44 protein-coding genes, 1 tRNA gene and 2 riboswitches (2 of these 47 only partly in view) are annotated in these 57,116 nt (G+C 73.6%); of the genes, 21 read left to right on the top strand and 24 right to left on the bottom strand.

All coding sequences use genetic code 11. The features are described from left to right. Positions 1–112: the 3' end of a polysaccharide deacetylase family protein gene (locus ACZ52J_RS17925; protein WP_465619866.1), read on the top strand. Its footprint begins 701 nt before the window's first position; only the last 112 of its 813 coding nucleotides appear in the window; the start codon falls outside the window, past its left edge; its stop codon occupies positions 110–112. A 98-nt stretch (positions 113–210) separates the two neighbouring features. On the opposite strand, the gene ACZ52J_RS17930 is transcribed toward ACZ52J_RS17925, so the two are convergent. The 4 genes from ACZ52J_RS17930 to ACZ52J_RS17945 are packed head-to-tail and all read right to left on the bottom strand — an operon-like array spanning position 211 to position 7,710. Then, the gene (locus ACZ52J_RS17930) at positions 211–1,596 is read right to left on the bottom strand and encodes a glycoside hydrolase family 16 protein (protein ID WP_465619867.1); all 1,386 of its coding nucleotides are present in this window, start codon (positions 1,594–1,596) and stop codon (positions 211–213) included. Beyond that, positions 1,593–3,560: a glycosyltransferase gene (locus tag ACZ52J_RS17935; RefSeq protein ID WP_465619869.1), complete on the bottom strand. Its 1,968-nt coding sequence runs from the start codon at positions 3,558–3,560 to the stop codon at positions 1,593–1,595. The genes ACZ52J_RS17930 and ACZ52J_RS17935 overlap by 4 nt, the downstream gene beginning before the upstream one ends. Beyond that, positions 3,539–4,774 (bottom strand): phosphotransferase family protein, encoded by a 1,236-nt coding sequence (locus tag ACZ52J_RS17940; protein ID WP_465619871.1) that lies wholly within the window; start codon positions 4,772–4,774, stop codon positions 3,539–3,541. Before ACZ52J_RS17940 ends, ACZ52J_RS17935 begins: the two co-directional genes overlap by 22 nt. Continuing rightward, positions 4,771–7,710, bottom strand: a complete 2,940-nt coding sequence (locus tag ACZ52J_RS17945) for a hypothetical protein (protein ID WP_465619873.1) — start codon at positions 7,708–7,710, stop codon at positions 4,771–4,773. Before ACZ52J_RS17945 ends, ACZ52J_RS17940 begins: the two co-directional genes overlap by 4 nt. A gap of 154 nt (positions 7,711–7,864) precedes the next feature. Here ACZ52J_RS17945 and ACZ52J_RS17950 point away from each other — a divergent pair, with 154 nt between their 5' ends. From ACZ52J_RS17950 to ACZ52J_RS17965, 4 genes are all read left to right on the top strand, one after another. After that, positions 7,865–8,824, top strand: coding sequence for an alkaline phosphatase family protein (locus ACZ52J_RS17950; RefSeq protein WP_465619875.1), 960 nt, complete (start codon positions 7,865–7,867; stop codon positions 8,822–8,824). A 151-nt stretch (positions 8,825–8,975) separates the two neighbouring features. Beyond that, entirely contained in the window at positions 8,976–12,053 is a 3,078-nt protein-coding gene (locus tag ACZ52J_RS17955; RefSeq protein WP_465619877.1) for a protein kinase domain-containing protein, read from the top strand. A 549-nt stretch (positions 12,054–12,602) separates the two neighbouring features. Beyond that, positions 12,603–12,743: a hypothetical protein gene (locus ACZ52J_RS17960; RefSeq protein WP_360489845.1), complete on the top strand. Its 141-nt coding sequence runs from the start codon at positions 12,603–12,605 to the stop codon at positions 12,741–12,743. Positions 12,744–13,709: 966 nt separating this feature from the next. Further along, positions 13,710–14,774, top strand: coding sequence for a GNAT family N-acetyltransferase (locus tag ACZ52J_RS17965; protein WP_465619879.1), 1,065 nt, complete (start codon positions 13,710–13,712; stop codon positions 14,772–14,774). 105 nt (positions 14,775–14,879) lie between these two features. Here ACZ52J_RS17965 and ACZ52J_RS17970 read toward each other — a convergent pair whose 3' ends face one another. After that, the gene (locus ACZ52J_RS17970) at positions 14,880–15,539 is read right to left on the bottom strand and encodes a GTP cyclohydrolase II (protein ID WP_465619881.1); all 660 of its coding nucleotides are present in this window, start codon (positions 15,537–15,539) and stop codon (positions 14,880–14,882) included. Positions 15,540–15,818: 279 nt separating this feature from the next. Between ACZ52J_RS17970 and gdhA the strand changes: the two genes are divergently transcribed. The 3 genes from gdhA (at position 15,819) to ACZ52J_RS17985 (ending at position 19,298) form a co-directional block, all read left to right on the top strand. Further along, positions 15,819–17,219, top strand: a complete 1,401-nt coding sequence (gene gdhA / locus ACZ52J_RS17975; protein ID WP_465619882.1) for an NADP-specific glutamate dehydrogenase — start codon at positions 15,819–15,821, stop codon at positions 17,217–17,219. A gap of 171 nt (positions 17,220–17,390) precedes the next feature. Further along, entirely contained in the window at positions 17,391–18,266 is an 876-nt protein-coding gene (locus ACZ52J_RS17980; RefSeq protein WP_465619884.1) for an AraC family transcriptional regulator, read from the top strand. 267 nt (positions 18,267–18,533) lie between these two features. Further along, positions 18,534–19,298 (top strand): VOC family protein, encoded by a 765-nt coding sequence (locus tag ACZ52J_RS17985; protein WP_465619885.1) that lies wholly within the window; start codon positions 18,534–18,536, stop codon positions 19,296–19,298. On the opposite strand, the gene lnt is transcribed toward ACZ52J_RS17985, so the two are convergent. The 3 genes from lnt to ACZ52J_RS18000 form a co-directional block, all read right to left on the bottom strand. Next, positions 19,274–20,914 (bottom strand): apolipoprotein N-acyltransferase, encoded by a 1,641-nt coding sequence (lnt, locus tag ACZ52J_RS17990; RefSeq protein ID WP_465619887.1) that lies wholly within the window; start codon positions 20,912–20,914, stop codon positions 19,274–19,276. The genes ACZ52J_RS17985 and lnt overlap by 25 nt on opposite strands. A 121-nt stretch (positions 20,915–21,035) precedes the next feature. Next, entirely contained in the window at positions 21,036–24,671 is a 3,636-nt protein-coding gene (gene cobN / locus ACZ52J_RS17995; RefSeq protein ID WP_465619889.1) for a cobaltochelatase subunit CobN, read from the bottom strand. Beyond that, entirely contained in the window at positions 24,668–24,844 is a 177-nt protein-coding gene (locus ACZ52J_RS18000; RefSeq protein ID WP_465619891.1) for a hypothetical protein, read from the bottom strand. Before ACZ52J_RS18000 ends, cobN begins: the two co-directional genes overlap by 4 nt. A 47-nt stretch (positions 24,845–24,891) precedes the next feature. Beyond that, a riboswitch (cobalamin riboswitch) is annotated at positions 24,892–24,977 on the bottom strand. A 284-nt stretch (positions 24,978–25,261) separates the two neighbouring features. Between ACZ52J_RS18000 and ACZ52J_RS18005 the strand changes: the two genes are divergently transcribed. Genes ACZ52J_RS18005 through ACZ52J_RS18015 form a run of 3 tightly spaced genes read left to right on the top strand, consistent with a single transcriptional unit; the run spans position 25,262 to position 28,859 of the window. Next, entirely contained in the window at positions 25,262–26,719 is a 1,458-nt protein-coding gene (locus tag ACZ52J_RS18005) for a hypothetical protein (RefSeq protein WP_465619893.1), read from the top strand. After that, positions 26,716–27,342 (top strand): precorrin-8X methylmutase, encoded by a 627-nt coding sequence (locus ACZ52J_RS18010; RefSeq protein WP_360489825.1) that lies wholly within the window; start codon positions 26,716–26,718, stop codon positions 27,340–27,342. Before ACZ52J_RS18005 ends, ACZ52J_RS18010 begins: the two co-directional genes overlap by 4 nt. Continuing rightward, positions 27,339–28,859, top strand: coding sequence for a precorrin-2 C(20)-methyltransferase (locus ACZ52J_RS18015; RefSeq protein WP_465619895.1), 1,521 nt, complete (start codon positions 27,339–27,341; stop codon positions 28,857–28,859). The genes ACZ52J_RS18010 and ACZ52J_RS18015 overlap by 4 nt, the downstream gene beginning before the upstream one ends. A gap of 128 nt (positions 28,860–28,987) precedes the next feature. Here ACZ52J_RS18015 and ACZ52J_RS18020 read toward each other — a convergent pair whose 3' ends face one another. Then, positions 28,988–30,727 carry a TIGR03767 family metallophosphoesterase gene (locus ACZ52J_RS18020; RefSeq protein ID WP_360489821.1) on the bottom strand — a complete coding sequence of 580 codons (1,740 nt, stop codon included), beginning with the start codon at positions 30,725–30,727 and terminating at the stop codon, positions 28,988–28,990. 335 nt (positions 30,728–31,062) lie between these two features. On the opposite strand from ACZ52J_RS18020, the gene ACZ52J_RS18025 reads away from it, so the two are divergent. Both ACZ52J_RS18025 and ACZ52J_RS18030 read left to right on the top strand, forming a co-directional pair. Then, positions 31,063–32,247, top strand: a complete 1,185-nt coding sequence (locus ACZ52J_RS18025; protein WP_465619897.1) for a cobalt-precorrin-5B (C(1))-methyltransferase — start codon at positions 31,063–31,065, stop codon at positions 32,245–32,247. A gap of 209 nt (positions 32,248–32,456) precedes the next feature. After that, positions 32,457–33,986, top strand: coding sequence for a UDP-N-acetylglucosamine 1-carboxyvinyltransferase (locus tag ACZ52J_RS18030; RefSeq protein ID WP_360489817.1), 1,530 nt, complete (start codon positions 32,457–32,459; stop codon positions 33,984–33,986). 25 nt (positions 33,987–34,011) lie between these two features. Here ACZ52J_RS18030 and ACZ52J_RS18035 read toward each other — a convergent pair whose 3' ends face one another. The 6 genes from ACZ52J_RS18035 to ACZ52J_RS18060 form a co-directional block, all read right to left on the bottom strand. After that, the gene (locus tag ACZ52J_RS18035) at positions 34,012–34,536 is read right to left on the bottom strand and encodes a protein-tyrosine phosphatase family protein (RefSeq protein ID WP_465619899.1); all 525 of its coding nucleotides are present in this window, start codon (positions 34,534–34,536) and stop codon (positions 34,012–34,014) included. Positions 34,537–34,595: 59 nt separating this feature from the next. Continuing rightward, positions 34,596–35,099 (bottom strand): DinB family protein, encoded by a 504-nt coding sequence (locus ACZ52J_RS18040; protein ID WP_465619901.1) that lies wholly within the window; start codon positions 35,097–35,099, stop codon positions 34,596–34,598. A gap of 56 nt (positions 35,100–35,155) precedes the next feature. Next, positions 35,156–35,911, bottom strand: a complete 756-nt coding sequence (locus ACZ52J_RS18045; protein WP_465619902.1) for a cobalt-precorrin-6A reductase — start codon at positions 35,909–35,911, stop codon at positions 35,156–35,158. Further along, positions 35,911–36,672, bottom strand: coding sequence for a precorrin-4 C(11)-methyltransferase (gene cobM, locus ACZ52J_RS18050; protein ID WP_465619904.1), 762 nt, complete (start codon positions 36,670–36,672; stop codon positions 35,911–35,913). The genes ACZ52J_RS18045 and cobM overlap by 1 nt, the downstream gene beginning before the upstream one ends. Continuing rightward, a complete protein-coding gene (gene cbiE / locus ACZ52J_RS18055; RefSeq protein ID WP_465619906.1) occupies positions 36,669–37,907 on the bottom strand; it encodes a precorrin-6y C5,15-methyltransferase (decarboxylating) subunit CbiE in 1,239 nt (412 codons plus the stop codon). The genes cobM and cbiE overlap by 4 nt, the downstream gene beginning before the upstream one ends. Before the next feature lie 188 nt (positions 37,908–38,095). Further along, positions 38,096–38,521 (bottom strand): gamma-glutamylcyclotransferase family protein, encoded by a 426-nt coding sequence (locus ACZ52J_RS18060; protein WP_465619908.1) that lies wholly within the window; start codon positions 38,519–38,521, stop codon positions 38,096–38,098. Between the two features lie 132 nt (positions 38,522–38,653). On the opposite strand from ACZ52J_RS18060, the gene ACZ52J_RS18065 reads away from it, so the two are divergent. Next, positions 38,654–39,766 (top strand): EamA family transporter, encoded by a 1,113-nt coding sequence (locus ACZ52J_RS18065; RefSeq protein WP_465619910.1) that lies wholly within the window; start codon positions 38,654–38,656, stop codon positions 39,764–39,766. On the opposite strand, the gene ACZ52J_RS18070 is transcribed toward ACZ52J_RS18065, so the two are convergent. After that, a complete protein-coding gene (locus ACZ52J_RS18070) occupies positions 39,675–40,325 on the bottom strand; it encodes a dihydrofolate reductase family protein (RefSeq protein ID WP_465619911.1) in 651 nt (216 codons plus the stop codon). The two genes, ACZ52J_RS18065 and ACZ52J_RS18070, sit on opposite strands and share 92 nt — an antisense overlap. Positions 40,326–40,554: 229 nt before the next feature. Between ACZ52J_RS18070 and ACZ52J_RS18075 the strand changes: the two genes are divergently transcribed. Then, positions 40,555–41,130 (top strand): TetR/AcrR family transcriptional regulator, encoded by a 576-nt coding sequence (locus tag ACZ52J_RS18075; RefSeq protein ID WP_465619913.1) that lies wholly within the window; start codon positions 40,555–40,557, stop codon positions 41,128–41,130. A 40-nt stretch (positions 41,131–41,170) separates the two neighbouring features. Here ACZ52J_RS18075 and ACZ52J_RS18080 read toward each other — a convergent pair whose 3' ends face one another. After that, the gene (locus ACZ52J_RS18080; protein ID WP_465619915.1) at positions 41,171–41,734 is read right to left on the bottom strand and encodes an EF-hand domain-containing protein; all 564 of its coding nucleotides are present in this window, start codon (positions 41,732–41,734) and stop codon (positions 41,171–41,173) included. Between the two features lie 395 nt (positions 41,735–42,129). After that, entirely contained in the window at positions 42,130–42,540 is a 411-nt protein-coding gene (locus ACZ52J_RS18085) for a cytidine deaminase family protein (protein ID WP_360489797.1), read from the bottom strand. A 41-nt stretch (positions 42,541–42,581) separates the two neighbouring features. Here ACZ52J_RS18085 and ACZ52J_RS18090 point away from each other — a divergent pair, with 41 nt between their 5' ends. Further along, a complete protein-coding gene (locus tag ACZ52J_RS18090; RefSeq protein ID WP_465619918.1) occupies positions 42,582–43,178 on the top strand; it encodes a GNAT family N-acetyltransferase in 597 nt (198 codons plus the stop codon). 103 nt (positions 43,179–43,281) lie between these two features. Here the strand turns inward: ACZ52J_RS18090 and ACZ52J_RS18095 are convergent, their stop codons facing one another. The 3 genes from ACZ52J_RS18095 to ACZ52J_RS18105 all read right to left on the bottom strand — a co-directional run bounded on the left by ACZ52J_RS18095 (position 43,282) and on the right by ACZ52J_RS18105 (position 47,801). Next, entirely contained in the window at positions 43,282–45,039 is a 1,758-nt protein-coding gene (locus tag ACZ52J_RS18095) for a dipeptide ABC transporter ATP-binding protein (RefSeq protein WP_465619920.1), read from the bottom strand. A gap of 13 nt (positions 45,040–45,052) precedes the next feature. Further along, complete coding sequence (locus ACZ52J_RS18100; RefSeq protein WP_465619922.1) at positions 45,053–46,045, bottom strand: ABC transporter permease; 993 nt, start codon at positions 46,043–46,045, stop codon at positions 45,053–45,055. A 133-nt stretch (positions 46,046–46,178) separates the two neighbouring features. Continuing rightward, positions 46,179–47,801, bottom strand: coding sequence for an ABC transporter substrate-binding protein (locus ACZ52J_RS18105; protein ID WP_465619924.1), 1,623 nt, complete (start codon positions 47,799–47,801; stop codon positions 46,179–46,181). Between the two features lie 138 nt (positions 47,802–47,939). Continuing rightward, a riboswitch (ZMP/ZTP riboswitch) is annotated at positions 47,940–48,036 on the top strand. Positions 48,037–48,056: 20 nt separating this feature from the next. Between ACZ52J_RS18105 and ACZ52J_RS18110 the strand changes: the two genes are divergently transcribed. Continuing rightward, positions 48,057–49,514, top strand: coding sequence for a glycine hydroxymethyltransferase (locus ACZ52J_RS18110; RefSeq protein WP_465619926.1), 1,458 nt, complete (start codon positions 48,057–48,059; stop codon positions 49,512–49,514). A 112-nt stretch (positions 49,515–49,626) separates the two neighbouring features. On the opposite strand, the gene ACZ52J_RS18115 is transcribed toward ACZ52J_RS18110, so the two are convergent. Beyond that, entirely contained in the window at positions 49,627–51,054 is a 1,428-nt protein-coding gene (locus ACZ52J_RS18115; protein WP_465619928.1) for an aldehyde dehydrogenase family protein, read from the bottom strand. 461 nt (positions 51,055–51,515) lie between these two features. Between ACZ52J_RS18115 and ACZ52J_RS18120 the strand changes: the two genes are divergently transcribed. The 3 genes from ACZ52J_RS18120 to ACZ52J_RS18130 are packed head-to-tail and all read left to right on the top strand — an operon-like array spanning position 51,516 to position 54,138. Beyond that, entirely contained in the window at positions 51,516–51,929 is a 414-nt protein-coding gene (locus ACZ52J_RS18120; RefSeq protein ID WP_465619930.1) for a hypothetical protein, read from the top strand. Positions 51,930–51,931: 2 nt separating this feature from the next. Then, positions 51,932–53,647, top strand: a complete 1,716-nt coding sequence (locus ACZ52J_RS18125; protein WP_465619932.1) for an alpha/beta hydrolase — start codon at positions 51,932–51,934, stop codon at positions 53,645–53,647. Further along, positions 53,644–54,138 (top strand): hypothetical protein, encoded by a 495-nt coding sequence (locus ACZ52J_RS18130; RefSeq protein WP_465619934.1) that lies wholly within the window; start codon positions 53,644–53,646, stop codon positions 54,136–54,138. The genes ACZ52J_RS18125 and ACZ52J_RS18130 overlap by 4 nt, the downstream gene beginning before the upstream one ends. Before the next feature lie 134 nt (positions 54,139–54,272). Here ACZ52J_RS18130 and ACZ52J_RS18135 read toward each other — a convergent pair whose 3' ends face one another. Beyond that, complete coding sequence (locus ACZ52J_RS18135) at positions 54,273–55,931, bottom strand: APC family permease (RefSeq protein ID WP_360489782.1); 1,659 nt, start codon at positions 55,929–55,931, stop codon at positions 54,273–54,275. A 309-nt stretch (positions 55,932–56,240) separates the two neighbouring features. Further along, positions 56,241–56,325: transfer RNA gene (locus tag ACZ52J_RS18140), tRNA-Leu, on the bottom strand. Positions 56,326–56,679: 354 nt separating this feature from the next. Between ACZ52J_RS18140 and ACZ52J_RS18145 the strand changes: the two genes are divergently transcribed. Then, on the top strand, positions 56,680–57,116 hold the 5' portion of the coding sequence (locus tag ACZ52J_RS18145) for an ATP-binding protein (protein WP_360489780.1). The gene runs 103 nt beyond the window's last position; the window shows 437 of its 540 coding nt (coding positions 1–437); the start codon lies at positions 56,680–56,682; its stop codon lies beyond the right edge, outside the window.

Here is a 57,116-nt window from a genome sequence, read left to right on the forward strand (position 1 = left end):
TGGCGCCCCGGTGGCGCCGTACCCGGAGCGGCTGCGGACCAGGGGGTGGCGGGCGTTCCGCCGTGGCCGGGCCGCGTTCGGCCGTCCGGTGGGCGGGCCGCCGTCGGCCTGAACGCGCGTGGTCCGCGACAGCGGCTCGGTCCTGCCGGATTCAGCGCTGTCGGATTCGGCGCTGCCGGGCTCGATGGTGTCGGATTCGGCGCTGCCGGATCAGTGCTGCCAGACCTGGACCCAGTCCACCGTCATCCGCGCCGAGGTGACGTCCTGCGGCGGTGAACTCGGGTACCCGACGGCCAGGTTGAGCAGCAGCTCCATCGGGACGTCCGGGACCTTGTCGGGATCCGTCACCTGGTAGCGCTGGACGCCGTCGACGTACCAGGTGAGCGAGTTGCTCTCCCAGTCGAGCGCGAACACGTGGTAGCCCGCCGGGAAGTTCTCCGGGCCGTACCGCTCCCACTGGTCCAGGTCCTCGCCGTTCGGCCCGGCGTGGTGCAGGGTCATCTGGACGTACTGGGTGGTCGAGATGAACTCCGCGACGTCGAGCTCCGGCGGGGTGGTGCGGGAGGCGGGGAGGAGCCAGAACGCCGGGAACATGCCGGCCTCGGGCGGGATGCGCACCGCGGCGGCGAAGTACCCGTGGGTGAAGGTGTGCCGCGGCTGCCCGTTCCAGGAGTCCCGGCCGGTGGAGACCATGCCCGAGGTCCACGGGTAGCTCTTGCCGTCGCTGCCCGTGGTGGGCGACCTGTTCGCGGTCAGAGCCAGGCTGCCGCCGCCCACCGTCACCTGCTGCGGGTGGTACCACTCCAGCTCGTGGTTGCCGGCGTTGGTGCAGCCGTCCTGGTTCCAGTCGTAGCAGGTGGTCCAGTTGGCGGGGTCGAGCCGATCGCCGTCGAAGGCGTCGTTGAAGACCAGGTGCCAGGAGCCGGGCGCCACCGGGGCCGCCGGACCCGCGCCGGGGCCGGCCGATCCGCCGCCGCCGCTGTCCGTGGTCGGCGGCGCCGTGGTGGTGCCGCCGGTGCACGCCGCGACCAGGAGCAGACCCGCCACGGCGGCCCCGCCCGCCCCCCGCCGCCTGCGCCGGTGCTTCGTGCTCCGGCCGTTCGTGGTCGGGTCTTTCGTGGCCGGGTCTTTCGAGGCCGGGTCCTTTGAGGCCGGGTCCGTGGAGGTCGGGTCCTTGGCGTCCGGCGCGCTCCGCTTCCGGGCCCGCGCGCCGCGCCCCGGGGGCCGACCGCCGTGCGGCAGGCACAGCGGCAGCGCCAACAGCGTGGTGGCGCCGGCCGTCGCGGCCAGGGCCCAGCCGCTGATGAACCCGCCGGTCAGGTAGAAGGCCATGGTGATCACCGTGTCGATGGCCAGGCTCAGCGCCACCGTCAGCACCCAGGCCTCCAGCCTCCCCATCGGCGCGCCGCTCGCGGCCAGCCGCGGTCGGGCCGAGCGCACCGCCGCCAGCCCCGGGCAGCAGAGCAGGAACACACTGCTCACCGCCACCCGCACGGGGTTGGCGTCGGCCAGCGTGTAGACGGCGAGGGCCACCCAGCCGGAGAGGGCCAGCGCCCAGCCGATCCGGGCGTCGTTCACGGACGGGTTGCCGTTCATGGGCCGCCTCCTGGCTGGACGTGGACGGAGGCCTGCCCGGGGGGCTGGACGGGCGGCGGGGCGGGCGATCGGGCGGGGGGCCGGCCGAGGCCGGGGGCCTGGGTGGGCAGCGGGTTGGGGACGAACCGGTAGACCACGGCGTCGGCGTTGCCGTAGACGAGCTCGAAGCCGGGGGTCCGGGCGAGCACGTCGGTCAGTCGGTCCACCGTGTCGGCGGGCAGCAGGCCGGTCAGCGAGCACTCGGCGGCCTGGGCCCGGCTCAGGACCACGTACGCGGGCACACCCGGATGGGTGAAGCTGACCGCGGCCTCCAGTCCGCCCAGCGGATCCTCCGTCAACAGCTCCCTGGTCTGCCCCGTCGTCTCGACCAGCCGCACCTCGGGGTGGTCCTCGTAGTGGTTGTAGATCCCCGGCACGGCCCCGGTCACGGACACCACCACCGAGTACGGCGGCGCGGCCGCGAACAACTGCTTCGTCGCGGCGACCTCACGGTCGGTGAACCAGTTCATCCGCTCCTTGCTGTCGTAGCCGAAGAACAGGCCGCCCAGCAGGGCCAGCAACAGGACCAGCGAACAGGCCGACCGCAGCCGCGGCCGAGGCGTGGGCCGCAGGACGAGCGCGGCGAGCAGGAACGCGCAGGCGGGCAGCGCGAACAGGTAGGCGCGGAAGAGCATCTCGCCGCCGTAGCTGTTGGCCGCCAACAGCGGCAGCGGGGCCAGCGCGAGGTACGGCAGCGGGGTACGCCGGACCCAGGGGCGGCGGACGAAGCAGATCACCGCCAGCAGGACCACCGCCGCCGACAGCCCCCGGTCGATCCAGCCGACCATCAGCTGGTCCGGCGAGACCACCCCGAGGTTGGCGAACCCGGAGGTGACGTTGGAGTCCGGGGTGGTGAGCGCCCGGGCGAACTGGCCGAGGTTGGCCGACAGGTACGGGCGGGCCACCGTGGCGTCCCACACCACCGTCATCGCCACCGCGGCCAGCAGCGGCGGCAGGACCACCCGCCGGTTGCCGCGCGGCACCGCCAGCGCGGCCAGCGAGCTGATCAGCATCAGCGGGGTGAGCTGGTGCGAGCAGATGATCGCGGCCTCCAGCACCAGGACCATCGGCAGCCGGACCGGCCCCCATCCGCCGGCCTGGACGCCGCGGTCCGCCGCCCCGGGCGCCGCGGACCGGTGCGACCCGCCGGGCGGGCCCGGGCCGGGCGTGCGGGGGACGGGCCGGTCGGGCAGCCGGTGGACCACCGAGGCGATCACCGCGAGGTACAGCACCAGCGCGAACGCCTGCGGGGAGAAGTAGTCCTGGCCGACCCAGGAACAGGAGAAGTAGACCCAGACCGCCCCCCAGACCAGCGTTCGGTCGGAGCTGATCGCCCGGTAGAGCAGCAGCAGCGGGGCCAGCAGCAGCGCGTTGAATAGCGGTGGGCCCCAGCTCGCGTACCCGAGCGCCGAGTGCAGGCCGGTGGCCCGCAGCAGCAGGCCGTTGACGATGAAGAACCCGGGCCACTGGTTGTACGGGTCCAGCAGGCCGGCGTGCGGGACGGGGCCACCGTGGCGGAGCATCGCGTCGATCACCGCGACGTGCTTCCAGGCCCAGGGGTACCGCAGGTTGGCGTAGAGCAGGGTGGGCGTGGCGTGGATGACCGCGATCAGGCCCAGGACGTAGGAGACGAGCCACCAGGAACCGAGGCTGCGGTCCCGCAAGGCGAGCACGAAGCCCGCGGTCAGCAGGCCCGCCGCGACCCAGTAGAGGACGGGCAGCACCTGCAGCAGGCCGAGGTCGCCCATCCGGGCCAGGTCGACGTTGCGCAGCGACACCAGCCAGATGACCAGGGAGACCGGCAGCAGTACGCGGGGCGCCAGGGTGGGCAGGCGGGCGTACCACCGGGGGCGGCTTCCCGCCGACCCGGTGGGCGGGCGCGGTCTCGGCGCCGACAGCGGCGTCACGGCCGGGTTGCCGGCCATGTGGCGGCCTCCTTCAGGAGCGGGGTCACGTTGCGGGCCACCCACCAGTGGCTGCGTGCGTAGCGGGGGGACTTGGTGACGTTCGAGACGATGTGCCACAGCCAGGTCAGCAGCGGCAGCACGGCGCCGTCCGGCGATCCGGCCGGGCCGCCCCGGCGCAGGTCCACCAGGTCGGCGCGGGTGCCGGCGATCAGGGCGAGGTCCGGGCCGGGCAGCGCCCCGCGGCGCACCACCTCGCGGACGGTGCTTCCGAGTTGGCGGCCCTCGCGGCGGCAGATCAGCGCGAGCACGAAGGTGTAGGCGTCGATGGCGCAGGGGCCGTCCGGCCGGGCCCCGCCCCAGTCGATCACACCGGTGACCCGGCCGCCCCGCTCGTCGAGCAGGACGTTGCCCGCGTGGAAGTCGGCGTGCGTCCAGGCGACGGTGGTATCGGTGCCGGCCAGGCCGGCACGCAGCCGGGCGCGGACGCCGGCCAGTCCGGCGGTCCCGGTTCCGGTCCGGCACCAGGGGATGCCGGTGCCGAGCACGTCCAGCGGATCGTCCACCCAGGCCGCCAGCCGCTCGGTGGCGGTCTCGGTTCGTCCGGTGGCCCGGTGCAGTCCGGCAATGGCCGTGAGCGCGCGCTCGGCGACCTCGCCGTCCAGGCCGGGGTCCTCCCGCAGCAGCCGGTCGGCGGTGGTCCCGGGCAGCCAGCTCTCGGTGATCAGCGGCAGGGGTCCGGTCAGTTCCCGGCGGACCGGGACCGGGACGAGGGCGCGCCAGGCGCCGAGCCGGTCGTCGGCGGCCAGCGTCTCCAGCACCCGCCACTCGTGGTCGAGCGAGGCGACCGCGTGGCTGTTCCGGGCGTGCTTGACCGCCAGCCGGGCCCGGCCGGGGGTGTCGCGGGTGGTGCCGCCCGGCATGCTGCCCGTGGTGTCGCCCGGCGTGTTGCCCGTGGTGTCGCCCGGCGGGTCGAGGGAGAGCACCAGGACGTCGGCCAGTCCGGGGGCCCCGGGCCGCAGCGTGCAGCCGTCGTCCAGACCCAGCCGGCGGGCGATCCGGCGGGCTTTCCACCCGTCGGTGACGCGGTATACCGGCCGGGGGCGGCGCAGCGGCAGCAGGGCCCGGGGGGAGGGCGGCAGCGGGTCGTACCGGCGGGCGGCGGCCAGCAGGGACCGGACCCGCGACCTGGGCGGCTCGGGGGCGCGGTCCAGCCGCTGCACCGCGCGGCTCATCTGGTCGGGCCCCGGCGAGTCGGCGCGGCCGCAGCGCTGTGCGCGGCCCGGACGGCACGGACGGTGCGGACGCTACGGGCGGCCGGTGAGGTCTCTGAGGTCTCTGAGGTCTGTGCGGCCTGTGATGCCCGCGCGGCCGGTGCGCTGCGGGCGGCTTGTGCGGCCCGGACGGCGAGGCGGGCGAGGCGCAGCGGCGCCCCGGCCCGGCCGGCCTCCGGTACGGCCAGGAGGGCGAGCAGTGCGCGGGCGTCGGCGGGCGGGCGCGGCGCCCGGCAGAGCCGGCAGGCGCCCGGCCGGTGCCCGAGCAGACCGCCCACCGCGTCGGCGAGCCCGGCCTGGTAGGCGTGCCGGGCCACCGGAACACCCGAGGCCCGGACCGCCGACTCCGCGTTGGCCGGAGCGGTGCCGCGTCGGGCCCAGCCGAGCAGGCCCACGTCGGCGACGCCGTCCCCGACCGCCAGCGCGGGCGGGCCGCCGTCCCCGAGCCGGGCCAGCAGGGCGCGCGTTCCGGCCAGCTTCCCGGCGCCGCGCGGGACGAAGTCGGTCTGGGCCTGGCCCGGCACGGTTTCGAAGAGCTCGCCGAACGGCGCCTCGCCGAGGAGGGCGGCGACGACCTCCGGAGCCAGTGCGTGCCGTCGGCCGTTCTCCGGCGCGCGGACGGAGGCGCGCACGCACCAGCGGGCGAGCGGGTCGGTGACGGCGGGCGGGTCCAGGGCGCCCAGCCGGCCGCGCAGCCCGCCGTCACCGATCCGGCGGCGCCCGTCGTCGAGTAGGACCTCGGTGGTGCCGGCCGCCGCGTCGACCAGGACCGCCCCGTACTCGGCGACCCCGCCGGGCAGCCGGTAGGCGGCGCAGCGGTCCGCGACCTCGGGGGCGGAGCGCCCGGTGGCGATCACCGTGCGGTAGCCGTGGGCGCGCAGCGCGCGGAGCGCCAGCATGCCCGCGGGGGCGGACGCGGGGAAGCCGAGGACGTCGGACTCCAGGACACCGTCCAGGTCGAGGACGCAGCACGGACCCCGGGGCTCGGCGTCCAGATCCGCGAGGTAGAGGCCGGCGAGGAACCGCTGCACCGCGCGGGCCTGGGCCCGCCGGGCATCGGCCCGGGTCCGTTCGGAGGGCGGCCGACCGTCCTGGACGGCGGCGTGCCGGGCCTGGACCAGCCGCAGCAGGCACCACCGGGCGGCGGACACATCCTCCCCGGTGAGCCGGCGGTACTCGATGAGCAGCTCGGTGTCGTCGTCCGGCGCCGACCGGGCCTGCGCGTCGTCCGGACCGGTTGCGCCGGCGAGGTGACAGGCGGCGAGGTCGTAGGCGGCGTCGTAGCTGGCGAGGTTGAGGTGGCCGAAGGCCCCGTCGGCGTAGGCGGTCTTCCACCAGCCGCCGGCGCCGTCGGGCATCCAGCGATGGCGCGCGGTGAGGCCGTCGGTCACACAGGGGCGGCCGGAGGCCAGCAGGGTGCGGGTCAGCGGGTCCAGCAGGACCGGGCGCAGCACGGTGTGCAGCCGTCCGAAGACGGGCGCGAGCTGGCGGGCGGAGGCTTCCCAGACCGGGTCGCGCCCGGCCAGCCACAGGCTCCGGTCGGCGGGTACAGCGAGCACCCGCTGCCGGGCGGCCACGTACCGGGCGACCTCCGCGGACGGGACGCTCCGCCCGTCCGCCGGTTCGTGCGCTGGTGCGTCCGCCGGGGCGTCCGCCGGTCCGTTCTCCGGTCGGGGGCGGACCAGCACGCCGTCGGCGAAGCCGAGCGGTTCCGGGACCAGCCCGGCGAGCGCCCCGGCCACCGCCGGCGCGTACGCCCCGAAGTAGCCGACGCCGGTCCACTCGGCGAGCAGCGGCAGGCTCCGGACGCCGCCGCCCGGCTCGGCCACGCGGGCCGAGCACGGCACGGACAGGTGGCCGTGGCGGGAGAGGGGCCCCGGGGCGCCGACCGTCAGGTCCAGCAGCCGCTGCCCGGGCGGCAGCAGCCGGGCCAGCAGCGGGGCCAGGGCCTCGGGGGCGAGCAGCGTCCGGACGTGCCAGTCACGGCCCGGCAGCGTCACGCACGGCAGACCGCGCAGGGCCGGCGGCAGTTCGCCGGCGTCGTCGAAGGTCGCGAGGACCGGGACGGCCGCCGCGGCCTCGAAGCCGCGGCGGACCGCCGATGCGGCGAGGCCCGCCAGGGAGCCGCCGGTCACCGGCGGGTCGTCGACGAGCAGGACCAGGCCGGCCCTGCGCCGGAGGTCGCGCACCAGCGCCGTCCGCCCCGGCACCAGCGCCGAGCCCGGACGGGTGGTGCCGACCGTCACCGACCGGTGGCCGAGCCGTCGCAGTTCCGCCGCGAGCAGGGGTGCGAGGTAGCTGCCCGAGGTGCGCACGCCCAGGACCAGCACCGGGCGGTTCCGGTCCGGGTGGCGGGCGGTGACCAGCCGGGCCAGTGCGGCGCAGTCCTGCGGGTGCTGGTCGAAGCTGCGGAAGCAGGCGGGCGGGCGCTGCACCGCCCCGGCGAGCAGCCGGCGGGCCCCGGGCAGCCGGGCCAGCCCGGCCACCGCGGCGGCCAGTTCGGCGTGCGGGTCCCCAGCCGCCGGGCCCGGGTGGAGCGCCCGCAGGGCGAGGCGGTCGCGCAGTGCGGCCATTCCGTCGCACCAGGCACGCAGGCCGCGCGCCGGCGGGGCGGCCAGCCACAGCCCGGTCGCCGCCCGCAGCCCGCCCCGGGCCGCCCCGACCGCGCCGGGCCGGCCGCTCTTCGCCAGGTGCTCCACCAGCCGACGGGGCCGCCACGCGGTGCCCTCCAGCACGTCCTCGACCACTTGGACCAGTCCGGCGCTCACCAGGAAGGCGTCCGGCCACTGTCCATCCGCGGCGCACCCGAGCAGGCGGTCGGTCAGTTCCGGCACCGTGAGGTGCAGGTCCACCGGTGCTCGCGCTCCGTCGCCCGCCGCGGTCTGCGCATCGTTCATTCGTGGACTCCCGTGAGCTCCCGAGGGAGGAGACAGCGCCCCCGGGGCCGTGCAGTCGCTATTCCTTCCCACTCTAGGCATCCGGCGCCCCGGCTGCCCCCTGGGTCATCCGGAGACGTTGCCGCTCCCGCTCCGGGCGGCCAGGCTGGATGGTGTGACCACTGTGGGCAGCCGGAGCCCCGGGCGCCGCCGCCGTACGGGCGGGGCGGCCGGAGCGGCGGTGGCCGTCTTCGTCCTGCTGGTGACGGGGTGCGTGGCCCCGGGCGGCTCCGCCGGCTCCGCGCCCTCCGCGATGTCCGTGCCCTCGGCGACGTCCGGGCCCTCCACGACGTCCGTGCCCGGCGCGGCCGCAGTGCCGCGCCCCGACCACGTCGTGGTGGTGGTCGAGGAGAACCGGTCGTACTCCGACGTCATCGGAAGGACGGCCGAGGCGCCGTTCATCAACCAGCTCGCCGGGCAGGGCGCGAGCTTCACCGGCTCGTTCGCCGTGACGCACCCGAGCCAGCCCAACTACCTGGCCCTCTTCTCCGGTTCGGTGCAGGGCGTCACCGACGACTCCTGCCCGAAGACCTTCTCCGCGGCCAACCTCGGCTCCGCGCTGCTCACCGCGGGCCTCACCTTCGCCGGGTACTCCGAAGGCCTGCCGAGCGCCGGCTACACCGGCTGCGACAGCGGCGGGTACGCCCGCAGGCACAATCCGTGGGTGGACTTCGCCGCCCTGCCGTCCGAGGTCAACCTGCCGTTCTCCGCCTTCCCGCACGACTACGCCGCGCTGCCCACCCTGTCGTTCGTCGTGCCGGACCTCACCCACGACATGCACGACGGCTCCGTCCAGCAGGGCGACACCTGGCTGCGGGACAACCTGGCCGGCTACGCCGACTGGGCCCGCACCCACAACAGCCTGCTGGTGGTCACGTGGGACGAGGACGACAACGACCAGGGCAACCGGATCCCGACCGTCGTCGTCGGCGCGCAGGTCAGGCCCGGGAGCTACGACGAGCGGATCGACCACTACCGGCTGCTGCGCACCCTGGAGGACGCCTACGGCCTGCCGCCCACCGGCGCCGCCGCGGACGCCGCGCCGATCGGGGACATCTGGTCGCGGGGCGGATAACGGCTTGGCCACGGGGCCGGGCGAAAGCGGTCGAACTCGGCAACCATCCCCGTGCGCCTGCGACATGATGACGAGTCAAGGTTGGGCCGGCTGGAGGGGGAACGACAGGATGGCCGACGGCGCGCCGACGGAAGCGGGACCACGCACACGGGTGGACCGGCGGCCCTGGGGCCGCCGTGAGGACGCCCCGACACCCGGCCCGCCCTCGCGGCTCAGGCGGTTCCGGGCCGGCCCGGACGCGCCGACCGCGGTCCCGACGCCGCGCGACGCCGTCCCGGGGACCGTCACCCGCCGCCCCGCGCCCGCACGCGGCGGCCACTTCGGCGGGGCCTTCCCCGCGGCCCTGCTGGACCGGTACGAGCCGTACAAGGTCGCCGGCTCGGGCTCCGAGGGCACCGTCTGGCACGTCCGGCGGCTGGACGGCGGCGGGGACGCCGCGGTGAAGGTCACCCGGGCCGGCCAGGCCATGGACACCGAACTGCTGGAGCACCTGCGCGACGAGGCCTACCGGCGGCACGCGCCGCAGATCATCGACTACGGCCGGGTCGAGCACGCCGGGACGGGCTGCGACTGGGTGGCGATGGAGTACCTCCCGGTCACCCTCGCCGACCGCATCGCCGCCCTGAGCGAGCAGCGCCGGCACGCCGACCCGCGCGAAACCGAGGACATCGTCCGCGAACTCGTCGCCATGCTCGACTTCTGGCAGCGGCGGATCGAACGCAACCCGGTGGACTTCAAGCCCTCCAACATCCTGGTGCGGCCCGGCGCCGGCCCCGGGGAGTTCGTGATCGCGGACTTCGGCGGCGTCGCCCGGCTCACCGCCAGCCGCAGCTTCTCGTCCGAGATGCAGGTGACCATCGCCTACATGGCCCCCGAACAGCTGGCCGGCGCCAACCACCCGGCCGGGCCGTGGTGGGGCCTGGGCAACGTGCTGTACGAGCTGTTCACCGGCCGGCCGCACTACCTGGACGCGGACGGCTACCTGGTGAGCGACGAGGTGCTGCAGTACGACCTGGTCTTCGGCGAGGGGGTCAACCTCTCCGCCGTCGCCGATCCGCGCCGACTGCTGCTGCTCCAGGGCCTGTTGACCAGGAACCCCGCCCACCGCTGGCGGGCCCAGCAGGTCACCGGCTGGCTGGCGGGCGGCAACCCGGCCGTGGTGCGTCCCCAGGCGCCCGCCGGGGGCGCCGCGGGCGGCTACGTCCACCGGCCGGTCACCTTCCTCGGCGACCCGTACCACGCCCCGTCCGTGCTGGCCTGGAGCATGCTGAACCGCTCCGGCGAGGCGGCCGAGTGGCTGGTCGACGGCGGTGCGCAGCAGCTGCTGGTCTGGTTGCGCGACGAGGTCCGGGACACCCTCTTCGACCTGCACTACCTCCGCGCGGTCGACAGCGCCCGGGGCGCCCGGCGGACCGGCGCGGCCGCCCTCGCAGTCCTCGCCTTCGGCGCCGCCTTCGCGCCCTCCGCCACCCCGGTCTACCGCGAGCGCCCGATCGACTCGGCCGGCCTCACCCGGGTCGCCGCCGGGCCGGACGCCGTCGCCTTCGTCGACGAGCTGCTCGCCGCCTCCGTGCCGGCCATCGCCGCCCGCTACGACTGCGACCACCCGGAGTGTCAGGGCGAGCACTGCGGGCGGCTGCTCGCGCTCGCCCGCGTTCCGGAGGTCGTGCTCGAGACGGACCGGGCCGCCCGGGAACTCGGCGGCGGCCGCCGCACCGGGGACGGGCTGAGCGCCGACGAGCGGGCCGAGGCGTACCGGCTGGCCGTCTGGCTGACCGTCCAGCACGAGGAGCACCCGCGGCTGCTGGGCCGGCTCTCCCCGCTGCCCGCGGCGCTGCACCGGCTGCCGCTGTCCTGGCGGGTGTCGGCCGTGATGGCCGTGGTCGCGGCGGTCGTGGCAGATATGACGCTGGCCGGCTGGGCCGCCGTGTCCGCCGCCGCACGCCAGGAGCCGGCGGCCGGGGTGCGCCGCCGCTGGTCCGCGCTGCGCCGCCGCGCGGTGCGGGCCGACCCCGGGACGGTCGCCGGCTGCGCGACCCTGGTCGCCGCCGAGGCGCTGCGGGCCAGGCGCGCCACCGCCGGGCAGGGCGGCCCGGCCGGGCAGACGGGCGGCGCCGCACCGTTGGCCGGGCGGCTCCGGGCCTGGCTGGCACCCCGGGCCCGGATCTGGTGGGCGAACGCGCGGACCGCGCTGCCACGCCAGACGGCCGCGGCCCTGCTGCTGCTCGTCGCCCTCGCGCTGCTGCTCTGGGCCGGCTCGCTCGCGCGGATCAGCGTGGATGCCGGGAACCAGCTGAAGATCCTGCCGAACGGCCTCCTCGGCGACCGGCTGCGCACCGCCGGCGACCAGGCGGCCCGGTGGGTGACCCCGCAGCTGGGTGCGGCCCTGGCCGCCGCCGTCATCCTGGTCGCGTTCCCCGCCAGGGTCGGCCGGGGGACGCTGGCGCTGGCCGCGGCCGGGGCAGGGGCGATCGGCTACCTGCGGCTGGGGCCGCCGATGACGGTGCTCAAACCGCCGCCGGCCGTGGCCGACCGGGTGGTCACGTTCGAGGGCGGCATGGGCAGCTGGTCCGGGGTGGTGGCCGCCGTCGGCATCGTCGTGGCCCTGGTGCTGGCCGAGCGCGCCGCCCGGCTGATGCGGACGGCCCGGACCGCCCGGGAGCGGACCGCCGAACAGTGGCGGCGCCTCGCCCGTCGCTCCAGGCCCGCCGGCGGAACCACCCGGGCCGGTACGGGCGGGCCCGGATCCGCCGAGGGGGACTGGGAGCCGGCCGGCGCCGGCGTCCGCGAACGCGCCCGGTTCGCGCTCGGCAGCACCTTCGTCCTGGTCGTCCTGCTCTGGGCGACCGTCGAGGTGCGACTGGCCGCCACCGGGCACCACCCCACGCCGGAGTCCTGGGGCACCGGCCGGGTCGGGGCCGCGTACCAGGCCGGGTTCACCGTCCTGCTGGCCGCCCTGTCGGCCGCCGCCACGCTGGCCCGGCCCGTGGCCGCCCGTCGGCTCTTCGCGCTCTGGCTGCTCGGCACGCTGCTGCTCGGCGCCGTGCCCCCGCCGCTCGGCCCGCTGGAGGCGCTGCGCATCCCCATGGCCGAGCCGCTGTACGGCGGCATCGCGGACCTGTGGGGCCACAGCGCCTTCTGGGCCGCCCTCCTGATCGCCCTGCCGCTCGCCTGCCTCGGCATCCGGCGCACCGTCCTGCGGGCCGGCCGCGGAGGCGGGAGCCGCTGAGGCGCCGGCCGCTGGGGCGCCGGTCGCTGGGGCAGGGGGCCCTCGTGAGGTGCGGGGCCCTCGTGAGGTGCGGGGCTTTCCGCGGGGCGGGGCCCTCCGGGGGCCGGGTCGTGACGCCCGCGCGGCGGGGCGGGCAGCCACCAGGAGCGGCGCCAGAGCAGTACGGCCGCCACGAGGGTCTGGCCGATCAGCCAGGCCGCGCCGGCGCCGGTGATGCCGAGCACCGGCAGCAGCAATTCGGTCAGCGCCAGCACCACGAGCGAGAGCCCGGCGAGCACGCCGACCACGACGCCCATCCGGCGCCGGGCCCGCGACAGCGCGACGACCGTGGTGTTGAGCAGGTTCGGCAGCGCGGAGAGGGCGAGCAGCCACAGGACGACCGTGCCGTGGCGGGCGTACCCGGCGCCGAACAGGCGCAGCACCCACGGCGAGACGGCGATCAGCAGCACGACCGCCGCCACGAGCACCCGGCCGGAGTGCCGGAGCACCCGCCGGTAGTCGTCGAGCCGGGTGATGTCCCGGGCGGACTCCACGACCAGCGAGTAGCCCATGTTGGAGCTGAAGCAGTACAGCGCGAACGGCACCATCCAGGCCAGTGAGAAGTACGCGCTGTCGGCGGCGCCGAGGCGGTTGAGCACGATCACGGGGGGCAGGTTGACCGCCGCCAGCCAGCACATCGCACCCACGTAGTCCGCGGAGATGTAGCCGAAGGTCGGCCTCGAGGTGTCCGCGCCGGCCGTGGGCGCGGCCCGTTCGTGCCGGGGCAGGGCGCGGCCGAAGATGAAGGCGCTCGTCACGACGAGCGCGAGCGCGATGCCGACCATCCAGGAGAGGAGGATCCCGTTCTGCGCACCGACGGCGGCGAACACGACCAGCAGCCCGATCTTCTCGATCGAGAAGAGCCCGTTCTCCAGGGCCACCCAGTCCGCTCGCCGAAGGCCGGTGAGGACGCCGTCCTGGAGGTTGAAGATCGCGTAGCCGGCGGTCGCCACGACGAAGCAGAGGCCCAGCCCCCAGGTGCGCAGGAACCCGAGCCCGGGTGAGAGCACCGGGATCAGCAGCACCAGCCCGGCGGCGAAGACCAGGGTGACCAGCGAGGCCGCGAGATAGGCCAGCCCCACCAGCCGCCCGGTGCGCGGCCCGGCGGAGGGCACGAAACGGACCATGGCGTTGGCAAGGTTCAGCTGCCCCACCCCGCCGAGGAACATCATCGCGGAGACCGCGGCGTAGTTGCGGCCCACGGTGGCCGGGCTGTACCAGTGGGCGCCGAGTGCCCAGTACAGGGCGCCGAAGAGCGAGGTCAACAGCGAACTGAGGGTGAGCAGATGGGCGTTGCGCAGTAACGGGTCGTAGCGCCCGGCGGAGGTGAGGACCGCCCTGCCCCGCGATCGCAGCGATCGGACGACGGCGGCCGACGCGCGGGCTCCGTTGCTCACCACCAGCAGCTCCCGTCCTCGGCCTCCCGGGCTCGGACGCGGCCCGGAGCCGGTATGGGCCAGCCCGCCCATTTTATGACCCGCCACCCGGTCGGCGCCCGGCCGCGGCGGGGGAGTGCGCCGGGATGGGGGAGCGCGCCGGGGTCGGGCGGGGGTCCGCGGGCGCACCTAGCCTGGAAAGCGGGGGCCGGCGGACTCACCGGAGAGGAGCGACCGTGCCATGCCCAGGACGCCTTCCGCCGGTGTCGAGGTGACCAGTCCGGCACCGCGCGAGCTGTGGTGGGAACTGATCGAGCGCGATGACGGAGCGCTGGTGACGCAGACACCGACCTGGCTCGACTGCCTCTGCGACGCCCGGCCGTTGGCGGACGCGAGTCGGCTGTACCGGTTCGACGGCGGGCGGCAGGTCCTCGTCCCGCTGGTTCGCCGCCGCGGCTGGGCCACCCGCCTGCTGGCGGAGGAGTCCTGGCCCGGGTGGGGTGTCGGCGGCGCCGTCGTGCCGGACGGACCACCCGACCCGCGGGAGGCCCGGCTCGTCTTCGAGGATCTCGCGGACCGCCCCGCACTGCGGGTCGCCGTACGGTTCGACCCCCGGTCCGCCGCGGTCTGGAACGCGACCGTCCCGGACGCCTTCGCGGCCTTCGACCGCACCACCTACCTCCTCGACCTGGCGGGCGGCTTCGAGGAGGTGTGGGCCCACAGCTTCCGCCCTCAGGTGCGCCGCGGCGTGCGGCAGGCCGAACGCGCGGAGGTACAGGTCGAGGTGGGCCGGGGCGGGCGGTTGGTGCCGCAGTTCCGGCGTCTCCACCAGGAGTCGGTCGCCCGCTGGGCCGAACAGCAGCACGAGCCGCTGGCCCTGGCCCGCTGGCGCCATCGGCGGGAGGAACCGCCGCGCCTCCTGGAAGCGGTCGCGGAGCGCTTCGGCGCCTCCTGCGCGATCTGGCTGGCCAGCTGCGGCGGGGAGCCGGCCGCCGCGATCGTGGTGCTGCGGCACGGCACCCACACCAAGTACTGGCGTGGGGCGATGGACCGGCGCCTGGCGCATCCGGTCCACGCCAACCACCTCCTGCACCGGCTCGCCGTCGAGGACGCGTGCGCGGCCGGGAGCCTCGTCTACGACATGGGCGACGCCCGGCCCGACTCCTCGCTGGCCGCGTTCAAGCAGAGCTTCGGCGCACGGCCGGTGTCCTCCCCGGCCTACTACCGCGAGCGCCTGCCGCTGACGGCAGCGGACCGCCGACTGCGCGGCGTGGTGAAACGGGCCATCGGGTTCCGCGACGCCTGACGGCCGGACCGCTGCCGGCCGGCTTCGCCTTCGGGCGGGATGCTCGGGCGACCGGCCGTACTCGGGCGGGATGCTCGGGCGACCGGCCGTTCTCGGGCAGGGTGTTCAGCCGACCAGTCGGGAGAGCTCGATCGAGTGCCCCGTCCGCTCCACCTTCGCCGTCAGGTACCGGACGTTGCTCGCCGACAGGTGTACGCCCGTCGGCACCCGGCGCCGCACGATGATCCCGAGGTCGGCCAACTGCGCCGCCTTGTCCGGGTTGTTGCTCAGCAGGTCGATGCCGCCTGTCCCGTCTGCCGCGCCCGTCGCGTCCGTGACGCCGAGCGCGGTGAGCATCTGGGCGGCGGCGGTGTAGTCCCGGCCGTCCTCGGGCAGGCCGAGCGCGGTGTTGGCGTCGTACGTGTCCAACCCGGAGTCCTGCAGGGCGTACGCGTCGAGCTTGTTGTAGAGCCCGATGCCCCGGCCCTCCTGGCGCAGGTAGAGCAGGTACCCGCCGGCCTCGCTGATCCGCTCCACCGCCTCGCGCAGCTGCGGCCCGCAGTCGCAGCGGTCCGAGCCGAAGACGTCCCCGGTCAGGCACTCGGAGTGCAGTCGCACCAGCGGCGTCCCGCCTTCGGGGACCGTGCCGAGGGCGAGTGTGAGGTGCTCGGCGCCGTCGGCGAGGCCGTGGAAGGTGAAGACCTCCGCCTCGGCGCGGTAGCCGTCGGGGAAGGTCAGCGGGATGCGCACGCGCGAACGCACCGTGGTGGGGCCGGGCAGCGGCATGGAACGGGCCTCCGTCGATCAGGGGTGGACCGGGCTGGATCGGATGTCGACCGTACTCGGTAGTTCCAATTTGAACAACTGGATACCGACGGTGCCCGCCGCGATCACGAGGCGCAGAACACCCGCCCCGCCCCGTCTGTTCCCGCGACCGTTCCCCGCCGGCTTCCACCATGTGGATGGCGCGTGGACGAGGGGGTGGACACTGCGAGACTTCCCCCGTTTCCTGGGCACGGGAACGCCCGCGCACGACCACCGACAACGACGGAAGGTCCTGATCAGATGCCCATGAGCCGCCCCGCCTCCACCCCCGACACCGCGATCCGGCCGCGCTTCGACGCCGAACAGCGGGCGGTCGAGGCCCTTTACGCGGACGTGGTCCGCCGCAACAAGGGCGAGACGGAGTTCCACCAGGCCGTCCACGAGGTGCTGGAGACCCTGGCCCCGGTGCTCGCCCACCGGCCCGAACTCCTCGACGCCCGGATCATCGAGCGGATCTGCGAGCCCGAGCGGCAGCTGATGTTCCGGGTGCCGTGGACGGACGACTCCGGCGACATCCACGTCAACCGCGGCTTCCGGGTGGAGTTCAGCAGCGCCCTCGGCCCGTACAAGGGCGGGCTGCGCTTCCACCCCTCGGTCAACCTCGGCATCGTCAAGTTCCTCGGCTTCGAGCAGATCTTCAAGAACGCGCTCACCGGGCTGTCGATCGGCGGCGGCAAGGGTGGCGCCGACTTCGACCCCAAGGGCCGCTCGGACGCCGAGATCATGAGGTTCTGTCAGTCCTTCATGACCGAGCTCCACCGCCACCTCGGTGAGCACACCGACGTGCCGGCCGGAGACATCGGCGTCGGCGGCCGCGAGATCGGCTACCTCTTCGGCCAGTACAAGCGGATCACCAACCGCTACGAGTCCGGCGTGCTCACCGGCAAGGGCCTCGGCTGGGGCGGCGCGCAGGTCAGGACCGAGGCCACCGGCTACGGCTGCGTGCTGTTCACCGCCGAGATGCTGCACAGCCGCGGCGAGAGCCTGGACGGACGCCGGGTGGTCGTCTCCGGCTCCGGCAACGTCGCGCTCTACGCGATCGAGAAGGCGCAGCAGCTCGGCGCGACGGTGCTGACCGCCTCCGACTCCTCCGGCTACGTGGTGGACGAGAAGGGCATCGACCTCGATCTGCTCAAGGAGGTCAAGGAGGTCCGGCGCGGCCGGGTGTCCGAGTACGCCGAACTGCGCGGCAGCCACGTCCGGTTCGTCGAGGGACCAAGTGTGTGGAGCGTGCCCTGCGAGGTCGCGCTGCCCTGCGCCACCCAGAACGAGCTGACCGAGGCCGACGCGCTCGCGCTGGTGCGGAGCGGCGTGCTCGCGGTCGCCGAGGGCGCCAACATGCCCACCACGCCGGAAGCGGTGCGGGTGTTCCAGGAGGCCAGGGTGGCCTTCGGCCCGGGCAAGGCGGCGAACGCGGGCGGCGTCGCGACCAGTGCGCTGGAGATGCAGCAGAACGCCTCGCGCGACTCCTGGACCTTCCAGCACACCGAGGAACGGCTGGCCGGGATCATGAAGCACATCCACGACTCCTGCTTCACCACCGCCGAGCGCTACGCCCACCCCGGCGACTACGTGGTGGGCGCCAACATCGCGGGCTTCGAGTTGGTCGCGGACGCGATGCTGGCCCAGGGCCTGGTCTGACCAGCCTCTCCCGCCGCTGACCCGGCGATCGGCATCCGGCGATCGGCATCCGGAGATCGGTACCGGCGATCGGCACCCGGCAATCGGTACCCGACCGGAGCGGGCACCGATTGTCGGGTACGGCAGGGTGGGTCCTTCCTACGGTGATCAGCAAGGAAGGACGGGGCTGGGATGCTGGAGCACCTGAACCGGGCGATGGAGCACATCGAACGGCAGCTGGACGGCGAGGTCGACGTGGCCGAGCTGGCGAGGATCGCGATGACGTCGGAGTACCACTTCCGGCGGCTGTTCTCGATGCTCGCCGGGATACCGCTGTCGGAGTACGTCCGGCGCCGGCGGCTGACCGTCGCGGGGGCCGAAGTCCTCGACGGCGAGCGGACGTTGCTCGACATCGCGGTCCGGTACGGGTACACCTCGGGCGAGGCCTTCGCCCGGGCGTTCCGGGCGATGCACGGGGTCGGGCCGGGGGAGGCCCGGCGCGACGGTGCGGTGCTCACCTCCCAGCCCCGGATGTCCTTCCGACTCGTCGTGGAAGGAAGCAGCAGCATGGAATACCGAATCGTCGAGAAGCCGGACTTCCGGATCGTCGGCAGGAAGGCCCGGGTCACCCTGATCTACCAGGGGGTCAACCCGGGGATCGCCGAGTTCATCAAGGGGCTCGGCCAGGAGGCCGTCGAGCGGATCACGGCCCTCACCGGGCCGGACCCGGCCGGCATCGTGTCGGTGACCGACGACTACTCGCCGAACCGCGAGGAGGGGTCCGAACTCACCTACTGGCACGCGGTGGTGGCGCGCGAGGACGTCGTCGTCCCGGAGGACCTGGACGTGCTCGAGGTGCCGGCCGGTACCTGGGCGGTGTTCCGCAACACCGGGCCGTTCCCGCAGGCGCTGCAGGAGATGTGGGGGGACGTGGCCGGCCAGTGGTTCCCGTCCAACCCGTACGAGGCCCGGCCGGGCCCGGAGATCCTGCAGACCCGCTTCGTCCCGGGGGCGGCCGACGCCGAGGCGGAGCTCTGGATCCCGGTGTCGCGGGCTCTGCGGAGCTGACGGGCTGCGGCCGGGCGGCCTGCGGTCTGAGGGGCTGCCCTCCCGGCGGCCCGAGGGTGGACAGCTGACAACTGACAGATGACGTTCAATAGATGACAGCTGACAGATTTCGAAATCTGTCAGCTGTCATCTGTCATCTGTCATCTGTCATTCGTCAGCCCTCCGCCCGCCCCCGTTCGGCCCACCAGCGTCCGTCCCCGGCCCTTCCCGCCCCGCATCCTGGGCGGGAAGGGCCGGGGGCCGAGAACGAGCTGGAGAGCAGACGCCATGAAGCAGACCTCCGTGACCACCGACGCGCCCTGCTGGGTCGAGCTGGGCACCGCCGACCCGGCCGCCGCCAGGGCCTTCTACCGCGAGCTGTTCGGCTGGCTGGAGGACGACGGCGGGCGCCCCGAGGACGGCGACTACATCCGGATGCTCCTGAAGGACACCCCGGTCGCCGCGATCACCCCGCGCTACGCGCCGGGGCAGCCGACGGCCTGGACGGTCTGCTTCGCGGTCGCCGACGCCGACGCCACCGCGGCGAGGATCGTGGACGCCGGCGGCACCCTCCTGAAGGAGCCCACCGACGTGCGCGACCACGGCCGGTTCGCGGTGGCCGCCGACCGCTCCCACGCGGTGTTCGTCCTCTGGCAGGCCGGCGCCTTCAAGGGCGCCGGGGTGTTCAACGAGCCGGGCTCGCTCGGCTGGGTGGAACTGCTCACGCGCGACCCGGCCGGCGCGACCGCCTTCTACCCGGCGGTCTTCGGCTGGTCCGTCGCGCCCTCCGAGCACTACACCCAGTGGGGCCTGGCCGGTCAGGACTTCGGCGGCATGCTGGTGATGGACGAGGGCTTCCCGCCGGAGGTGCCGCCGCACTGGCTGCCGTACTTCTCGTGCGCCGACGCCGACCTCACCGTCAGCCGGGCGGTGGCCCTGGGCGGGGACGTGCTGATGCCCGCCTTCTCGATGGCGGGCGGTCGGCGGATCGCCGTGCTGCGCGATCCGCAGGGCGCCGCCTTCGGCATCTACCGCGCCCCCGCCGAGGGCTGAGCCGGGCGCCGGGCGGCGCGCGGGCGCCGTCCCGCCACCGCGGCCCCCGCCGTGATCAGCAGCGCTCCCGCCGGCACCACGTCGCCGACGCGGTCGTACCAGGTCAGCGTGTCGGGCGCGGTGAGCGGCAGCCGGACGGTCAGTGTGCCGGTGCCGTCGGTGCCGAGCCGGGCGAGCTCCCGGCCCTGGCCGTCGAAGGCCGCCGAGACGCCGGTCAGCGAGGCCTGGACGGCCGGCCGCCCGGTCTCGGCGGCGCGGATCGCCGCCAGCGAGACGTGCTGCTCGGGCGCCCAGGTGTGCTGGAACGTCGAGGTCGAGGACTGGTAGACCAGCACCCGGGCGCCGTCCCGCGCGGCGGTGCGGGCCATGTCGGGGAAGGCCGACTCGAAGCAGATCAGCGCTCCGACCGGCAGCGGTGCGCCCGTCCGGTCGGTGGCCGGCAGCACGTGGAAGGCGGTGCCGGGCGCGCGGTTCTCGCCCGCCGCCCGACTGACCCCGGCGATCCAGCCGAGCACCGGTCGCAGCGGGATGTACTCGCCGAACGGCACCAGCCGGATCTTTCGGTAGCGGTCCACCACGCCCGCCGGGGAGACCAGCACCGCGTCCTTGGAGATCCGCCCGTCCGCCTTGCGGGCGTCCTCCCCGGCCATCACCTCGGCGCCGGTGGTGACGGCGAGCCGGCGCAGGGCGTCCAGGGCGGCCGGGTCGCGGTCGAGGTCGGCGGTGGTGCTGCTCTCGCCCCACACCACCAGGTCCACCGGCTGACCGACCAGGTCCGCGGTGGCCCGGGCGCTCGCGTCGAAGCGGGCCTGCGGGTCCTCGACGATGCCGGGCTGGACCAGCGCCGCCGTGACCGCCCCGGCCCCGGCCGGTGCCTCGCGCAGCGCGAACAGCAGCGGACCGGAGGCCAGGACCAGCACCGCCGCCGAGGCCGCGACGGCCCGCGGCCGCCAGTGCACCGAGGTCAGCACGATCAGCACCCCGGTGTTCACCGCCGCCACCGCCGCGCTGACCAGCCAGATCCCGCCCGCCGAGGCGAGTCCGAGGATCGCCGGGTGCTGCCACTGGGTGGCGCCGAGCAGCGCCCACGGCCCGCCGAGCGCGTGCCAGGACCGCGCGTACTCGGTGCTCACCCACACCGCGGGGACGACCAGCAGCGCGAGCAGCGCCCGACGGGTGGTCAGCGGCGGGCGCAGCAGCCGGTGCACCGCGTACCCGAGCGGCGCCTGCAGCGCCCCGAACAGCACGGCGAGCACCGGCAGCGCCGGTCCGACGGAGGGCACCAGCCAGTACATCGCGGTCAGGATGAACCCCGCCCCGAACCACCACCCGCGCACCGCGGCCTCCCGCCCCGACGGCGCCCGCTGCGCGAGCAGCAGCCCCGGGACGAGGGCGACCCAGGCGAGCCAGGCCTGCCCGGGCGCCGGGAACGCGAGCACCGGCACGGCCCCGGCCGCCAGTGCGCCGAGCCGCGCCCGGTACCGGTGCGGCGCGCGCGGCTCAGCCTGCTCCCGTTGCTCCCGTTCCTCGTTCTTCTCCGCGTCCTCCGCTTTCCCGGCCTCGGCTGTGGGGGTCGTGCTCAGGGCTGGGCTGGTGGGACCGATGCGGCGCGACATGCCCCGTATTGTCCGCTTGGACGGCGTAGCCCACCAGTGTTCCCGTCACCCGAATGGACGACGGGAACACCAACAGGGCGGTGGCGACCCACCTTTCGAACGGGCGCCGGAACGGCGGGCCTCAGCCCTCGCCGCCCTCGCCGCCCTCCAGGTCCCCCTCGGTCTCCAGGAACGCGGCCTGCAGCTGGGCGATCAGCTCCGGGTCCGGCTGCTCCCACAGCCCGCGGCTCGCCGCCTCCAGCAGGCGTTCGCTGATCCCGTGCAGCGCCCACGGGTTGGCGCCCGCGAGGAACTCCCGGTTGACCGGGTCGAGCACGTACTCCTGGGTCAGCTTCTCGTACATCCAGTCCGCGACCACGCCCGTGGTGGCGTCGTAGCCGAACAGGTAGTCGACCGTCGCGGCCATCTCGAAGGCGCCCTTGTAGCCGTGCCGGCGCATCGCCTCGATCCAGCGCGGGTTGACCACGCGGGCACGGAAGACGCGGGCGGCCTCCTCGGTCAGCGTCCGGGTGCGGACCGTCTCCGGGCGGGTGGAGTCGCCGATGTAGGCGGTCGGCGCCTTGCCGGTGAGGGCGCGGACGGTGGCCACCATGCCGCCGTGGTACTGGAAGTAGTCGTCCGAGTCGGCGATGTCGTGCTCGCGGGTGTCGGTGTTCTTCGCGGCGACGGTGATCCGCTTGTACGCGGTCTCCATCTCCTCGCGGGCCGGCCGCCCGTCCAACCCGCGCCCGTACGCGTAGCCGCCCCAGACGGTGTACACCTCGGCGAGGTCGGCGTCGGTGCGCCAGTCCCGGCTGTCGATCAGCTGGAGCAGGCCGGCCCCGTACGTGCCCGGGCGGGAGCCGAAGACGCGGACGGTGGCCTTGCGCTCGTCGCCGTGGACGGCCACGTCGGCCCGGACGTGGGCCCGGACGAAGTTCTGCTCGTCGGCCTCCTCCTGCGCGGCGGCCAGGCGCACCGCGTCGTCCAGTAGGGCGACGACGTGCGGGAAGGCGTCGCGGAAGAAGCCGGAGATGCGCAGCGTCACGTCGATGCGCGGGCGGCCCAGCTCCTCCAGCGGGATCGGCTCCAGGCCGGTGACCCGGCGGGAGGCCTCGTCCCAGACCGGGCGGACGCCGAGCAGGGCGAAGGCCTCGGCGATGTCGTCGCCGGCGGTGCGCATCGCGCTGGTGCCCCAGAGCGAGAGGCCGACCGAGGGCGGGTAGGCGCCGTCGTTGTCGGCGGTGTACCGCTCGATCAGCGAGGCGGCGAGCGCCTGGCCGGTCTCCCAGGCGAGCTTGCTGGGGACGGCCTTCGGGTCGACCGAGTAGAAGTTGCGGCCGGTCGGCAGGACGTTGACCAGGCCGCGCAGCGGCGATCCGGACGGGCCGGCCGGGACGAAGCCGCCCTGCAGCGCGTGCAGCACCGCGTCCAGCTCGTCGGTGGTCGCGGCCAGGCGCGGCACCACCTGGGCGGCGGCGAAGGCCAGCACCGCCCGGACGGCCTCCTGGACGGTCTCCGGCAGGTCGGCGGTGACCTTCTCGACCGCCTCGGGCGCCCAGTCCGCCGCCTCCATCGCCTCGACCAGGGCGCGGGCCTCGGCCTCGGCCGCGTCGGTGGCGCCGAGCGTCAGCGCGGCCTCGTCCAGGCCGAGCGCCTCGCGCAGGCCGGGCAGTGCGCTGACGCCGCCCCAGATCTGCCGGGCGCGCAGGATGGCGAGCACGATGTTGACCCGGTCGGTCCCGGTCGGCGCCTGGCCGAGGACGTGCAGGCCGTCGCGGATCTGGGCGTCCTTGACCTCGCAGAGCCAGCCGTCGACGTGCAGCAGGAAGTCGTCGAAGCCGTCGTCCTCGGGGCGCTCGTCCAGGCCGAGGTCGTGGTCGAGCTTGGCCGCCTGGATCAGGGTCCAGATCTGGGCGCGGATGGCGGGCAGCTTGGCCGGGTCCATCGCGGCGATGTTGGAGTGCTCGTCCAGCAGCTGCTCCAGGCGCGCGATGTCGCCGTAGGAGTCGGCGCGGGCCATCGGCGGGACGAGGTGGTCGACCAGCGTGGCGTGGGCGCGGCGCTTGGCCTGGGTGCCCTCGCCCGGGTCGTTGACCAGGAAGGGGTAGACCAGCGGGAGGTTGCCGAGGACGGCGTCCGGGCCGCACTCGGCGGACAGCGCGGCGGTCTTGCCGGGCAGCCACTCCAGGTTGCCGTGCTTGCCGAGGTGGATGACGGCGTGGGCGCCGAAGCCGCCGTCCTCCTGCGCGGCCTCGATCCAGCGGTAGGCGGCCAGGTAGTGGTGGCTCGGCGGCAGGTCGGGGTCGTGGTAGATCGCGACCGGGTTCTCGCCGAAGCCGCGCGGCGGCTGGATCAGGACCAGCAGGTTCCCGGAGCGGATCGCGGCCAGCACGATGTCGCCGTCCGGGTTCTGCGAGCGGTCGACGTACAACTCGCCGGGGGCCGGGCCCCAGTGCTCCTCGACCTGCTCGCGCAGGGCCTGGGGGAGGGTGGCGTACCAGCGGCGGTAGTCGGCGGCGGGGATGCGCACCGGGTTGCGGGCCAGCTGGTCCTCGGTGAGCCAGTCCTGGTCGTAGCCGCCGGCTGCGATCAGGGCGTGGATGATCGCGTCGCCCTCGTGGCCCTCCTCGGTGCCCTCGTCCAGGCCGGGCAGGCTGTCCCCGAGGTCCATGCCCTCCTCGCGCAGCCGGTGCAGCAGGCGGACGGCGCTGGCGGGGGTGTCCAGGCCGACGGCGTTGCCGACCCGGGCGTGCTTGGTCGGGTACGCGGACAGCACCAGCGCGAGGCGGCGCTCGGCGGCCGGGACGTACCGCAGCCGGGCGTGGCTGACGGCGGTGCCGGCCACCCGGGCGGCGCGCTCCGGGTCGGCGGCGTAGACGGTCAGGCCGTCCTCGTCCAGTTCCTTGAAGGAGAACGGGACGGTGATCAGGCGGCCGTCGAACTCCGGCACGGCGATCTGGGTGGCGGTGTCCAGCGGGGACAGGCCGTCGTCGCTGCTCTCCCACTGGGCGCGGGACCAGGTCAGGCAGAGCGCCTGCAGGATCGGGCGGTCCAGTGCGGCGAGCGCGCCCGCGTCCCAGGCCTCCTCGTCGCCGCCGGCCTGCGCGTCGGCCGGGCGGGTGCCGCCGGCGGCGAGCACGGTGGTGACGATCGCGTCGGCCTCGCCGAGCGCGGCCAGCAGCTCGGGCTCGGCGCCGCGCAGCGAGGCGCAGTAGTAGGCCTTGGCCCGGGCGCCCTGGTCCTCGACGGCCCGGCAGAGTGTCTCCACGAAGGCGGTGTTGCCGCTCATGTGGTGGGCGCGGTAGTAGAGCACTGCGACCGTCGGACCCTCGGACGTACGGGCCTCGCGCTCCAGCGGGCCCCAGGCCGGCGCGGAGGCGGGCGGGGCGAAGCCGTGGCCGGTCAGCAGGACCGTGTCGGAGAGGAAGGCGCCCAGCTCGGCCAGGTTGGCCGCGCCGCCGTGGGCGAGGTAGGCGTGCGCCTCGGCGGCGATGCCGGCCGGGACGGTGGACAGCTCCATCAGCTGGGCGTCGGGGGCCTGCTCACCGGTCAGCACCACCACCGGGCGGGGGCCGGCCAGCAGCGCGTCCAGGCCCTCCTGCCAGGCACGGCGCCCGCCGAGCAGGCGGACCACGACGAGGTCGGTGCCCTCCAGCAGCGCGGGCAGGTCCTCGGGGGTGAGCCGGGCCGGGTTGCCGAGCCGGTAGCGCACCGGGCCCTCGGAAGCGCGGGCACTGAGCAGGTCGGTGTCGGACGTCGACAGCAGCAGGATCATGAGAAGGCCCTCCCGGCCTCGAGGGTGGCCAGGACGGCCGTGAAGTCGGCCGGGACGGCCTGGATGCGGGCCGGAGCCGTCGTACTGACGGCAGGGTCGGCCGTGGTGACGGCCGGGGCGGCCGTGCTGACGGCCGTGGACGCGTGCGCGGGCATGCGACAGCGCTGGTGCATTTCTGCCTTCCTCGGGGTCCGCGCCCCGGGCCGGTGGAGGACGGCAGGAGTTCCTGGCTCCCGCGGCCGACCGGTTTCCCGGTGAACCGCGGTCACAGTGGCGGGACCGCACCGGGCTTGCACCGGTTTCCTCCCCTGCGCCGTCGCTGGCGTGCGGACGGTCCGCCAGGACCGTCCGCCCAGCATCGTACGGGGTGCGGCTGAGCTGGGGGAGAGTGAGCTTTCGGTCGCGCACTCCGGGCCGACCGGCGCATGGGCTCGCACTGCCCGGGACGCCCGCCCGGCGCATGGGCTCGCACTGCCCGGGACGCCCGCCCGGCGCATGGGCTCGCACTGCCCGGGACGCCCGCCGGGCGCACGCGTCGGGTGCGCCGGAGTGTGATGCAACGGACGGAGGCAACCGATCGGATCATCTGTATGCTCGCCGCCATGCCACCGACACCCGACGCCACCGCGCCGGGCGCCGCCGTGCCCGACCGGGAGGTGCCCGACCGGGGGCGCGCGGACGCCTGCCCCGGGGCGCTGCGTCTGCACCCGGCCGACGACGGCGCCCTGGCCCGGATCCGCCTGCCCGGCGGCCTGCTGACGGTCCGTCAGGCGCTCGCGCTGGCCGAGGCCGCCGAGGCCCTGGGCGACGGGGAATTGGAGACCACCTCGCGCGGCAACGTCCAACTGCGCGGCCTGGCTTCGCAGTGCGCGGCGGACCTCGCCGAACGGCTGCGCGCCGTCGGCCTGCTGCCCTCGGACACCCACGAACGGGTCCGCAACATCGTCGCCTCGCCGCTGGCCGGGCTGGACGCCACCGGTTCCGCACCTTCCGCACCTTCCGCACCTTCTGCACCTTCTGCCGATGTAGCCGATGTCGCCGATGTCCAGGCCTGGGTGCGGGAACTGGACGCGCGGCTGTGCGCGAGCGACTGGGCGGCCGGGCTCTCCGGCAAGTTCCTGTTCGCGCTGGACGACGGGCGGGGCGACGTCGCCGCGCTCGACGCCGATGTGACATTGATCGCAGGCTCGCGGGCCGCCGCTTCGGAGCGGCCCACCGTGCTGCGCCTCGGGCGGTCGAGCCACGGGCACCCGGTCCGGGCCGGACAGGAGGTGACGGCCGTGCTGGACGCGGCCCGCTCCTTCCTGGACGCGCTGCGGACGAGCGGACGCCAGGCCTGGCACCTGCGCGAGGTGCCCGACCTGCTGCCGGCCGGCTCGGTGCCGCTGCCCGCCTTCGCCGGTACGGCGCCCGCCGTCGGCGCGCACCCCGGCGGGCTCTCGGTGGGCCTGCGCTTCGGCCGTGCGAGCGCCGCGCAGTGGCGGGCGCTGGCCGCGGCTGCCTCGGCTTCGGCGGACGCGTCGGCTTCGGTGTCCGCGTCGTCCGCGTCGTCCGCGTCGTCCGGTGGGTTGCGGCTGACGCCCTGGCGTGGCGTGGTCCTGCCCGGCGCGCCCGCCGACCTGCTGCCCGCGCTCGCCGAGGCCGGGTTCCGTACCGAGCCGGGCTCGCCCTGGGAGCGGGCCACCGCCTGCACCGGGCTGCCGGGGTGCGCCAAGTCGCTCGCCGACGTCCGCTCGGACGCGGCCCGGGCGCTGGACGCCGGCCCCTGGCCCGCGGGCGGCGGCGCGGGGTCCGGCGCGCTGCCCGTGCACTGGTCGGGCTGTGAACGGCGCTGCGGCCACCCGGCCGGGCGGTGGGTGGACGTGCTCGCCACCGGGCACGGCTACCGGGTGACGGTGAAAGGACCGGCGGCCGCCCCCACGGTCGGTGACGTGGCGAACGCCGTGACGAACGGCGTGACGAATGCCGTGACGAACGACCTGACGAACGACGTGTCGAACGAGGAGATGGCCGAGGCGGTCGCCGAGGCCAGGAGGACCACGAAGTGATCGAGTACGAGAAGGACGGCGCGTCCATCTACCGCCAGTCCTTTGCCACCATCCGCGCGGAGGCCGATCTGGCCGCCCTCCCGGCGGACGTCTCCCAGGTCGCGGTGCGGATGATCCACGCCTGCGGGATGGTCGACCTGGTCGAGGACCTGGTGTACTCGCCCGGCGTGGTCGCCTCCGCGCGCGCCGCGCTGCACGCTGGTGCGCCGATCCTCTGCGACGTCAACATGGTCGCGAGCGGGGTGACCCGCAAGCGGCTGCCCGCCGACAACGAGGTGATCTGCACTCTCACCGACCCGTCGGTGCCCGAACTCGCCCGGAAGATGGGCAACACCCGCAGCGCCGCGGCCATGGAGCTGTGGCTGCCCCGGCTGGAGGGCGCTGTGGTCGCCGTCGGCAACGCGCCGACCTCGCTGTTCCGGCTGCTGGAGATGATCGAGGCGGGCGCGCCGCGCCCGGCCGCGGTGATCGGCGTCCCGGTCGGCTTCATCGGCGCCGCCGAGTCCAAGCAGGCCCTGGCCGAGCACCCGTCCGGCCTGGAGCACCTGGTGGTGCGTGGCCGGCGCGGCGGCAGCGCGATCGCGGCCGGTGCCATCAACGCGATTGCGAGCGAAGAAGAGTGACGGACCATCAGAAGGCCGCGGCCGGACGGCTGTACGGCGTCGGACTCGGCCCCGGCGACCCGTCGCTGGTGACCGTCCGCGCCGCCGAACTCATCGGCAAGGCCGACGTGGTGGCGTACCACAGCGCCCGGCACGGCCGGTCCATCGCACGCTCGATCGCCGAACGATACCTGACGGGCGGTCAGATCGAGGAGAAGCTGGTCTACCCGCTCACCGTCGAGACCACCGATCACCCCGGCGGCTACCGGGGCGCGCTGGACGACTTCTACGAGGAGGCCGCCGCCCGGCTGGCCGCCCACCTGGACGCCGGGCGCGACGTCGTCGTCCTCGCCGAGGGCGACCCGCTCTTCTACGGCTCGTACCAGCACATGCACAAGCGCCTCGCGCACCGCTACCCGACCGAGGTCGTGCCCGGCGTGACCTCGGTCAGCGCGGCGGCGGCCCGGCTCGGACAGCCGCTGACCGAAGCCGACGAGACGCTCACCGTCATCCCCGGCACGCTGCCCGAGGAGGAACTGACGGCGCGGATCGCGTCGGCCGACTCCGCCGTGATCATGAAGCTGGGGCGCACCTTCCCGACCGTCCGCCGGGCCCTGGAACGGGCCGGGAGGCTGGCGGACGCCCAGTACGTCGAGCGGGCCTTCATGGCGGGGGAGCGCATCGCGCCGCTCGCGGAGATCGACGGCGAGACGGTGCCGTACTTCTCGGTCGCGGTGCTGCCGAGCAAGGTCGCGCCGCTGGAGCCCGAGGTCCGGCTGTCGGACGGCGTGGGCAGCGTGACCGTCGTCGGCACCGGGCCGGCCGGACCGCTCTGGCTCACCCCCGAGGCGCGCGGCGCGCTGGCCGAGGCCACCGACCTGGTCGGCTACACCACCTACCTGGCCCGGGTGCCGGAGCGCCCCGGGCAGCGGCGGCACGGCTCGGACAACAAGGTGGAGTCGGAGCGCGCCGAGTACGCCCTGGACCTCGCCCGGCGCGGGCACCGGGTCGCGGTGGTCTCCTCGGGCGATCCGGGCGTGTTCGCGATGGCCACCGCCGTGCTGGAGGTCGCCTGCGAGGAGGACTACCGGGACGTCCCGGTGCGGATCCTGCCGGGGATGACCGCCGCCCACGCGGCCGCCTCCCGGGCCGGTGCCCCGCTCGGGCACGACTACGCGGTGGTGTCGCTCTCGGACCGGCTCAAGCCCTGGGACGTGGTGGCCAAGCGGCTGCGCGCCGCCGCCGAGGCGGACCTGGTGCTCGCGCTGTACAACCCGGGCTCGCAGTCCCGCACCACCCAGGTCGGCCTCGCCCGTGACCTGCTGCTGGAGTACCGGGCGCCGGAGACCCCGGTGGTCATGGCGCGCGACGTCGGCGGGCCGACCGAGCGGGTGCGGATCGTCCGGCTCGGCGAGCTGGATCCGGCGCTGGTCGACATGCGGACGATCCTGCTGATCGGCTCCTCGCAGACCCAGGCGGTCGAGCGGGGCGGCGGCGTGGAGGTCGTCTGGACGCCCCGGCGATACCCGGAGGGGTGACGGCGGACGAATGACAGAGGACAGCTGACAGATTTCATCATCTGTCAGCTGTCCTCTGTTTGCTGTTACCTGTCAGCCGTCAGCCGTTGCCCGCCAGCCGTTGCCCGCCAGCCGTTGTCTGCCGGCCGTCAGCGGGTCGGCTTGGCTATCAGCAGCTCCGTGTTGTGGTCCTCGCCCGCGCCCAGCAGCGCCGTCGGCCGCCCGTTCGGGTCGTTGTACGACAGCTCGCGGTAGAGCGCCGCGAGGTTGGCGTCCGAGGTGCCGCCGAAGTCCGTCGTGTACGGCGCGGAGGACTCGATCAGCGTGGTGAACAGCGAGAGCGTGCCGTCCCCGTTGTCCACGACCTCGATGATCCGGCCGTGCTGCGGGTAGTCGATGTGCGAGGCGGTGTTGATCTCCCAGAACGCCCGCTCCGGCACCGCGTGGCCGTGCGGCGTGATCTTGTTCATGTGGGTGTGCCCGTTCACCCACGCGACGACGTTCGGGTAGCGCTGCAGCAGCGTCACCAGCTCGTTGCCGTCGTGCCGCCGCTCGAAGATGTTGCGCGGGTCCGGCAGCAGGTTGCCCATCGAGGTGCTGGTGTGGTGGCTGAAGAGCATGATCACGTCGTCCGTGCTGCCGCCCGTCACCCGGCGCCCGTCGGCGTCGTACCAGTGCCCGCTGTGCGCCTGCAGCTGCTGCTCCAGCCAGCGCAGTTGCGCGGTGCCCAGCGAGCCGTCGGCGAACCCGGCCTGGTTGGTGGTGTCCAGGCTGATGCCGACCACCTTCTCCGAGATGCGGAAGGTGTAGTAGAGCTTGCCGCTGCTCACCATGTCCGAGGTGAAGCCGTGCCCGAACGGGCCCGCGCCGGTGACCGCCGGGTTCAGGTGGGCCTTGGCGAACTCCTTGAGGGTGAACGGCTTGCGGCGCTCGTCCGGGGTGATCCGGCGCACCGCCTCGCCGTCGGCGATCAGCTTGGCGAGCAGCAGCACGGCGCCCGCCGGGTCGCGGCGCAGCGAGTCCGTCAGCTGGGCGGCCGTCGCGTCGTCGCAGCCCTCCAGCTTGTACTGGCCGGTGTAGAGGTCGTTGAGCAGCCCGAGGTCCGGCAGCGTGCCCTCGATGCTGTCGTCGTGGTTGCCGACCGTCGTGTACCAGGGCGTACGCAGGCCGGGCGCGTCGAAGGGGCGGCCGGCGGCGGAGAGGAAGCCGGGCACCAGCGGGAAGCCCTTGGCCTTGTAGCCGTCGCTGTAGGCGAGTTCGGGGTTCCAGTACGCCGCGTTGCCGGAGTTCTGGACGCCCTCGTAGCGGTTCGGGTCACCGGTGTTCTGGGCCAGTCGGCCACCGCCCATGACCTTGAGGTACCAGTCGAGTTCGGCGAGCTCGTGGTTGTCGGTGTTGTCACCGGTGGCCATCACCATGCTGAACGGCATGCCGGTGTAGGGGCCGGTGGCGAGCGAGTTGACCCGCTCGACGAGGGCCGAGACGCCGCGGGCGTTCAGGGCCTCCTGCGGCCGGTAGGCGCTGCCGTTGTACCGGGCCAGGTACTCGAAGCGCACCGGGGACTCGGTGTCCACCAGGTGCAGGTCGCTGAACTGGACGAAGCTGGCCAGCCCGGTGCGGCGGTCGTCCCGTCCGGTGCCCGCCGCCGCCAGGTCGCCGCGGACCACCAGCGGCCAGCCCGGCCCGGCCGTCAGCCGCTTGTAGCCGCCGGTGCCGACCGGCGTGGCCACCTGCTCCAGCGTGGTCCCGGTGACCTTGACCGCCCGCGCGGCCGTGGTCGCCAGCGCCTGGTCGCGCGTCGCGGCGGAGGCGAACTGTGCGCCGCCCAGCGACAAGGCGGACCACGCGGCGGCCACCGACGTACCCGTGAGGAACGTACGCCGACTCATCCCTGCCACAAAAAACCCCCACATACTGATGGCCCGGCCGGGCGGACTACCCGATCACCGGACCCACGTGTCATGACCCCGCTTCTGGCGGACCGCCAGATTACTCACTGGTAGGCCCAGGGAGCGAGACCCGTGCGGAGAACACTTCGGGAACGCGGGACAACGGCTCCCGCGCAGCTCGCACACCGGCTTCCCGGCGCCCCCGCCCCGGGGTGCCACGGGCCACCCCGGTCGGGCCCCGCCCGGGCGAATGGGGGAAAATCGGCGGCGGCGGCCGGACCGGCCGCCCGGGAAGCAGGACGGACGGCGCGGGCGCCGTCGGAAGCGAGGCGCAGGTGGCCGCAGCGGGAGCCGAAGGCGCAGCCCAGGCGGAAGCCGGGGCGGGAGGCCGGGCAGGTCAGCTGAAGAGCAGCGGCCTGCGGCACGGCTGGACGACGGGCGCCTGCGCCACCGCCGCCACCAAGGCCGCGTACACCGCGCTGCTCACCGGCGAGTTCCCCGACCCCGTGGTCATCACCCTGCCCAAGGGCCAGCGGCCCGCCTTCGCCCTCGCCGCCGAGGAACTGGACGGGGGGCCGACCGCCGAGGAGCTCGCCGCGGGTGGGAGTGCCATGGCCGGAGTGGTCAAGGACGCCGGCGACGACCCCGACGTCACCCACGGTGCACTGATCCGTTCGACCGTACGGGCCGGCCGGCCCGGTGCCGGGGTGGTGTTCCGGGCCGGCCCGGGGGTGGGGACGGTCACCAAGGCCGGCCTGCCGCTGCCCGTCGGCGAGCCGGCGATCAACCCGGTGCCCCGGCAGATGATCCGGGACGCCGTCGCCGAGGTGGCCGCCGAGCACGGCGGCAGCGGGGACGTGGTGGTCGAGATCTCCGTCGACCACGGCGAGGAGATCGCCCGCTCGACCTGGAACCCGCGGCTCGGCATCCTCGGCGGCCTGTCGATCCTCGGGACCACCGGGATCGTCGTCCCCTACTCCTGCTCGGCCTGGATCGACTCCATCCGCCGCGGCGTGGACGTGGCCCGGGCGGCGGGGCGCACGCACGTGGCCGGCTGCACCGGGTCGACCTCGGAGAAGGTCGCGGTCGCGGTGCACGGGCTGCCCGAGGACGCGCTGCTGGACATGGGCGACTTCGCCGGCGCCGTGCTCAAGTACCTGAAGCGCCACCCGGTGCCCCGGCTGACCATTGCGGGCGGCTTCGCCAAGCTGTCCAAGCTCGCGGCCGGCCACCTCGACCTGCACTCCGCGCGCTCCCAGGTGGACAAGGGGTACCTGGCCGAACTGGCCCGGCGGGGTGGGGCGGACGAGGCGCTGGCGAAGGCGGTGGCGGCGGCCAACACGGGTCTGGAGGCGGTGCAGCTGTGCCGCGCGGCCGGGGTTCCGCTCGGGGACCTGGTCGCCGAGGCGGCCCGGGCGACGGCGCTCGGCGTGCTGCGGGGCTCGCCGGTCGCGGTGGACGTCATCTGCATCGACCGCGCGGGCACCGTCGTCGGCCGGGCGGAGCCACTGGGGCCGTGATGCCGCCGGGCCGTCATGCCGCGGGCTGTGATGCCGCGGGCTGTGATGCCGCCGGGCCCGTGACATTGTCACGACTGTCACGGGAGCGTGACGACACCACGTGGTGATGTGAAGATCTGACGGCCATACAGGGAGGGAAACGGACAAAAGGAGCGCCGCACCGTCCATCGGTTCCATCGTCATCTCAGCCATGAGATATGGTCTGGCGAGTGACAGGCGACTATCTCACCCGAATCGGCACCCTCATCCGTACCGCGCGCCAGCACCGCGGCTGGTCCCAGGCGCAGCTCGGAGAGGCACTCGGTACCAGCCAGAGCGCGGTCAACCGCATCGAACAGGGCAAGCAGAACGTCAGCCTTGAGATGATCGCCCGCATCGGCGAAGCCCTCGACAGCGAGATCGTCTCCCTCGGCTACTCCGGCCCGATGCACCTGCGGGTCGCCGGCGGCACCCGCCTCTCCGGTGCCATCGACGTCCGCAGCAGCAAGAACGCCTGCGTCGCGATCCTCTGCGCCTCGCTGCTGACCACCGGCCGCACCACGATCCGCAGCGTCGCCCGGATCGAAGAGGTCTACCGCATCCTCGAGGTGCTCACCAGCATCGGCGTCAAGAGCCGCTGGATCAACGACGGCCGCGACCTCGAACTCACCCCGCCCGCCGAGCTGGACCTCGCCGCGATGGACGTCGAGGCCGCCCGCCGCACCCGCAGCGTGCTGATGTTCCTCGGCCCGCTGATGCACCGCGCCCAGCACTTCGCCATCCCGTACGCGGGCGGCTGCGACCTCGGCACCCGCACCGTCCAGCCGCACCTGACCGCGCTGCGCCGCTTCGGCCTGGAGGTCGCCACCACCGGCGGCGCCTACCACGCCTCGGTCGAGCCGGGCGCCCCGCTGGACCGCCCGATCGTCCTGACCGAGCGCGGGGACACCGTCACCGAGAACGCCCTGCTCGCCGCCGCGCGGCACGACGGCGTGAGCGTCATCCGCAACGCCTCGCCCAACTACATGGTCCAGGACCTCTGCTTCTTCCTCGAGAAGCTGGGCGTCAGGATCGAGGGCATCGGCACCACCACCCTCACCGTGCACGGCGTCCCGCAGATCACCTGCGACGTCGACTACACCCCGGCCGAGGACCCGGTGGAGGCGATGAGCCTGCTCGCCGCCGCCGTCGTCACCTCCTCCGAGCTGACGATCCGCCGGGTGCCGATCGAGTTCCTGGAGATCGAGCTCGCCGTGCTCGAGGGCATGGGCCTCGACTACGACCGCACCCCGGAGTACCGGGCCCACAACGGCCACACCCGCCTGGTCGACCTCACGGTGCGCCCCTCCAAGCTGACCGCCCCGATCGACACCATCCACCCGATGCCGTTCCCCGGCATCAACATCGACAACGTGCCGTTCTTCGCCGCCATCGCCGCGGCCGCCCACGGCACCACGATGATCCACGACTGGGTCTACGACAACCGCGCGATCTACCTCACCGAGCTGACCCGCCTCGGCGCGGACGTCAAGCTCCTGGACCCGCACCGCGTGCTGGTCCAGGGCCCCACCCGCTGGCGCGCCGCCGAGATGATGTGCCCCCCGGCGCTGCGCCCCGCCGTCGTCATCCTCCTCGCGATGCTCGCCGCCCAGGGCACCTCGGTCCTGCGCAACGTCTACGTCATCAACCGCGGTTACGAGGACCTCGCCGAGCGCCTCAACTCGATCGGCGCCCAGATCGAGACCTTCCGCGACATCTGAGATATTCGAAATATCTGATAGACCGTCATCCTGCTGACAGGCCCCACCCGTTGAGTCCGGTCAGCAGGATGGCCACGTCCAACCCGGTGTTCAGGTACTCCACGAACACCGGGTTGTTCAGCGCCCAGGGCGACCGCCGTTCCCGAACCAGCCGGATCGCCTCACCGCTGTCACGGCCGAGGCCGACCAGCGCCTGCGCCACCACCAGGCCCGAGCGGTTGTAGCCCGAGTGGCAGCGCACCAGCGTCCGGCGGCCGCGGTGGACGGCCGCCACCGTGAGCTCCGCCGCCTCCTGCACGGACGCGAGCTGGCCGGGGGAGAGCGGGTCGTCCGGCACCTCCCGGACGACGTGCTCCACCCCGGGTGCCGGACCGTGCCCGGGAAGCGTGAACAGGCTCACCACCAGGTCGAACTCGCGCCGGACGACGGCGGGTTCCAGCTCTCCGCCGGGCGGGGTGAAGTAGTGCCCGCCCATCCAGAGCCCGGGGACGATCTCGTTCCACGGGCCCGACGGCCCGGGGGTGTCGCGTTCCTTCTGGCGGGTTCGCATCCCTGCTCCCTCTGGCGCCGCCAGGCTCCGGTGCCAGCCGCCGGTGCTACTCGCGGGTGCTACTCGCCGGTGGTGCCGTCGAGGTGTTCGCGGAGGAGGTCGGCGTGGCCGTTGTGGCGGGCGTACTCCTCGATCATGTGGGTGAGGATCCAGCGCAGCGAGAAGACTTCCTCGCCGTGGCGGCCCAGGACGTCCAACGACTCCGCGGCGGCGACGAGTTCCCGGGAGTGGTCGCACTCGCGGCGCCAGATCGCGAAGGCCTCGTCCGGGTCGGCGGTTTCGGTGTCGAACTCGGCGAACGTGCCGTCGGGGTTCTTCCAGAAACCGGGCCTGGCTTCGTCGTTGAAGACGTTGCGGAACCAGCTGCGCTCCACCTCGGCGAGGTGCCGGACCAGGCCGAGCAGCGAGAGCCCGGAGGGTTCCAGCACCCGGGCACGGAGCTGCTCGGTCGTCAGGCCCGCGCACTTCATCGCGAGGGTGTCGCGCTGGTGGTCCAGGAAGCCTGTCAGGGTGGTGCGTTCGTCGGAGGTACGCGGGGTCGGGGTGCGCTGGTCGTCGCTCATCAGGCCATCCTGCCGGGGCGGTCGGCGGGACCGCCCGGCAATTTCACGGACCGGACTCAGCCCGGCGGCTCCAGGCCCAGCTGTTCCAGCCGGCGCACCGCGCCCTCGACGTCCGGCACGACCGGCACGCCGTCCGGCACCGGCGGACGCTCCACGATGATGACGGGCAGGCGCAGTTCGCGGGCGGCGGTCAGCTTGGGGGCGGTCGCGGCGCCGCCGCTGTCCTTGGTGACCAGGACGTCGATGCGGTGCTCGCGCAGTAGCGCCCGTTCGCCGTCGAGCGTGAACGGGCCGCGGTCCAGCAGGACTTCGAAGGACGGCGGCAGCGGTGGCTCGGGCGGGTCGACCGAGCGGGCGAGGAAGTGGACCCCGTCGAGGTGGGCGAAGGCGGCGAGGCCCTGGCGTCCGGTGGTGAGGAAGACCCGCTCCCCGTGCCGCGGCAGCAGTTCGGCCGCCGCGTCGAGCGAGGGGACGGGGAGCCAACGGTCCCCGTCGACGGGGGTGAAGCCGGGGCGGCGCAGCACCAGCAGCGGCACGCCGGTGGCGGAGGCCGCGAGGGCCGCGTTCCGCGAGATGCCGGCGGCGAACGGATGGGTGGCGTCGACGACGGCATCCACCCGCTCGGCGCGCAGCCAGGCGGCCAGGCCGTCCGGGCCGCCGAAGCCGCCGATCCGCACCTCCCCGGCGGGCAGCCGGGGTTGGGCGACCCGACCGGCCAGCGAGCTGGTGACCCGCAGGGACGGGCGGCCGTCGAGGGCGGCGGCCAGCGTCCGCCCCTCCGTCGTCCCGCCGAGGATGAGCAGGTGGCGCATCAGGACCCGCAGGGCTCGTGCGGGCGTTCACGGTCCGCCGAGTAGAGGTGGCTGTCGCGGAAGTGCTCGGCGGCCAGCGTCCGGCCGACGAGGATGACGGCGGTGCGGACCACGCCCGCCGCCTTGACCTGCTCGGCGATGTCGCCGACGGTGCCGCGCAGCACCAGCTCGTCCGGACGGCTGGCCATCGCGACGACGGCGGCCGGGCAGTCGGCGCCGTAGTGGGGGAGCAGTTGCTCGACCACGTCGTCCACGTATCCGGCGGCCAGGTGCAGCACCAGCAGGGCGCCGCTGCGGCCGAGGGTGGCGAGGTCCTCACCCTCGGGCATCGGGGTGGCGCGCTTGGCGATCCGGGTGAGGATGACGGTCTGGCCGACGGTCGGCACGGTCAACTCCCGCTTCAGCGCGGCCGCGGCGGCGGCGAACGCGGGCACGCCGGGGACCACCTCGTACGGGATGCCCACCGCGTCCAGGCGGCGCATCTGCTCGGCGACGGCGGAGAAGACGGACGGGTCACCGGAGTGCAGCCGGGCCACGTCCTTGCCTTCGCGGTGGGCGCGGGACATCTCGTCGATGATCAGGTCCAGCGTCATGTGGGCGGTGTCGACGAGCCGGGCGCCGGGCGGGCACTCGTCCAGCAGCTCGCGCGGCACCAGGCTGCCGGCGAACAGGCAGACCTCGGTGCGGGCCAGGATGCGCTGGCCGCGCAGGGTGATCAGGTCGGCGGCACCCGGGCCGGCTCCGATGAAGTAGACGGTCACGAGGCGTCCTCCTGGGGGGTGTCGGTCTTGACGGCGGACCACTGGGTGACCGGCATGGCCTGGCGCCACCCGGTGAAGCCGCCCACCGGGACGGCGTGGGCGACGGCCAGCTTGACGAGTTCGCCGCCGTGGCGTCGGTACCACTCGGTGAGCAGCGCCTCGGACTCCAGGGTCACGGTATTGGCGACCAGCCGGCCGCCCGGGCGCAGTGCGGCCCAGCAACTGTCCAGCAGGCCGGGCACGGTGAGGCCGCCGCCGATGAACACGGCGTCGGGCGTGGGGAGTCCGGTGAGCGCGGCGGGGGCGGGGCCGGTCACCACGCGCAGCCGGGGCACGCCCAGCGCGGCGGCGTTGCGGGCGATCCGCTCGGCGCGCACCGGGTCCCGCTCGACGCTGACGGCCCGGCAGTCGCGGTGGGCGCGCAGCCACTCGACGGCGATCGAGCCCGAGCCGCCGCCGACGTCCCAGAGCAGCTCGCCGGGGGAGGGGGCGAGCGTGGCGAGGGTCGCGGCGCGGACGTGGCGCTTGGTGAGCTGGCCGTCGCTCTCGAACGCGGCGTCGGGCAGCCCGGGGACGAGGGAGCTGCGGGGGCCGTCGCCGAGTTCGACGGCGATCAGGTTCAGCGGGTCGCCGGGCAGGTGCGGCCAGCCGTCGGCGGGGCCGTCGAGCTGCCGCGCGCGCGGGTGGCCGAGCTTCTCGAGGACACGAAGCCGGGCGGTGCCGTAGCCGCGCTCGGTGAGCAGCGCGGCGACGGCGGCCGGGGTCGCGGCGTCGGCGCTGAGCACCAGCAGGCGGCGGCCGGGGTGAAGGGCGAGCGCGAGGGTGTCCAGTGGGCGGCCGACCAGACTGACCACCTCGGTCGCCTCCAGCGGCCAGCCGAGCCGGGCGCAGGCGTAGGAGACGGCGGAGGGGTGCGGCAGGACGCGCAGCCGCTCGACGCCGACGGTCTCGGCGAGGGTGCGGCCGATGCCGAAGAACATGGGGTCGCCGCTGGCCAGGACGGCGACGCGGCGGTCGGCGTGGGCGGCGAGCAGGCCGGGGACGGCCGGGCGCAACGGGGACGGCCAGGGGACGCGCTCGGCGGTGACCTCGTCGTCGGGGAGCAGGTCCAGCTGGCGGGGGCCGCCGACGACCACCTCGGCGTCCCGCAGGGCGGCCCGGGAGGTGGCGGCGAGGCCGGGCCAGCCGTCGGCCCCGATCCCGACGACGGTGATCGGGGGTGGCAGCTCGGGCACCGGTGGCTCCTCGTCCGTTCGATCCTGGGGATCCAGCGATCATGCTGGCCGGGGCAGCCTACCTGGCGGTATCCGGGAGGTCCGGGCCGGATCTCACAGGGGACAGATGACAGATGACAGATTTCAAACTCTGTTCGCTGAACTCTGTCCGCTGTCAGTTATTCGCCGCCCCCGTCAGCCGTCAGCCGTCACCTGTCCGCCCAGTCCCCCGACTCGATCAGCGCCGGCCGCTCGCGCAGTCGCGCCTCGGCGGCCGGCCCGGCAAGGTAGACCCACGCGTCCCGCGGCTCACCCGCCGCCGTCCGCACCGCCATCCGCCGCCGCACGTACAGCCCGGTCCCGTCCGCGCGGCACTCCTCCAGCAGGTCCAGGGCCGCGAGTGCTCCGGCGTACGCGCCCGGGCGTACGGTAACCAGCTCACCCGCGATCCGGCGTCCGGGCGTCGCGTCGAGCACCGCGTACGGGAAGCCGGGGCCCGCGTGCAGCGCGGCGCCGTCCAGTACCGCCGGGCGGACGTCGGCACAGCGTCCGGCCAGGTGCGCAGCGTGGTTGCGGCCGCCGCTGCGCAGGGTGCCGTAGACGAAGAAGGGCAGGTCCTCCTCGGACTCGGACACGGGTTCGACCTCCTGGCTGGGGAGCGCCCACGGTACGTCCTCCGGTCCGATTCGTGATACCGACTGGCGCACCAGGTCGTCGATGCGCTGTCATATCGGATGTTCGGCCAGCACCGTCCTAGGGGGACACACATGACATCGCCCGCTTCATCCCAACCAGCCACCGCCCCCGGTCCCGCCCCCGCCACGCCTTCCACCAGCCTGTCCACCACAACCCCCTCCACAACCCCCTCCACCACCCCCTCCACCAGCCCGTCCCCGCTCGGCGACGCCCGCCCCGCCGCCCGCCTCGGCGGCGCGGTCTGGCTGGCCCTCGCCGTCGTCTACGTCGTCTGGGGCTCGACCTACCTGGCGATCCGGATCGCTGTGGAGACGATGCCCTCGTTCCTCTCCGCCGCCGCCCGTTTCCTCACCGCGGGCCTCCTGCTGGCCGGCTACCTGCTGGTGCGCCAGGGCCCGGCCGGGCTGAAGGTGAGCGGACGCCAGCTGGCCTCCGCCGCCCTGGTCGGCGTGCTGCTGCTGACCGGTGGCAACGGACTGGTGGTCCTGGGCGAGACCTCCGTGCCCTCCGGCCTGGCCGCTCTGCTGGTGGCGGCCGTCCCGCTGTGGATGGTGGTGCTGACGGCCTTCGGCGGTGAGCGTCCGAAGCCCGCCGAGCTCGCCGGTGTGCTGCTCGGGCTGGTCGGCCTCGGTGTGCTGTCGGCCCCGGCGATCGGTGGGTCCATCAAGCCGCTCGGCGTGATCCTGATCATCTGCGCCACGCTGCTCTGGTCGGCCGGCTCCTTCGCGAGCAAGAAGATCCCGCTGCCGGGCAACGTGCTCGCCGCGAGCGCGTACCAGATGCTGGCCGGCGGCCTCTGCGATCTGCTGATCGGACTGGTCCGCGGTGAGCAGCACGGGCTGGACCTGGCGACCGTCTCCGGCCGGTCCTGGCTGGCCCTCGCCTACCTGGTGGTGTTCGGCTCGCTGGTCGCCTTCACCGCGTACGCCTGGCTGCTGCGCTCCGCCCCGCTGACGCTGGTCGGCACGTACGCGTACGTGAACCCGGTGGTCGCGGTGCTGCTGGGCTGGCTGATCCTGGCCGAGCCGCTGACCGGCCCCACCCTGGCGGGCGGGGCGATCGTGGTCGCGGGCGTCTGCCTGGTGGTGAGCGTCAGCCGGCGGCCGCGGCGTTCTGCGCGCCCGGGGCGTCCTGCGCGTCCTGCGCGTTCGCGTCCGTCGAAGGTGTCGTCCGGGCGTAGGTGAGGATGACGTTCCCACGCTCGAAGACCCGGCTGTCGGTGAGCGTGAAGGTGCGCGGTTCGAAGCCCGTGCGGAACAGCGGGATGCCCGACCCGGCCACCACCGGGTACTGCTTGATGATCAGTTCGTCGATCTCGGGCAGCAGCCGGCCGGCCAGGTCGGCGCCCCCGCAGAGCCAGATGCCGAGCCCGTCCTCCTGCTTGAGCCGGCGGACGACGCTCAGCGGGTCCTCGGCGGTGACCTCCACCGCGGGGTCCGGGCTCGACTCCAGGGTGCGGGAGAAGACGATCTGCCGCAGGTGGGCGTACGGGCTGGTGAGGCCGACGGCCAGCCCGACGTCGTAGCTGCCGCGCCCCTGGAGCACGGTGTCGAAGCGCTTGTTGGGTGCCTCCGCGATGCCGACCGCCGTGCGGCCGGGGGTGGGGATGGTCTCCGGGTACTCGGTGAAGAGCGTCGGGGCGAAGTCCTCGGTGAGGTGCGGCATGAAGAAGTCGAAGTCACCGTTCGGGGCTGCGATGAAGCCGTCGATGGTGGTGCCGACGAAGTAGCTGAGCTTGCGCATTCAGGTCCTCGGGATCGATGAACGGGATCGGGACGCGGCGCGGGCCGTCCAGGCCTGCTCCATGAACCACGACAATTATAGTACTCCGGTCGTAGTGGTTGCCAGGGGTCTCCTGAAATCAAGGGGTTCCTGAAACAAGGAATCTCCTGAAACCGGCTCCTCGAGCCCATGTCGCCCCGATCCGGTACCGCCCCGAGTCCCGGAAGTCCGCAGGAGGCAGAATCGGCCCATGGTCCAGAACCCCGCCCGCCGCACCGCCCTCGCCGACGCCGCCATCGAGGTCCTCGCCCACGAGGGCGCCCGCGGCCTCACCTTCCGCGCGGTCGACGTCCAGGCCGGCGTCCCCAAGGGCACGGCCTCCAACTACTTCGCCAGCCGGGACCACCTGCTCCACCAGACCGCCCGGCACATCCACCACCGGATCATCCCGGACCCGGCGATCATCGACGAGCTGATGCGCGCCCCCCGCGACCGCGCCCTGGTCACGGCCCTGATGCACGAGCTGATCCGCCGCGTCAGCGCCGACCGGGCCGGCTACCTCGCGATGCTCGAGCTGCGTCTGGAGGCCACCCGCCGCCCGGACCTGCGGGCCCAGCTCACCCGCACCATCCGGGACGACCTGGAGGCCAACATCGCCTACCACCTGGGCGAGGGCCTCCCCGGCGACCGGGAGGCCGTCATCGTGCTCTACCTCGCCATGACCGGCCTGATCATCGAACACCTCACCCTGCCCGAGGTGTTGGGCGTCGACGGCCTCGCGGCGCTGGTCGACACCATCGTCGAGCGGATCGTCCCGGCCGCCTGACCGGGACGATCCTTCGCTCCGTCCCGTCCGTAAGTCCGGCTCAGAAGCCGTGCGGGGGCTTGCCTGTCCACCAGTTGCCGGGTGCGTCCGGGTCGCGGCTGGTCCAGTACTCGATGATCGCGTTGGTGAACTCGGCCGCGGACAGCACGCCGTCGCCGTCGGTGTCGAGGTGGCGGAAGGCTTCGTCGGCGTCGTCGCGGCCGAGGCCGGCGAAGTGGCCGCGCTGGAAGACGAAGAACTCGCCCGCGTCCACGGTTCCGCTGTGGTCGGCGTCGGCGACGGCGAGGAAGGCCTCGGCGAGCGCGCCGAGGATGTCCCGGGCGGCCTCGGGGTCGTCGGCGAGCGAGCCGGTCGAGGCGGTGAACTGCTCGCGGGTGATCGCCTCGGTGCCGGCGGGCAGTCGCGCGAGGTGGAGGTCGTGCCAGATCGTCAGGTAGGCGCGGACGATGACGGCTTCCGCCTCCGAGCCCTCCTGGTGGCCGAGCGAGCGGGCCACCGAGTGGCCCATCAGGACGTGGTCCCGTTCGGTGAGCAGGCCGTCGCCGTCGGCGTCGAGGTGATCGAAACCGTGGTGAATCTTCGCGTTGAGCAGGTCGTCCGACAATGTGCCCCCTCGGGCTGGCGATTCCTACGTCTGCTATGTCACATCGCCTGCACGCTAACGCCTTGAGCCGGAATCGCGCAGCAGAACGAAGGGCGAATGCCTGCGCGAGCGCGGTCGGTGGGATCAGGGGTGGTGGGAGCGGGTCATCTGGCACCGGTGAAGGCTGGCGACGACCTGGCGGGGGTCGCCGGGCGCGGCGAAGTCGGTGGGCGTGCTGCGTGGACCGTTCCGCCGCACGTTACTGAGCGCCGTCGGCCGTATCCGGAAAGCCCGCCGCCGGTTCGCACATGCGGGTGACCGGCTGCTGATTCCCCCGCGCACCCGAGTGCCGGCCTGCTAAGCGTGCCCTCAATCCTCCGGGTGGTCAGTTCTCCTGGGGCCATCCCCCCTGGTGGTCAGTCCTCCTGGTGGTCGGCCCAGACGTACGTCTCCGGCAGCAGGTCCAGCACCGGTACGGTGCGCAGCTCGGACCCCTGCCCGACGATGATCCGCACCTGCGGGAAGTAGTCCAGCAGCGCCTGGCGGCAGCGCCCGCACGGCGGGATCACCCCGCGCTCCCGGTCGCCGACCGCCACGACGGTGGTGAGCTCGTACGCCCCCTGCCCGGCCGCCGCCCCGATGAGCACCAGCTCCGCGCAGGGCCCGCCGGTGAAGTGGTAGGCGTTCAGGGCGGTGACGATCCGCCCGTCGGCATTGCGCCCGGCGGCCGCCACGGTGTGGTTGTCGCCCCGCGCGTACCGCCGCGCCACCTCCTGGGCTGCCTCGACGAGCTCCGTGTCCACGGGTGCCTGGTTGCTGGTGGACATATTCGCTACACCTCTTTGATCGGACCTGACAGGCTTCGATCATGAACCGCCCGCCCCTGATCGTGCCAACCCTTTCCGCCGGCCCCTTCACCCTGCGCCCCTGGCGCCTCACCGACCTGCCGGTCATCCGGGAGGCCGCCGCCGACCCGTACATCCCGCTGGTCACCACCGTTCCGGCCGCGTACGACGAGGCGGCCGGGCGGGCCTTCGTCGAGCGGCAGTGGGCGAAGGCCGCCGACGGCGCCGGCTGCTCCTTCGCGGTCGCCTGCCAGGCGGACGGGGGAGGGGCGGGCGGCGGGGCAGAAGCGGACGGGGCAGAGGCGCCGGACCGGGCCGTGGGCTTCGTCGGCCTGTTCCCGCAGCCCGACGACCGTGCCTCGATCGGCTACTGGACGGCTCCCTCGGCGCGCGGCGGGGGCGTGGCGGGCCACGCGCTGCGGGCCGTCGCCGACTGGGCGCTGGACGAACTGGGCCTGGCCCGGCTGGAGCTGTCCATCGAGCCGTGGAACACCGGATCGCTGCGCGCCGCCGAGCGGACCGGCTTCCGCCGCGAGGGCCTGTTGCGCTCCCACCGCACGATCGGCGGGGAGCGCCGCGACATGTACCTCTACGCGCTCCTCCCCGACGACCCGCGCTGACCCCGCGAGCGAAGCCGCCCGGGCGGGCCGCCCGCGTGAGCCGTCGGCGAGGAACCCCGCCCGCGAGGAACCGGCCCGCGCGGACCGCCCGCCCCACCCCGCCTCAGTGCACCGCCGCCAGCAGCTCCCGGGTGTACTCGGTGTGCGGCGCGGCGAACAGCCGGTCCCGGTCGGTGGACTCCACCAGCCGGCCCCGGTGCATGACCGCCACCCGGTCGCAGAAGTGCCGGACCACGGCGAGGTCGTGCGAGACGAACAGGAAGGCCACGCCGAGGCGTTCGCGCAGCTCCATCAGCAGGTTGAGCACCTGTGCCTGCACCGACACGTCGAGTGCCGAGACCGGTTCGTCCGCGATGATCAGGCGCGGCTGCGGGGCCAGGGCCCGGGCGATGCCGATCCGTTGGCGCTGCCCGCCGGAGAATTCGTGCGGGTAGCGGTCCAGGTGTACGGCGTTCAGTCCGACCTGCTCCAGCAACTCGGCGGACCGCTCCCGCCGTTCGGCCGGGGTCAGCGGGGTGTGCAGGCGCAGCGGGGTGTCGAGGGTCTGGGCGACGGTACGGCGCGGGTTGAGCGAGGCGTACGGGTCCTGGAAGACCAACTGGATCTCGCGGCCGAGCCGGTGCCGCAGCTCCCGGTCCGGGCGGGTGACGTCCAGGCCGTCGTACAACACCCTTCCGCTGGTCGGCCGTTGAAGGCCGGCCAGGACCCGCGAGGTGGTGGACTTGCCGGAGCCGGACTCGCCGACCAGCCCGACCGTCTCGCCGGGCGCGATCCGCAGGCTGACGCCCTCGACCGCCCGGACCGGCTCGGCCCGCAGGTCGGGGAGGCGCCACCCTCCGGGGAAGCGGCGCCTTCCGGGGAGGCGCCGTCGCCCGGGGAAGTGCACGGTGAGGTCCTCCACCTCGACCAGCCATCGCTCGGGTCGCTCGACGACCCTCGGCCGGTACGCCCGCGAGGGTGACGGACCATCAACTGTCGGCAGCGACATGCCCGGTACGGAGTCCAGTGGGAGCGTGGCCCCCACGAGTGCCCGGGTGTACGGCTCGCGCGGCACGGTCAGCAGTTCGGCGGTCGGCGCGGACTCGATCCGGACGCCGCCGCGCAGCACCAGCGTGCGGTCCGTCGTCCCGGCGACGACGCCCAGGTCGTGGCTGACCAGCAGCACGGCGGTGCCGTGCTCGCGCTGCAACTCGCCCAGCAGGTCGAGGATTTGCCGCTGGACGCGGGCGTCCAGGGCGGTGGTCGGCTCGTCGGCGATCAGCAGCTGCGGATCGTTCATCAGCGCCATCGCGATCATCACGCGCTGGCGCATCCCGCCCGAGAACTGGTGCGGGTAGTCGCGCACCCGGGCCGTCGGGATGCCGACCCGGTCGAGCATCTCGGCCGCCCGTCGACGGGCCTCGGCGCGGCCCGTCCCGGGGTGGTGCAGTCGGTACATCTCGGCGAGTTGGGCGCCGACGCCGTGAAAGGGGCTGAGCGAGGTGAGCGCGTCCTGGAAGACCAGTGCGGCCCGGCCGCCCCGTACACCGCGCAGCGTGTCCTCCCCGGCGCCCACCAACTCCTGCCCGCCCAGCCGGATCGACCCGGTGACGGTGGTGGTGCGCGGGTCGTGCAGGCCGAGGACGGCGAGGCCGACGGTCGACTTGCCGGAGCCCGACTCTCCGACCAGGCCCAGGACTTCACCCGGGCCGAGGTCGAAGGAGAGTCCCTGGACGGCGGTCACGGGCGCACCACCGCGCGGATCGGCGAAGGTGACGGTCAGGTCGCGCACACTCAGCACAGGCTGGGCGCCGCTCGCATCGCGCACTCTCAGCACGGGCTCGGCACCGCTCACGTCGGCACCCGGAACATCGGACTTCATCACAGGACTCCCCTCAGCTCAGCCGGACACGCGGGTCGAGCCAGGCCACCACGAGGTCGGCCAGCGTGACGAACAGCACCACGAAGCAGGCGGCCAGCAGCACCGCGCCGACCACGGCGGGCAGGTCCTGCCCGGCCACGGCCTGCGCGGCGAACCGCCCGACCCCGTTCAGTCCGAACACGGTCTCGGTGATCACCGCCCCGCCGAGCAGCGCCCCGGCCTCCAGCCCGAGCAGCTGCACCAGCGGCCCGGCGGCGCCGCGCGAGGTGTACTTGAGGTGGGCGCGCAGCTGTCCGAGGCCCTTGCCACGGGCCGTGCGGACGTACTCCTCGTTCATCGTCTCCAGCAGCTGCGAACGCGAAAGCCGGGCGAAAACGGCCGAGTTGACGAAGCCGAGGACGAGCCAGGGGAGCAGCATCCCGCCCGCCCAGGCCGCCGGGTCCTCGGCCGGCGCGGTGTACGAGGGCAGCGGCAGAAGGCCGGTGGAGTAGACCAGGAGCCACTGCGCGAGGTATCCGAGGAAGTAGATCTGCACGCTGGCGCCGACCAGGGTGAAGCCGGACAGCAGCCGGTCGGTCCGCCGTCCGTGTCGCAGCGCGGAGACGAAGCCGGCGCCGAGGCCGAGCACCAGCAGGACGGCCAGCGCCCCGGCGGTCAGCGAGAAGGTGACCGGCAGGTGGTCGGCCAGCGCCTCACTGACGGGCTGGTGCAGTCGGTAGGAGTAGCCGAGGCAGGGCGCGGCGCAGTGGAGGGCCGAGCCGTCCACGTCGTTGATGTCCCGCCCGGCGACGACCCCGACCAGGTAGTCGGTGTACTGGGCGAGGAGCGGCTGGTCCAGGCCCATGCTCTGGCGCACCGCCGCGACCTGTCCGCTGTCGCAGCGCGGGCCGCAGGCGGCGCGGGCGGGGTCGGCGGGTGCGGCGTAGAAGAGGGCGAAGGCGGCGGCGGAGACCGCGACCAGGACGGCGAGGGCCTGGACGGTCCGCCGCAGGACGAAGGAGAGCATGGTCGGTCCGGGGGTCGACGTGGCAGGGGAAGGAGACGACGGGGGAAGGAGACGACGGGGGAGCGGGGCCCGCGCCCCGCCCACCGGCAGGGGGTGGGAGCGGGCCCCGTCCACTCAGGACGTCAGGTACAGCTCAGGACTTCAGGTACAGCCAGGCCAGCGAGACCGTCCCGTAGATCGGGTGGATGAACGCCCCGCCGACGTTGCTGCCGCGCGGCTGGCTGACGGTCGGGTAGGCGAACGGCAGCACCGGCAGGTCCTTCATCACTGTCTGCTCCAGCGCGTACAGCTCCTTGGCCTTGGCGCGCGGCTCGCCGATCCGGTTGATCCGGTCGATCTCCTTCTCCACCTCCGGGTTGCGGTAGCGCGCGGAGTTGATGTCGCCGCCGGCGCGGCCGTCGAAGGAGAACGGGATCAGCGTGGACGGGGTGGGCCAGTCGACCGACGAGGTCTCCTCGAACAGGTCGTACGGGGAGTCGGCGCGGTGCACCTCGTCGAGGAAGGCCTTGGGGTCGATCGGCTTGGGCACGACGGTGATCCCCGCCTTGGCGAAGCCGTCCACCAGGACCTGTGCGACGCGCTGCCCGTTCGGCGTGTTCTTGTACCCGTAGGTGAGGCTGCCCGGCGCCTGCTTGGCCTTGGCGAGTTCGGCCTTGGCGGCCTCCGGGTCGCCTTCGGGCTTGGCCGGGTAGAGGTCGTACTTCTGCCAGTCGATCAGCGCGGGCGAGCTGAGCGTGGTGGCCGGTTCGCCGGTCCGGGCGCCGCCCTGGACCTGGCGGGCCTGCTGACGCGGGTAGGCCAGGTTCAGGGCCTTGCGGACCTCGAGGTCCGGCACCCGCTCGTTGTTGATCACCAGCTGGGTGACGAAGGCGCCCTGGCGGCCGGAGACGACCAGTTCCTTGGCCTTCGGGTCGGTGTCGGCCGTCTGGTACAGCTCGGGGGAGAGGGTGTCGGCGGCGGTGGTGGCGTTGGCGCCGCCGTCCCGCCCGGAGAGGATCTCCTGGTTGAGGTTGAGCGCCTCCTTGCCGTACGTGAAGACGAACTTGTCCGGGTACTGGTTGCGGATCGGGTCGGTCTCGGGCTTCCACGCCGGGTTGCGCTCCAGCACCATCCGGGTGTTCTGGACGTGCTCGACGATCCGGTACGGGCCGGTGGCGAACGGCCGGCGGTCGTAGTCCGTCCCGGTGTCCTTGTCCCGGCGCACCGGCGAGGAGGAGGACTGCGCGGCCATGTACGGGACGTCGGCCTGCGGTTGCGGGAAGTGGAAGACGACGGTGCGCTCGTCCGGGGTCTCGATCGCGGCCAGGTCGCCGTCCTGCGGGCCCGCGTACTGGGCGCGCGCCGCCTCGTAGTTCGCCTCGCCGGTGAGCCACTGCGGCCAGTAGGGCGGGCCGACCTCGTAGCCCTTGCCGAAGGTGCGTTCGATGCCGTACTTGACGTCCTGGGCGGTGATCGGCTTGCCGTCCTCCCAGGCCACGCCCTGCTTGAGCCGGTACGTCCAGGTGCGCCCGCCGTCGGCGGAGGTGCCGGTGTCGGTGGCCAGGTCGCCGACCAACTTGGCGTTGCCGTCCACAATCTGATATTGCGTCAGCTGGCGCCCCCAGAGCAGCGAGGCGTTGTAGGTGGCGCCCGCGTAGACCTTCTGCGGGTCGAGGTGGCGGAACTCGACGCTGTTGTACACGTTCAGCGTGCCGCCCGCGCGGGCGCCCGGGACGGCGGGGGCCGGCCCGGCGCTGTCCTGCTCGGTGCCGAACACGGCGGTCAGCGGGAATGTGGCGGCTTCATTTCGCCGCAACACCGGCGTCGCAAAAGAAACGGACATAAGATGACAAATCGGACCGGGCGTTCCGCATTCTGAGACCTCCGCCACAGTCCGTCCGATGTTGATACGATCCCGGTGGGCTGCGACTGGCGCGTAGGGATGGAATCAACCATCGGGAAGCGGCCTCGTGAAACCTCACGTGAAGTTGCCGAGCGCCTGGGCCATCCGCATCCCCGTCAGGAGACCGCCTTGGCCCAGCAGCCCCACACCGCCGCGACCCCCGCCGCCGACACCGCCTTCCGCAGCGCCCTCGACGTGGTCGCCGCCGTCGAACCGCGGATCGCCGCCGCCATCGGCCGGGAACTCGCCGACCAGCGCGCCTCGCTGAAGCTGATCGCCAGCGAGAACTACGCCTCCCCGGCCGTCCTCCTCGCCATGGGCAACTGGCTCAGCGACAAGTACGCCGAGGGCACCGCCGGCCGCCGCTTCTACGCGGGCTGCCGCAACGTCGACACCGTCGAGACCCTCGCCGCCGAGCACGCCCGCGAGCTGTTCGGCGCCGACCACGCCTACGTCCAGCCGCACTCCGGCATCGACGCCAACCTCACCGCCTTCTGGGCCGTCCTGTCCCAGCGGGTCGAGAGCCCGGCTCTCGAGCGGGCCCGGGTCCGCAACGTCAACGACCTCACCGAGGAGGACTGGGCACAGCTGCGCCACGAGCTCGGCAACCAGCGCATGCTCGGCATGTCCCTCGACACCGGCGGCCACCTCACCCACGGCTTCCGCCCCAACATCTCGGGCAAGATGTTCGAGCAGCGCAGCTACGGCACCGACCCGGCCACCGGCCTGATCGACTACGACGCGCTGCGCGAGACCGCCCGCGAGTTCCGCCCGCTGATCATCGTCGCCGGCTACTCCGCCTACCCGCGGCTGGTCAACTTCCGTCTGATGCGCGAGATCGCGGACGAGGTCGGCGCCACCCTCATGGTCGACATGGCGCACTTCGCCGGCCTGGTCGCGGGCAAGGTGCTGACCGGCGACCACGACCCCGTCCCGCACGCCCACATCGTCACCACGACCACCCACAAGTCCCTGCGTGGCCCGCGCGGCGGCATGGTGCTCTGCACCGCCGAGCTGGCCGAACACGTCGACCGCGGCTGCCCGCTGGTGCTCGGCGGCCCGCTCTCGCACGTCATGGCCGCCAAGGCCGTCGCCTTCGCCGAGGCCCGCCGCCCCGAGTTCCAGGCCTACGCCCACGCCGTCGTCGCCAACGCCCAGGCCCTCGCCGAGGGCCTGCTGCGCCGCGGCACCAAGCTGGTCACCGGCGGTACCGACAACCACCTCGTCCTCGCCGACGTCTCCGGCTACGGCCTGACCGGCCGGCAGGCCGAGGCGGCACTGCTCGACTCGGGCATCGTCACCAACCGCAACTCCGTCCCGCAGGACCCCAACGGTGCCTGGTACACCTCCGGCATCCGCCTCGGCACCCCCGCCCTCACCACCCGCGGCCTCGGCGCTGCCGAGATGGACGAGATCGCCGAACTGATCGACACCGTCCTGCGCGCCACCATCCCCACCACCGCCGCCAACGGCACCCCGTCCAAGGCCGGTTACACCCTCGACGCCGCCCTCCGCGACGCCACCGCCAAGCGCGCCGCCGACCTCCTCACCCCGTACCCCCTCTACCCGGGCATCGACCTCGCCTGACGACCGCCCGGAACACGGGGAGCCCCCACACCCCCACACCCCCCGCACGCCGCCGGGAACGCCCGGGGCCGCCGGCACCTCCGCCGACGGCCCCGGGCGACACCCGATTCCGCTAGTACTGCAGCGACTTGTACTGCAGGAACTCCTCCAGCCCGTGGCGGCCCAGTTCGCGGCCGAGGCCGGAGTCCTTGTAGCCGCCGAAGGGCGCGAGGGGGTTGAAGCGGCCGCCGTTGAGGTCGACCTGGCCGGTGTCGAGGCGGCGGGCGAAGGCGGCGGCGGTGTCGGTGTCGCGGGCCCAGACGCCGCCGGCCAGGCCGTACGGGGTGCCGTTGGCGAGTTCGACGGCGTGGTCCTCGTCGCGGTAGGCGAGGATCACCAGGACCGGGCCGAAGACCTCCTCCTGGGCCACCGCCATCTCCGGTGTCACGTCGGCGAGTACGGTCGGGCGGACGTAGAAGCCGGTGGGCAGTTCGGCGACGGACTCCGAGCCGCCGACGACCAGCCGGGCGCCCTCGGCCAGCGCGCCGTCGATGTAGCCGCGCACCCGGGCCAGCTGCTTGGCGTTGACCACCGGGCCGATCCGGGTCTGCGGGTCGGTGGGGTCGCCGGGCACGTACGGGGCGGCGGCCTTGGCGGCTCGCGTGATCGCCTCCTCGTACTGGTCCTCGTGCACCAGCAGGCGGGTCCAGGCGCTGCAGGTCTGGCCCGAGTTGGCGAAGACGCCGGCGACGTTGGTCTTGACCGCGCGGGTGATGTTGGCGCCCGGCAGGACGACGTTGGCCGACTTGCCGCCGAGCTCCAGGGCGACCCGCTTGAGGCCCCGGCCGGCCGTCTCGGCGACCTGCCGGCCGACGGCGGTGGAGCCGGTGAACGAGACCACGTCCACCCCCGGGTGGGCGATGAGCGCCGCGCCCGCCAGTTCCCCGGTGCCGGTGACGAGGTTGAACACGCCGGCCGGGAACCCGGCCTCGTGCACCAGGCGGGCGAACAGCCGGGCCACCAGCGGGGTGTCCTCGGCCGGCTTGAGGACCACCGGGCAGCCGGCCGCCAGGGCGGGGACGACCTTGGCCACGATCTGGTGCAGCGGGTAGTTCCACGGCGTGATCGCCGCGACCACCCCGGCCGGCTCGGCGTGTACCACCGAGTTGCCGATCCGCTCCTCGAAGGGGTGCTCGGCGAGCAGGGTCAGGTAGGAGGTCGCCACGGTCAGCGGCAGCCCGGCGTGCACGGCGGCGGTGAAGCCGACCGGGGCGCCCAGTTCGGCGACGACCGTCTCGGTGATCTCGTTCTGTGCGGCGGCGAGCCCGTCGCGCAGCCGGGTCAGCAGGTCCAGCCGCTCCTCGCGGGTGGTCGCGGCCCAGCTCCGGGCGGCCCGGCGGGCTGCCGCCACCGCCGCGTCGACGTCGGTCGTCCCGCCGGCCGGCACCGTGGCGAGCACCTGCTCGGTCGCCGGGTTCAGGACGGCGATCGAGCCGGGGTCCCCGGAGGGCCGCCAGGCGCCGTCGATGTACTGGTCGCTGTACTCCGCGTACTGCTGCACCGGTTGTCCTCTCATCAGCTCAGCCGCTTGACTGACAGTGCTGGTCGGAGGCCAGTCAAAACGGCCGGGCAGCCGCGCGCAAGAGCCCATCCGGCCCGGCAACTTGCCGGTTCCACGGGGCAGAACCGTGCGGTGCACTCGTCGAACCGCTCGATGCCCGCCTCGGCTCGCCGCGCGTCCAGCCGCTCCGGGTCCTCGCACGGCCACGGCACCGGCCTGCCATCCGCCACCGCGCCGATCCGGGTGCCGCAACGCTGCTCCCGGCCCTCGTTGACGAGGACCGCCCGCCACCACGCCGGGCGCGCGAACCGAGACGGAGGCCATCCTCGAAGAAGGTGACCAGGAGGCCCCGGACCAGGCAGAACGGAGGTACACGAAGCCCGGTTCCGCACGGAACTGCCCTCCGGTCCCCGGCGTCCTTGTCCTCGTCCATCGACGGGCGATCAGGGGGGACAGCGACAGTGGATCCGGACAAAGCACTCGAACTCGTCGTCAGGCCAAGCGATCTGACGGCAAGTGGGCAGAGTGCCCAGCAACTGGCGCAGGCCGTCCCGGGCGAGGACCAGGCGCTGACCGAGGCGAGCGGAAAGGCCGAGGGCGGCCTCAAGGGCTGGACCACCGCGACGGCCCTGCACAACTGCACCGCCAACTGGGCCGCGCTGCTGAACAGTCTGGCGGGCGACCTCGGCCGGTACGGGACCAAGCTGCAGCAGATCGCGCAGTCCTACGGGTCGAGCGACCGCAACATCGCCGACGACCTGGACGGCACCGCCGCCCGGACGGCCGCCAGCACCTCCCCGTCCACGCCCGGCCCGTCCAGACCGGACCCGTTCAACACGGTGATCGTCGGCGACCAGTCCTCGAAGGGACGGTGACCGTGGACATCGCGACGCTCCACGACGCCGACCTCAACGACCTGGCCGGCGCCAAGAACGCCTACGAAGCCCTGGCCGGCAAGTTCGCCGAGCACATCGACGTCTGGCAGAGCACCGTCGTCAACCGGCTGTCGGGCTGGACGGGCACGACCGCCACCCAGGTCTTCGGCGACCTCCAGGCCTTCACCACCAAGCTGCAGAACGCGCACGAGGAACTCGTCTTCGTCAGCCGCTCGTTGAGCGCCGCCGGCGAGGCCTTCGCACTGGCGCAGTCCCACCTGGTGGCCGCCCTCGACGACGCCAAGGCGGACGGTCTCACGGTGGCCCCCGACGGTCAGATCAGCTGGGGTCCCGCCCCCGGTCAGCCCGGGGGCACCCAGGCGGCCTCGGCCGACGACGCCATACGCAAGCGGGCGGAGGACATCAGCGCGCGGATCACCGCGGCCCTCAACGAGGGAGCCCAGGCGGACCGGGCGATCACCGGCCAGCTGAACCGCTTCGCCCAGCACGCCGCCGACGGCACCGGCCTGACCGGCGCGGCGGTCGCGGCCGACCGGGCCGCGGACGACGCGACGGACCACGTCCCGCCGGCCGGCACCAAGCCCGCGGACGTCAAGACCTGGTGGGACGGTCTGACGTCGGCCCAGCAGCAGCGGCTGATCCTCAACCACCCCGACCAGGTCGGCAATCTCGACGGCATCCCCGCCGCTGCCCGGGACCAGGCGAACCGGACCAACCTGACCCGGGCCCAGTCGGACCTCCGCACCCAGCTCGCCGCCCTCGACCAGGCCGAGCCGACCTCCTGGGTGGGTACGCCGGGCGGCGCCGCCAAGAACCCGGAGCACGTGGTCTGGGAGGCCCAGCGCAAGGGCCTGGAGGACGAGTTGCACGGCCTCCAGACGCTCCAGGACCGCCTCGCCCAGCCCGTGACCGACAGCAACCCGCGGCCGTACCTGCTCCGGCTCGACGCCGCGGCGGTGGGCGGCCGCGCGATCCTGGCCCTGAACGACCCGGACACCGCCGACCACGTGGCCACCTTCGTGCCCGGCACCGAGTCCCGGCTCGGCGGCGTCGGCGGCACCATGGACAAGGCCAAGGAGATGTACCGCAGCGCGGAACAGTCCAGTCCGGGCGCCAAGGTCTCCACGATCGCGTACGTGAACTACGCGGCGCCCCAGACCGCCTCGCCCACGCTCGGGGCGCCCGTCCCGGACGCGGCCTACGAGGGCTACGCCAAGGACGCCGAGCAGGACCTGTTCAACTTCCAGTCCGGCCTGCGCGCCACCCACCAGGGCACGCCGTCCCACAACACCATCATCGGGCACAGCTACGGCAGCACCGTGGTCGGCTACACCATGCGCGACAAGGGACTGCCGGTGGACACCGTGATCTTCGCCGGGAGTCCCGGCGTCGGCGTCGAACGGGCCGCCGACCTCAACACCGACCTCGGGAACGGCACCAAGATCGACCCCGGCCACGTCTACACCGTGCTCGGCGGCAAGGACTCGATCACGGACTGGACCCCGGCGATCGACATCGACAACCTCGACCCGACCAGCGACGACTACCACCTGCGGTTCGGCCGGGACCCGATGAACCCGGCCTTCGGCGCCCAGCACCTGCCGGCCCAGGACACCGACCACGACCACTACTGGAACGCGAACACGCCGTCCTGGAAGGCGTTCGGCCAGGTCATCGCGGGACAGCCGGTCACATGATCCGACCCACCCACCCCCGGCGGACCGCCGCGCTCGGCCTGCTGCTGCCCGCCACCCTCCTCGCCCTCGCCGCCTGCGGCAGCGACACCCCGTCGATGCGGCTCGGCCGGGCCGAGGAGAAGGTCCGGGCCTACGCCACCACCGCGCTCGCCGCAGTCCCCGGGAAGGACGCGGCACGGGTGTCCGCACCCCAGCCAGACAGGGACGAGTGCGCTCCCGGGCCGGTCGGCTCGACCCCGACCTACCTGCCGTACCTGACCTACGACCTGAGCGGGCTGTCGGCCTCGAAGGCGTCGGAGGTCTTCGAAGCGGTACGGCAGCGGCTCGCGCAGGACGGGTTCGCCGTCCGGCACCGTGACGACCGGCGGCTCGACCTCGCCAAGGGCTCCGACGAGTTCACCGCCTCGGTGGTGCTCGGCGAGCCCGACACCGCCCCGGACACCTTCCACCTGACCGTCCGGGCCTCCTGCGTGCCGGCGGACAAGCCCTGACCGCCGGCACGCCTGAAGGCAGGCAAGTCCTGAAGGCGGGCAAGCCCTGAAGCCGGGCAAGTCCTGCGGGAACGCCGAAGGGCCGGTACCCGACCGGCCCTTCGACATGTCACCCGATTCGGAGACTCAGCGGCTCAGACCCGCGAAGGCTCGCCCGCCTCGGCGGGAGCCGAAGCGTCCTCGGCGAGCTCCGCCTCCGCCATCTCCTGCCGGACCGCGGCCAGCGAGGGGTTGGCCCAGGCGCTGGCGACGCCCCAGTAGTAGAAGGCGAGCCCGATCGCGGCCACGATCAGCAGGTCCCAGCCCTCCGGCAGGTAGCCGTGCCCGCCGAAGTCGCTGCTGCCGGCCCACGAGACACCGGCCATCACGAACAGGTAGGCGACCATCCAGGCGCCCGCCGCGAGGTGCGGCTTCAGCTCGGCGAACGGCTTGCGCAGCTCGTACCAGGCCCAGATCGGCAGACCGGCGGCCATCAGCAGGATGACCTTGCCGGTGAGCGGCCAGCGGGCCCAGTACAGCACCAGCGAGCCGAAGACCATCGCGACCGGGGCGATGACCGGCATGGCGCGCAGCCGGACGGGGCGCGGCAGGTCGGGGGCGAGGCGGCGCAGAGCCATCACGGCGACCGGGCCGGTGATGTACGAGATCACGGTGGCCACCGAGACGATCTCGGCCAGCGAGCCCCAGCCGCGGAAGACCGCGAGGAACAGGAAGGCGACCACCAGGTTGAGCAGCAGCGCCGGGCGCGGGATGCCGGTCTTGGCGTCGACCTTGCCGAAGATCTTCGGCAGGTGGCCGTTCTCCTGCACACCGTGGATCATGCGCGAGGTGGTGGCGGCGTAGATCATGCCGGTACCGGACGGCGAGATGAAGGCGTCCGCGTAGAGCAGGATCGCGAGCCAGTTGATGCCCCAGGCGATCGCGAGGTCGGCCAGCGGCGAGGTGTAGCCGAGGCCGCTCCAGCCCTTGGAGAGGTCGCCGCTCGGGATGGCGCCGAGGAAGGCGATCTGCAGCGCGACGTAGATCACCAGGGCGATCAGGATCGAGCCGATGACGGCCTTCGGCAGCGACTTGCCGGGGTTGCGGGCCTCGCCGGCCAGGTTGAGCGGCGACTGGAAGCCGTTGAAGGCCCAGACGATGCCGGAGACCGCGACGGCGGTGAACACCGCGCTCCAGCCGTTCGGCGCGAAGCCGCCGTGGTCGGTGAAGTGCGCGGTGTCGAAGTGCGCGAGGAGCAGCGCGCCGGCGGTCAGCGTCGGCACGATGACCTTGAAGACGGTGATCGCCGTGTTGGTCTTGGCGAACAGCGTGATCGCGAACCAGTTCAGGATGAAGTAGACGACCAGCAGCACGCTGGCCAGGGCCACACCGCTGAGGGTCAGTTCCTGGCCGTCGAAGAGCCCCTTCGCCCAGCCGAAGTGCCAGGAGCTCATGTACTGGACGGAGGCGGTGGCCTCGCCCGGGATGACCGAGACGATGGCGATCCAGTTGGCCCAGGCGGCCAGGTACCCGGCCAGCGAGCCGTGCGAGTACTGGCCGTACCGGACCATGCCGCCGGCCTTGGGGAACATCGAGCCCAGCTCGCTGTAGGTGAGGGCGATGGTCAGCGCCACCGCGGCGCCGATCACCCAGGCGAGGATCGAGGCCGGCCCGGCGAGCCTGGCGGCCCGCTCGGCACCGAACAACCACCCGGATCCGATGATCGACCCCAGCCCGACCGCGGTCAGGCTGATGGTGCCGAGCGATCGGCGGTAGTTCTGGTGTGATGCCGTCGAGGATTCGGGCTCACTCAACGTATCGGTCCTTTCGCTCGGGGTTCATGGGGTGGTGTCGGTGTTTTTGCGGTTTTGAGTCCGTATTCCGGACAAACGCACAGCAGCTTATGGTCCAAAAACGGGCGAATACCTCAGAGGAAGCTCAAACCGTTCGATCGTTGCCATCTCGTGTCCGGTTTCCGGACCGGCGAGCACCTGCGGAGAGGCCGGCGCCACACCGCCACGGGAGGCTGCGGTCGGGGAGCGGCCGAAAGTCGGACGGGAACTCGGGCGGGAAAAAGAAAATTCCCCGCGGGTTCCTTTCGGATCCCACGGGGAATTCAGCTGTGTCCGAGGGGGGACTTGAACCCCCACGCCCGATAAAGGGCACTAGCACCTCAAGCTAGCGCGTCTGCCATTCCGCCACCCGGACAGGGTGTGTGCTTCGGAGGTTTTTCTCTCGCCCCCTCGGCGACAGAGAGAACATTACCAGGGTTCTGGAGTGCTTCTCACCTGCGCTTCCTCGGGTCCGGACCTCGAGGGGCGCCGAGGGGCCCGGAGACCTGCCCGGAGGCCCCGGGGTGCCCCGGGAGGCCCGCCGCACAGGTTGGTACAGCTGGCGAACACGCTCGAACCCCGCCCGAAGCGATGGCGACCGCGAAGGAACCGGTCGACTCCGGTAGCGCCAGCGATCGGTTCCGGTCGGAAGCGATCCGACACGGGCAAGTTGTCGACGGTGCCACAGTCGCCGGGACCGCTCTCCTAGCCTCTGTGGACCGAGGGCGCCATGAGCGGATCGCCTGATTCCCGGGTCGCGGACGAAGGGCGGCTGGACGTGGAGCAGATCAGCGGGACGGCGGAGGCCGAACCGAGACGCGGCAGTCCGGGGAACGGCCCCGCCGAGGGCCTGTGGCGCTTCCCGGTGCCCGCCGCCGAGGCTTCGGTGCCGCTCACCAGGCACGCGGTGCGCGACCGCCTGCTGGCCCAGGGCATGGCCGGGGTGCGCTACCAGGAGCTGGTGGACGACCTGCTGCTGATCGTCTCGGAGCTGGTGAGCAACGCGGTGACACACGCGGCCGAGCTCTCGCCCGAGGTGATCACCGAGCTGTCGGTGCGCGGGGGCTGGGTGCGGGTGTCGGTCGAGGACGGCGACCCGTACCGGCCCAAGGCGCTGGAGAACGACACCGGACGTACCGGCGGGCGCGGCCTGCTGCTGGTGAAGAG

The sequence above is a fragment of the Kitasatospora sp. NPDC034035 genome, assembly GCF_055575755.1.

Excerpts from the sequence above, each read along its gene's own strand:
- ACZ52J_RS18090 (WP_465619918.1), top strand. The coding sequence starts at position 42,582 with ATGAACCGCCCGCCCCTGATCGTGCCAACCCTTTCCGCCGGCCCCTTC.
- cobN (WP_465619889.1), bottom strand. The coding sequence starts at position 24,671 with ATGATCCTGCTGCTGTCGACGTCCGACACCGACCTGCTCAGTGCCCGC.
- ACZ52J_RS18035 (WP_465619899.1), bottom strand. The coding sequence starts at position 34,536 with ATGCGAACCCGCCAGAAGGAACGCGACACCCCCGGGCCGTCGGGCCCG.
- ACZ52J_RS17935 (WP_465619869.1), bottom strand. The coding sequence starts at position 3,560 with ATGGCCGGCAACCCGGCCGTGACGCCGCTGTCGGCGCCGAGACCGCGC.
- ACZ52J_RS17965 (WP_465619879.1), top strand. The coding sequence starts at position 13,710 with ATGCCCAGGACGCCTTCCGCCGGTGTCGAGGTGACCAGTCCGGCACCG.
- ACZ52J_RS18045 (WP_465619902.1), bottom strand. The coding sequence starts at position 35,911 with ATGCGCCACCTGCTCATCCTCGGCGGGACGACGGAGGGGCGGACGCTG.
- ACZ52J_RS17980 (WP_465619884.1), top strand. The coding sequence starts at position 17,391 with ATGCTGGAGCACCTGAACCGGGCGATGGAGCACATCGAACGGCAGCTG.
- ACZ52J_RS18005 (WP_465619893.1), top strand. The coding sequence starts at position 25,262 with ATGCTCGCCGCCATGCCACCGACACCCGACGCCACCGCGCCGGGCGCC.
- ACZ52J_RS18130 (WP_465619934.1), top strand. The coding sequence starts at position 53,644 with ATGATCCGACCCACCCACCCCCGGCGGACCGCCGCGCTCGGCCTGCTG.
- ACZ52J_RS17970 (WP_465619881.1), bottom strand. The coding sequence starts at position 15,539 with ATGCCGCTGCCCGGCCCCACCACGGTGCGTTCGCGCGTGCGCATCCCG.
- ACZ52J_RS17945 (WP_465619873.1), bottom strand. The coding sequence starts at position 7,710 with ATGAACGATGCGCAGACCGCGGCGGGCGACGGAGCGCGAGCACCGGTG.
- ACZ52J_RS18020 (WP_360489821.1), bottom strand. The coding sequence starts at position 30,727 with ATGAGTCGGCGTACGTTCCTCACGGGTACGTCGGTGGCCGCCGCGTGG.
- ACZ52J_RS17985 (WP_465619885.1), top strand. The coding sequence starts at position 18,534 with ATGAAGCAGACCTCCGTGACCACCGACGCGCCCTGCTGGGTCGAGCTG.
- ACZ52J_RS18100 (WP_465619922.1), bottom strand. The coding sequence starts at position 46,045 with ATGCTCTCCTTCGTCCTGCGGCGGACCGTCCAGGCCCTCGCCGTCCTG.
- ACZ52J_RS17960 (WP_360489845.1), top strand. The coding sequence starts at position 12,603 with ATGTTGGAGCTGAAGCAGTACAGCGCGAACGGCACCATCCAGGCCAGT.
- ACZ52J_RS17930 (WP_465619867.1), bottom strand. The coding sequence starts at position 1,596 with ATGAACGGCAACCCGTCCGTGAACGACGCCCGGATCGGCTGGGCGCTG.
- lnt (WP_465619887.1), bottom strand. The coding sequence starts at position 20,914 with ATGTCGCGCCGCATCGGTCCCACCAGCCCAGCCCTGAGCACGACCCCC.
- ACZ52J_RS18040 (WP_465619901.1), bottom strand. The coding sequence starts at position 35,099 with ATGAGCGACGACCAGCGCACCCCGACCCCGCGTACCTCCGACGAACGC.
- ACZ52J_RS18000 (WP_465619891.1), bottom strand. The coding sequence starts at position 24,844 with ATGCACCAGCGCTGTCGCATGCCCGCGCACGCGTCCACGGCCGTCAGC.
- ACZ52J_RS18065 (WP_465619910.1), top strand. The coding sequence starts at position 38,654 with ATGACATCGCCCGCTTCATCCCAACCAGCCACCGCCCCCGGTCCCGCC.
- ACZ52J_RS18075 (WP_465619913.1), top strand. The coding sequence starts at position 40,555 with ATGGTCCAGAACCCCGCCCGCCGCACCGCCCTCGCCGACGCCGCCATC.
- ACZ52J_RS18070 (WP_465619911.1), bottom strand. The coding sequence starts at position 40,325 with ATGCGCAAGCTCAGCTACTTCGTCGGCACCACCATCGACGGCTTCATC.
- ACZ52J_RS18085 (WP_360489797.1), bottom strand. The coding sequence starts at position 42,540 with ATGTCCACCAGCAACCAGGCACCCGTGGACACGGAGCTCGTCGAGGCA.
- gdhA (WP_465619882.1), top strand. The coding sequence starts at position 15,819 with ATGCCCATGAGCCGCCCCGCCTCCACCCCCGACACCGCGATCCGGCCG.
- ACZ52J_RS17940 (WP_465619871.1), bottom strand. The coding sequence starts at position 4,774 with ATGAGCCGCGCGGTGCAGCGGCTGGACCGCGCCCCCGAGCCGCCCAGG.
- ACZ52J_RS18095 (WP_465619920.1), bottom strand. The coding sequence starts at position 45,039 with ATGAAGTCCGATGTTCCGGGTGCCGACGTGAGCGGTGCCGAGCCCGTG.